General features: G+C 53.1%; 50 protein-coding genes (1 of these 50 running past the window's edge). 27 read left to right on the top strand and 23 right to left on the bottom strand.

All coding sequences use genetic code 11. The features are described 5' to 3' along the window. The 3 genes from AC6EMZ_RS21680 to ghrB form a co-directional block, all read left to right on the top strand. On the top strand, positions 1–846 hold the 3' portion of the coding sequence (locus tag AC6EMZ_RS21680) for a sugar kinase (protein ID WP_498404908.1). 93 nt of this gene lie to the left of the window's left edge; the window shows 846 of its 939 coding nt (coding positions 94–939); the start codon falls outside the window, past its left edge; it ends in the stop codon at positions 844–846. Between the two features lie 66 nt (positions 847–912). After that, positions 913–2,193, top strand: coding sequence for an MFS transporter (locus AC6EMZ_RS21675; RefSeq protein WP_498404907.1), 1,281 nt, complete (start codon positions 913–915; stop codon positions 2,191–2,193). A 26-nt stretch (positions 2,194–2,219) separates the two neighbouring features. After that, positions 2,220–3,194, top strand: coding sequence for a glyoxylate/hydroxypyruvate reductase GhrB (gene ghrB, locus AC6EMZ_RS21670; protein WP_498404906.1), 975 nt, complete (start codon positions 2,220–2,222; stop codon positions 3,192–3,194). A 56-nt stretch (positions 3,195–3,250) separates the two neighbouring features. Here ghrB and cspE read toward each other — a convergent pair whose 3' ends face one another. Together cspE and AC6EMZ_RS21660 are read right to left on the bottom strand one after the other, a co-directional pair. Further along, the gene (gene cspE, locus AC6EMZ_RS21665; RefSeq protein ID WP_006177792.1) at positions 3,251–3,463 is read right to left on the bottom strand and encodes a transcription antiterminator/RNA stability regulator CspE; all 213 of its coding nucleotides are present in this window, start codon (positions 3,461–3,463) and stop codon (positions 3,251–3,253) included. A gap of 245 nt (positions 3,464–3,708) precedes the next feature. Then, complete coding sequence (locus AC6EMZ_RS21660) at positions 3,709–4,419, bottom strand: DUF3053 domain-containing protein (protein WP_498404905.1); 711 nt, start codon at positions 4,417–4,419, stop codon at positions 3,709–3,711. Positions 4,420–4,749: 330 nt separating this feature from the next. On the opposite strand from AC6EMZ_RS21660, the gene AC6EMZ_RS21655 reads away from it, so the two are divergent. Continuing rightward, entirely contained in the window at positions 4,750–5,031 is a 282-nt protein-coding gene (locus AC6EMZ_RS21655) for an HTH-type transcriptional regulator (protein ID WP_498404904.1), read from the top strand. A gap of 48 nt (positions 5,032–5,079) precedes the next feature. On the opposite strand, the gene AC6EMZ_RS21650 is transcribed toward AC6EMZ_RS21655, so the two are convergent. From AC6EMZ_RS21650 to AC6EMZ_RS21635, 4 genes are all read right to left on the bottom strand, one after another. Beyond that, positions 5,080–6,699 (bottom strand): ABC-F family ATP-binding cassette domain-containing protein, encoded by a 1,620-nt coding sequence (locus AC6EMZ_RS21650; RefSeq protein WP_498404903.1) that lies wholly within the window; start codon positions 6,697–6,699, stop codon positions 5,080–5,082. A 225-nt stretch (positions 6,700–6,924) separates the two neighbouring features. Continuing rightward, positions 6,925–8,994: a glycine--tRNA ligase subunit beta gene (gene glyS, locus AC6EMZ_RS21645; RefSeq protein WP_498404902.1), complete on the bottom strand. Its 2,070-nt coding sequence runs from the start codon at positions 8,992–8,994 to the stop codon at positions 6,925–6,927. 9 nt (positions 8,995–9,003) lie between these two features. Further along, a complete protein-coding gene (glyQ, locus tag AC6EMZ_RS21640; protein ID WP_011915428.1) occupies positions 9,004–9,915 on the bottom strand; it encodes a glycine--tRNA ligase subunit alpha in 912 nt (303 codons plus the stop codon). Between the two features lie 158 nt (positions 9,916–10,073). Further along, positions 10,074–10,379, bottom strand: a complete 306-nt coding sequence (locus tag AC6EMZ_RS21635; protein WP_498404901.1) for a YsaB family lipoprotein — start codon at positions 10,377–10,379, stop codon at positions 10,074–10,076. Positions 10,380–10,562: 183 nt separating this feature from the next. Between AC6EMZ_RS21635 and AC6EMZ_RS21630 the strand changes: the two genes are divergently transcribed. Then, positions 10,563–11,558 (top strand): acyltransferase, encoded by a 996-nt coding sequence (locus AC6EMZ_RS21630; protein WP_498404900.1) that lies wholly within the window; start codon positions 10,563–10,565, stop codon positions 11,556–11,558. On the opposite strand, the gene AC6EMZ_RS21625 is transcribed toward AC6EMZ_RS21630, so the two are convergent. The 4 genes from AC6EMZ_RS21625 to xylA all read right to left on the bottom strand — a co-directional run bounded on the left by AC6EMZ_RS21625 (position 11,551) and on the right by xylA (position 15,965). After that, positions 11,551–12,471, bottom strand: a complete 921-nt coding sequence (locus tag AC6EMZ_RS21625) for a GlxA family transcriptional regulator (protein WP_498404899.1) — start codon at positions 12,469–12,471, stop codon at positions 11,551–11,553. The genes AC6EMZ_RS21630 and AC6EMZ_RS21625 overlap by 8 nt on opposite strands. Continuing rightward, positions 12,471–13,010 carry an isochorismatase family protein gene (locus AC6EMZ_RS21620; protein ID WP_498404898.1) on the bottom strand — a complete coding sequence of 180 codons (540 nt, stop codon included), beginning with the start codon at positions 13,008–13,010 and terminating at the stop codon, positions 12,471–12,473. The genes AC6EMZ_RS21625 and AC6EMZ_RS21620 overlap by 1 nt, the downstream gene beginning before the upstream one ends. A gap of 104 nt (positions 13,011–13,114) precedes the next feature. Then, positions 13,115–14,569 (bottom strand): xylulokinase, encoded by a 1,455-nt coding sequence (xylB, locus tag AC6EMZ_RS21615; protein ID WP_498404897.1) that lies wholly within the window; start codon positions 14,567–14,569, stop codon positions 13,115–13,117. A gap of 73 nt (positions 14,570–14,642) precedes the next feature. Then, entirely contained in the window at positions 14,643–15,965 is a 1,323-nt protein-coding gene (gene xylA, locus AC6EMZ_RS21610) for a xylose isomerase (RefSeq protein WP_498404896.1), read from the bottom strand. Between the two features lie 373 nt (positions 15,966–16,338). Here xylA and xylF point away from each other — a divergent pair, with 373 nt between their 5' ends. From xylF to xylR, 4 genes are all read left to right on the top strand, one after another. After that, positions 16,339–17,331, top strand: a complete 993-nt coding sequence (xylF, locus tag AC6EMZ_RS21605; protein ID WP_498404895.1) for a D-xylose ABC transporter substrate-binding protein — start codon at positions 16,339–16,341, stop codon at positions 17,329–17,331. Between the two features lie 72 nt (positions 17,332–17,403). Beyond that, on the top strand, positions 17,404–18,945 hold the full coding sequence (locus tag AC6EMZ_RS21600) for a xylose ABC transporter ATP-binding protein (protein WP_498404894.1): 1,542 nt from the start codon (positions 17,404–17,406) through the stop codon (positions 18,943–18,945). Further along, entirely contained in the window at positions 18,923–20,104 is a 1,182-nt protein-coding gene (gene xylH, locus AC6EMZ_RS21595) for a xylose ABC transporter permease XylH (RefSeq protein WP_498404893.1), read from the top strand. The genes AC6EMZ_RS21600 and xylH overlap by 23 nt, the downstream gene beginning before the upstream one ends. A 26-nt stretch (positions 20,105–20,130) precedes the next feature. Further along, positions 20,131–21,309, top strand: a complete 1,179-nt coding sequence (xylR, locus tag AC6EMZ_RS21590) for a D-xylose utilization transcriptional activator XylR (protein WP_498404892.1) — start codon at positions 20,131–20,133, stop codon at positions 21,307–21,309. Positions 21,310–21,351: 42 nt separating this feature from the next. On the opposite strand, the gene AC6EMZ_RS21585 is transcribed toward xylR, so the two are convergent. Then, entirely contained in the window at positions 21,352–22,188 is an 837-nt protein-coding gene (locus tag AC6EMZ_RS21585; RefSeq protein ID WP_498404891.1) for a protein bax, read from the bottom strand. A 314-nt stretch (positions 22,189–22,502) separates the two neighbouring features. Between AC6EMZ_RS21585 and AC6EMZ_RS21580 the strand changes: the two genes are divergently transcribed. Beyond that, a complete protein-coding gene (locus AC6EMZ_RS21580; protein WP_498404890.1) occupies positions 22,503–24,533 on the top strand; it encodes an alpha-amylase in 2,031 nt (676 codons plus the stop codon). A 182-nt stretch (positions 24,534–24,715) separates the two neighbouring features. Next, positions 24,716–25,972, top strand: a complete 1,257-nt coding sequence (avtA, locus tag AC6EMZ_RS21575; protein ID WP_498404889.1) for a valine--pyruvate transaminase — start codon at positions 24,716–24,718, stop codon at positions 25,970–25,972. Between the two features lie 4 nt (positions 25,973–25,976). Here avtA and AC6EMZ_RS21570 read toward each other — a convergent pair whose 3' ends face one another. Both AC6EMZ_RS21570 and yiaJ read right to left on the bottom strand, forming a co-directional pair. Then, complete coding sequence (locus AC6EMZ_RS21570; RefSeq protein WP_498404888.1) at positions 25,977–26,447, bottom strand: 4Fe-4S binding protein; 471 nt, start codon at positions 26,445–26,447, stop codon at positions 25,977–25,979. 3 nt (positions 26,448–26,450) lie between these two features. Further along, positions 26,451–27,269 (bottom strand): IclR family transcriptional regulator YiaJ, encoded by an 819-nt coding sequence (gene yiaJ, locus AC6EMZ_RS21565; RefSeq protein WP_498404887.1) that lies wholly within the window; start codon positions 27,267–27,269, stop codon positions 26,451–26,453. Positions 27,270–27,495: 226 nt separating this feature from the next. Between yiaJ and yiaK the strand changes: the two genes are divergently transcribed. Genes yiaK through araD form a run of 8 tightly spaced genes read left to right on the top strand, consistent with a single transcriptional unit; the run spans position 27,496 to position 35,056 of the window. Continuing rightward, positions 27,496–28,494 carry a 3-dehydro-L-gulonate 2-dehydrogenase gene (gene yiaK, locus AC6EMZ_RS21560; protein WP_498404886.1) on the top strand — a complete coding sequence of 333 codons (999 nt, stop codon included), beginning with the start codon at positions 27,496–27,498 and terminating at the stop codon, positions 28,492–28,494. 11 nt (positions 28,495–28,505) lie between these two features. Further along, complete coding sequence (locus tag AC6EMZ_RS21555; RefSeq protein WP_498404885.1) at positions 28,506–28,973, top strand: YhcH/YjgK/YiaL family protein; 468 nt, start codon at positions 28,506–28,508, stop codon at positions 28,971–28,973. A gap of 26 nt (positions 28,974–28,999) precedes the next feature. Further along, positions 29,000–29,926, top strand: a complete 927-nt coding sequence (locus AC6EMZ_RS21550; RefSeq protein ID WP_498404884.1) for a DUF4862 family protein — start codon at positions 29,000–29,002, stop codon at positions 29,924–29,926. Positions 29,927–29,976: 50 nt separating this feature from the next. After that, positions 29,977–31,296 (top strand): MFS transporter, encoded by a 1,320-nt coding sequence (locus tag AC6EMZ_RS21545; protein WP_498404883.1) that lies wholly within the window; start codon positions 29,977–29,979, stop codon positions 31,294–31,296. Between the two features lie 52 nt (positions 31,297–31,348). Further along, the gene (locus AC6EMZ_RS21540) at positions 31,349–32,854 is read left to right on the top strand and encodes an FGGY-family carbohydrate kinase (RefSeq protein WP_498404882.1); all 1,506 of its coding nucleotides are present in this window, start codon (positions 31,349–31,351) and stop codon (positions 32,852–32,854) included. After that, on the top strand, positions 32,851–33,504 hold the full coding sequence (gene ulaD, locus AC6EMZ_RS21535) for a 3-keto-L-gulonate-6-phosphate decarboxylase UlaD (RefSeq protein ID WP_498404880.1): 654 nt from the start codon (positions 32,851–32,853) through the stop codon (positions 33,502–33,504). The genes AC6EMZ_RS21540 and ulaD overlap by 4 nt, the downstream gene beginning before the upstream one ends. A gap of 2 nt (positions 33,505–33,506) precedes the next feature. Beyond that, a complete protein-coding gene (locus tag AC6EMZ_RS21530) occupies positions 33,507–34,367 on the top strand; it encodes an L-ribulose-5-phosphate 3-epimerase (protein ID WP_498404879.1) in 861 nt (286 codons plus the stop codon). Beyond that, positions 34,361–35,056: an L-ribulose-5-phosphate 4-epimerase gene (gene araD / locus AC6EMZ_RS21525; protein ID WP_498404878.1), complete on the top strand. Its 696-nt coding sequence runs from the start codon at positions 34,361–34,363 to the stop codon at positions 35,054–35,056. Before AC6EMZ_RS21530 ends, araD begins: the two co-directional genes overlap by 7 nt. A gap of 36 nt (positions 35,057–35,092) precedes the next feature. Here araD and AC6EMZ_RS21520 read toward each other — a convergent pair whose 3' ends face one another. Continuing rightward, the gene (locus tag AC6EMZ_RS21520) at positions 35,093–36,937 is read right to left on the bottom strand and encodes a methyl-accepting chemotaxis protein (RefSeq protein WP_498404877.1); all 1,845 of its coding nucleotides are present in this window, start codon (positions 36,935–36,937) and stop codon (positions 35,093–35,095) included. A 473-nt stretch (positions 36,938–37,410) separates the two neighbouring features. Next, a complete protein-coding gene (locus AC6EMZ_RS21515) occupies positions 37,411–38,229 on the bottom strand; it encodes a helix-turn-helix domain-containing protein (RefSeq protein WP_498404924.1) in 819 nt (272 codons plus the stop codon). A gap of 225 nt (positions 38,230–38,454) precedes the next feature. Here AC6EMZ_RS21515 and AC6EMZ_RS21510 point away from each other — a divergent pair, with 225 nt between their 5' ends. The 3 genes from AC6EMZ_RS21510 to AC6EMZ_RS21500 all read left to right on the top strand — a co-directional run bounded on the left by AC6EMZ_RS21510 (position 38,455) and on the right by AC6EMZ_RS21500 (position 43,079). Further along, on the top strand, positions 38,455–39,855 hold the full coding sequence (locus AC6EMZ_RS21510; protein WP_498404876.1) for an MFS transporter: 1,401 nt from the start codon (positions 38,455–38,457) through the stop codon (positions 39,853–39,855). Between the two features lie 10 nt (positions 39,856–39,865). Continuing rightward, on the top strand, positions 39,866–41,821 hold the full coding sequence (locus AC6EMZ_RS21505; protein ID WP_498404875.1) for a glycoside hydrolase family 127 protein: 1,956 nt from the start codon (positions 39,866–39,868) through the stop codon (positions 41,819–41,821). Between the two features lie 181 nt (positions 41,822–42,002). Next, on the top strand, positions 42,003–43,079 hold the full coding sequence (locus AC6EMZ_RS21500; RefSeq protein ID WP_498404874.1) for a type I restriction endonuclease: 1,077 nt from the start codon (positions 42,003–42,005) through the stop codon (positions 43,077–43,079). Between the two features lie 9 nt (positions 43,080–43,088). On the opposite strand, the gene AC6EMZ_RS21495 is transcribed toward AC6EMZ_RS21500, so the two are convergent. Further along, positions 43,089–43,493 (bottom strand): type II toxin-antitoxin system HicB family antitoxin, encoded by a 405-nt coding sequence (locus AC6EMZ_RS21495; protein WP_498404873.1) that lies wholly within the window; start codon positions 43,491–43,493, stop codon positions 43,089–43,091. Positions 43,494–43,863: 370 nt separating this feature from the next. Continuing rightward, the gene (locus tag AC6EMZ_RS21490; protein WP_498404872.1) at positions 43,864–44,604 is read right to left on the bottom strand and encodes a MipA/OmpV family protein; all 741 of its coding nucleotides are present in this window, start codon (positions 44,602–44,604) and stop codon (positions 43,864–43,866) included. Positions 44,605–44,723: 119 nt separating this feature from the next. Between AC6EMZ_RS21490 and AC6EMZ_RS21485 the strand changes: the two genes are divergently transcribed. After that, on the top strand, positions 44,724–45,686 hold the full coding sequence (locus AC6EMZ_RS21485) for a LysR family transcriptional regulator (RefSeq protein WP_498404871.1): 963 nt from the start codon (positions 44,724–44,726) through the stop codon (positions 45,684–45,686). Here AC6EMZ_RS21485 and aldB read toward each other — a convergent pair. From aldB to AC6EMZ_RS21455, 6 genes are all read right to left on the bottom strand, one after another. Beyond that, entirely contained in the window at positions 45,683–47,221 is a 1,539-nt protein-coding gene (aldB, locus tag AC6EMZ_RS21480) for an aldehyde dehydrogenase AldB (RefSeq protein WP_498404870.1), read from the bottom strand. The two genes, AC6EMZ_RS21485 and aldB, sit on opposite strands and share 4 nt — an antisense overlap. 97 nt (positions 47,222–47,318) lie before the next feature. Beyond that, on the bottom strand, positions 47,319–49,175 hold the full coding sequence (gene selB, locus AC6EMZ_RS21475; RefSeq protein WP_498404869.1) for a selenocysteine-specific translation elongation factor: 1,857 nt from the start codon (positions 49,173–49,175) through the stop codon (positions 47,319–47,321). Next, on the bottom strand, positions 49,172–50,557 hold the full coding sequence (selA, locus tag AC6EMZ_RS21470; protein WP_498404868.1) for an L-seryl-tRNA(Sec) selenium transferase: 1,386 nt from the start codon (positions 50,555–50,557) through the stop codon (positions 49,172–49,174). Before selA ends, selB begins: the two co-directional genes overlap by 4 nt. Before the next feature lie 103 nt (positions 50,558–50,660). Then, a complete protein-coding gene (locus AC6EMZ_RS21465) occupies positions 50,661–51,269 on the bottom strand; it encodes a glutathione S-transferase (RefSeq protein WP_498404867.1) in 609 nt (202 codons plus the stop codon). Between the two features lie 62 nt (positions 51,270–51,331). Continuing rightward, positions 51,332–52,468, bottom strand: a complete 1,137-nt coding sequence (locus tag AC6EMZ_RS21460) for an HlyD family secretion protein (protein WP_498404866.1) — start codon at positions 52,466–52,468, stop codon at positions 51,332–51,334. A gap of 2 nt (positions 52,469–52,470) precedes the next feature. Next, entirely contained in the window at positions 52,471–52,827 is a 357-nt protein-coding gene (locus AC6EMZ_RS21455; RefSeq protein WP_498404865.1) for a DUF3302 domain-containing protein, read from the bottom strand. A gap of 654 nt (positions 52,828–53,481) precedes the next feature. Here AC6EMZ_RS21455 and AC6EMZ_RS21450 point away from each other — a divergent pair. The 4 genes from AC6EMZ_RS21450 to AC6EMZ_RS21435 all read left to right on the top strand — a co-directional run bounded on the left by AC6EMZ_RS21450 (position 53,482) and on the right by AC6EMZ_RS21435 (position 57,654). Then, positions 53,482–55,392 carry a PTS mannitol transporter subunit IICBA gene (locus AC6EMZ_RS21450; RefSeq protein WP_498404864.1) on the top strand — a complete coding sequence of 637 codons (1,911 nt, stop codon included), beginning with the start codon at positions 53,482–53,484 and terminating at the stop codon, positions 55,390–55,392. Positions 55,393–55,494: 102 nt separating this feature from the next. Beyond that, on the top strand, positions 55,495–56,643 hold the full coding sequence (mtlD, locus tag AC6EMZ_RS21445; protein ID WP_498404863.1) for a mannitol-1-phosphate 5-dehydrogenase: 1,149 nt from the start codon (positions 55,495–55,497) through the stop codon (positions 56,641–56,643). Continuing rightward, positions 56,643–57,233, top strand: coding sequence for a mannitol operon repressor MtlR (gene mtlR, locus AC6EMZ_RS21440; RefSeq protein WP_498404862.1), 591 nt, complete (start codon positions 56,643–56,645; stop codon positions 57,231–57,233). Before mtlD ends, mtlR begins: the two co-directional genes overlap by 1 nt. Positions 57,234–57,291: 58 nt before the next feature. Next, on the top strand, positions 57,292–57,654 hold the full coding sequence (locus tag AC6EMZ_RS21435) for a YibL family ribosome-associated protein (RefSeq protein WP_498404860.1): 363 nt from the start codon (positions 57,292–57,294) through the stop codon (positions 57,652–57,654). Positions 57,655–57,671 lie beyond the last annotated feature (17 nt).

Below are 57,671 nucleotides of genomic sequence, written 5' to 3'. Positions count from 1 at the left end.
ATTAAACGCGTTGCAGGTGCTGAGTTGAACGTTGCGACAGGCCTGGCGCGTCTGGGTTTGAAAGTGGGCTGGGTCAGCCGTATCGGTGACGACAGCTTTGGTCAGTTTGTTTTGGATTCGCTGAAAAAAGAGGGCATTGATGCCTCGGGCGTCACCATCGACGGGCGCTATGCAACAGGGTTTCAGCTTAAATCTAAAGTCGAAAATGGAACCGATCCCATTGTGGAGTATTTCCGTAAAGGCTCCGCGGCGAGCCATCTCTCGACCAAAGATTTTCTCCCTGCCTATTTCCGTTCAGCGCGACATCTACATTTGAGCGGCGTGGCGGCAGCGCTGTCATCCAGCTCGTATGAACTGCTCGACCTTGCTGCAACCACGATGAAAGCCCAGGGCAAGACTGTCTCCTTTGATCCAAACCTGCGTCCGGTGCTGTGGAAAAGCGAGGCAGAGATGATCGAAAAGCTCAACCACCTTGCCTTCCAGGCCGACTGGGTTTTGCCTGGCGTGAAAGAAGGCATGATGTTGACCGGTGAGAAATCCCCGGAAAGCATCGCTGATTTCTACCTCAATAAGGGCGTGAAAGCGGTAGTGCTGAAAACCGGTGCCGATGGTGCCTGGTTCAAAACGTCCGAGGGTGAAAAAGGTGCCGTTGCCGCGGTGAAGGTCGAGAACGTCGTCGACACCGTTGGTGCAGGCGATGGATTCGCCGTTGGCGTCATTAGCGCATTACTGGAAGGCAAAACGCTCCATCAGGCTATCGCGCGTGGCAACAAGATTGGCTCGCTAGCCATTCAGGTGCAGGGCGACAGCGAAGGATTGCCGACACGCAACCAATTATCCGAGTAGTTAATACCTACCACCGTGTACCCTACAAACCACGGCGGTACAAACCTCAACCACAGAGGCAAGCCCATGAATAAGTCGACCAATGCAGCAAAACGCTGGTGGTACATCATGCCTATCGTGTTTATCACGTATAGCCTGGCGTATCTTGACCGTGCAAACTTCAGTTTCGCTTCCGCCGCGGGGATCACCGAAGATCTGGGGATCACCAAAGGCGTCTCATCGCTTTTAGGCGCCCTGTTCTTCCTCGGCTATTTCTTCTTTCAGATACCTGGGGCGATTTACGCTGAACGCCGCAGCGTACGTAAATTGATTTTTGTCTGTTTGATTCTGTGGGGGGCTTGCGCGTCACTCACCGGCATGGTCAACAACATCCCGGCGCTGGCCGCCATTCGCTTTATTCTGGGCGTAGTGGAAGCGGCAGTAATGCCCGCAATGCTTATCTACATCAGCAACTGGTTTACCAAATCGGAACGTTCGCGCGCCAATACCTTCCTGATCCTCGGCAACCCGGTCACGGTACTGTGGATGTCCGTGGTCTCTGGCTATCTCATCCAGTCCTTTGGCTGGCGTCATATGTTTATCATTGAGGGCGTGCCGGCCATTATCTGGGCCTTCTGCTGGTGGGTGCTGGTAAAAGATAAACCGTCGCAGGTCAACTGGATGTCGGAGGATGAAAAGGCCGCATTACAGGCGGAGCTGGAGAAAGAACAGCAAGGATTGAAACCGATGCGTAACTACGCAGAAGCTTTCCGCTCCCGCAACGTTATCCTGTTGTGCATGCAGTATTTCACCTGGAGCATTGGCGTTTACGGCTTTGTATTGTGGCTGCCGTCGATTATTCGCAGCGGCGGAGAAAACTTAGGCATGGTCGAAGTCGGCTGGCTGTCATCCGTTCCTTATCTTGCCGCTACTATCGCGATGATCGTTGCCTCCTGGGCATCGGACAAGCTGCAAAACCGCAAGCTCTTCGTCTGGCCACTGCTGCTGATTGCCGCGTTCGCCTTCATCGGCTCCTGGGCGGTTGGTGCCAACCACTTCTGGGTTTCTTATACGTTGCTGGTGATTGCGGGTGCCGCGATGTACGCCCCGTATGGTCCATTCTTTGCCATCATCCCGGAGATGCTGCCGCGTAACGTGGCGGGTGGAGCGATGGCGCTGATCAACAGTATGGGCGCACTGGGTTCGTTCTTCGGCTCATGGTTTGTCGGTTATCTGAACGGTTCAACCGGTAGCCCGTCTGCCTCATACATATTTATGGGGGTGGCACTTTTGGCCTCAGTGTGGCTTACTTTGATTGTTAAGCCTGCTAATAATCAGCACATTCCTGCTGGCGCACATCACGCCTGAACCCTTTAAAATCAACGGAGATTAGCATGAAGCCGTCCGTCATTTTGTATAAAGCACTGCCCGAGGATCTACAAAAACGCCTGGAAGAGCATTTCACCGTTATCCAGGTGAAGAATCTCAACCCGGACACCGTCGCACAGCATGCCGACGCATTTGCCCGCGCCGAAGGTCTGTTGGGATCAAGCGAAAAAGTGGATACCGCTTTGCTGGAAAAAATGCCAAAGCTGCGTGCTACCTCCACGATTTCCGTCGGTTACGACAATTTTGACGTCGATGCCCTGAATGCCCGTAACGTTCTGCTAATGCATACCCCATACGCGCTAACCGAAACGGTAGCAGATACGCTGATGGCGCTGGTACTGACCACTGCTCGTCGCGTGGTGGAAGTAGCCGAACGCGTGAAAGCAGGCGAATGGACAAAAAGTATTGGTCCGGACTGGTTTGGTGTGGATGTACATAGCAAAACGTTAGGGATTGTCGGGATGGGCCGTATCGGCCTGGCGCTGGCACAGCGGGCACATTTTGGTTTTAACATGCCCATTCTGTACAACGCCCGCCGTCACCATAGCGAAGCGGAAGAACGCTTTAACGCGCGCTATTGCGATTTGGACACGCTATTAAGGGAAGCGGACTATGTCTGCCTGATCCTACCCCTGACGGAGGAGACACATCATCTGATGGGCAAAGCTGAATTCGATAAAATGAAGAAAACGGCTATTTTCATCAATGCAGGTCGCGGCCCGGTGGTCGATGAGAAAGCCTTAATTGAAGCGCTGCAAAACGGTGAGATACACGCCGCAGGACTGGATGTGTTTGAGCAAGAGCCGGTACCGGTTGATTCGCCGCTGCTGACGTTACCAAACGTGGTGGCCTTGCCGCACATTGGCTCCGCTACCCATGAAACGCGCTACAACATGGCGGCTACCGCTGTTGATAACCTGATTAACGCGCTGAACGGCAACGTTGAGAAAAACTGTGTTAATCCGCAGGTAAAAGCCTAAACGAAAAAACCCGCCAGAAGGCGGGTTTTAGAATTTTTTGCTGCTGAGTTGGAAGCTTACAGGCTTACAACGTTACCAGCTGCTGGGCCTTTAGCGCCGCTTTCGATGGTGAAGGAAACTTTCTGGCCTTCGTCCAAAGATTTGTAGCCTTCGTTCTGGATAGCAGAGAAGTGTACGAATACATCTTTAGAGCCATCGTCAGGAGTGATGAAGCCGAAACCTTTATCAGCGTTGAACCATTTTACCAGACCAGTCATTTTACCAGACATAGAAATTACCTTTTTAAAAATTTGTTTTGCCTTCCGGCGCGATGATGGAATGTGTTACAGATTTTTAAGCGCTAGAGGAAGGGTCACTACGAAGGGTATCTAAGATAACGCATCTGGACTACTTAACTAAACTGCTTTAGGTCTGTGAACAAACCGACGAACATAGTTATACTTGGGTGGTACTCGAATGACAAGCATTATTTTTGTAATTAATAAAAAAAACCCCGCTCGAGGCGGGGGCTTTCTTATTCTGTTGCCGTCACTGCGGCAGTCCAGGCCTGACTAAAGGCCTGATGCTGCGAGGCTAGCGGCCCAATCAGCGTGTTGTACTGGCTGGCTTGCTGAGACGTTGGGAACTGAATGCCGTTAGAGACAAAGCTCACCTGCGTCTCCTGCTGGGAGATAAAATCACCCACCTGGACCAGTTGCTGAGTAAAGATCTGCGCTGCCGGGATCAGCGGCTGCATAGCGTCAGCCGGTTTAGTGATCACTTTTTCATAAACCTGATCAAACACCGGTTTCAGATCGTCGGCTTGTTTCAGCGCGGAACGTGCGGCATCAGCCTGCATTTTCGCGTTCTGCAACTGCTGGCTCAAAACACCAAGCGCACCGTTAGACTGGCGCAACGGTTCGCGCTGAGTCATGTAATCTTGCGGTACCCGAATGGCGTTAACGCTATCCACGACCGGACGTAGGCCGGAATCCATCGCCTGATTCACCTGCTGCGAATAGCCATAAAGGATGGCATAATCAGAAACGAAGGGACCGAATTGCTTTTTCTGATCCGCAGTCAATGTCGGCAAATGCTCACCGCTGCGCATCACGTTATTCTGCAGAAAATCGATAAACGCCTTACGTTGATCGCCTTCCTTATCGAAACACCCACTCAGGCTAACAACCATCAATAACGCCGCAATAGGCGCAAACCAGCGAGAGCAGGACTTTCCTGTCGCCATTTTATAACTCCTTAACCCAAAAAAGCGCACACCAGTACACGCGTGCCCGACGCTCACAAGGATAGTCCAGGTCAGGCATGCAAGATACTCTTTTCATGCAAAACGGCTATTGCCGATTTTTTTCTTACGATTTACAAAAAAATACCGAACGACGCCCGCTTATGATTAATCAGGTAATTAGCATAACTATCCATATAGCTGAAACGCGTAAGGCGATCCTTACCGCACGATTAATCACACCCGTGACGATCCAATACCCCGCTTAAAGACTATCCTTAAGGGGCTCTAAGATGTTCATGATCCCGTTGTGTGATTTATGAGGAGTTCTAAATGGAATCTAAAGATCCAATGTTTGAGCTGTTAACCAGCCTGGAACAAATTGTTTTTAAAGACTTATCGCAGACGGTTACAGTGTCCAAAAAATCTAATCCCTTTACAGAATTTGAGCAATTACGCAAGGGGACAGGATTAAAACCTATTGATTTCGCAAGAGAAATGGGCGTTAGCGTGTCACAGGTTCAGGAATGGGAGTCAAAACGTGTTAAACCCTCCATGACTGAGCTAAACCTGATGCGCCTTATTCAGGCAGCGCCCGTGCTTAGCACGCAGTAAGTTGAATAAAAAGTCGTTACCGCCCCCGCCTATGCGGGGGTTTGTGTTTTAGAGCGTCTCGCAATGCCATCCATCATCCCGCCATACCATCTCATGCGTAAGCTTAAGCCCGTCAAGGAACGCGCTATCGTGGGAAACCACCAGCAATGCACCCGGAAAATCCGCCAGTGCGGCTTCGATAGCCTGAACGGAAGCCAAATCCAGATGGTTAGTCGGCTCATCCAGCAGTAGCAGCTGTGTAGATTCTGCTCGCCATAACACGCAGGCCAGCGCGGCCTTCAGGCGTTCGCCGCCGCTCAGTTCAGCTAACGGCAGCGACACTTTATCTGCGCCAAGCTGAAGCTGCGCCAGACGGGTGCGCAGCGTGCCCTCTTCCAGCGGCGTATTGTGCAGATTGAGATGCGTGATGACCGACTGCGTAAGATCCAGCTGCGACAAATGCTGATCGAGCCAGGCCGTTTTCACCGACAGGCGGCAACTCCCCGATACCGGTTCACATTCGCCGAGGATCACCTTCATCAACGTTGATTTACCGCAGCCATTCGGGCCACGTAGCGCGACCCGCATTGGGCCGGCCATGCGCCAGTTAATCGGGGGGATTGCTACGTACGGCAGCACCACATCCTCCAGTACGAGCACCTGTTTTCCTTCCGCAATCTGGCTGCCTGGCAGCGTAAACATCACGGGGCTTTCGGCTTCGACGCGTGCTCGCGCCTGATTGACCGCAGCGTTCAGCGCGTCATTTTGCTCACTATGCTGGCTGCGCCACGCACCCGGACGCTCCTTCGCGGCCATTTTGTATTTAACCCGTTCAAATGAGGCAATGTTAAGGCTATCCACCGTCCGCAGCGTTTTCGCTGACCGCCTGAGGCTATCGTCATGCTCTTTCTGCATACGGACGCGGGTACGTTTGCGCTCGGTTGCCGCGTGTTCCAGCGCCGCGCGGGCAGCCTGCTGCTCAGCATCCCGCTGCTGCCGATAGTCAGCGTAATTACCGCCAAAGCTGCGCAGCCCCGCGACGCTCAGTTCCAGAATGCGCGGAACTTTTGCGAGCAGCTCACGATCGTGAGACGCCACCAGCACGCCGCCGCGCTGACGGGCAAGCCGGGCGTAAAACCACTCTCGCCCCGGTCTGTCGAGGTGGTTAGTGGGTTCATCCAGCAGTAAATAGTCGGCATCGGCGGTAAATGCACCGCAAAGCAGCGCCCGGACGCGCTCGCCGCCGCTGAGTTCTGAAGCCAGCCTGCCTGGCTCAAACGTGGGAAGGTGCGCGATGGCGAACGCCTCGCTCAGACGTTCTGTTAAATCCCAGAATCCGTCGAGACGCTCCAGATCGTCAGGCTGATAATCACCACTGTCGATACGTGTGCGGGCAGCAAAAATACGCTCGTATCCGAGCAGCTCAGCAAGCGTAGTGTAGGGGGAAATATCGTGCTGCTGCGCCACATAAACAGAAGTACCGCTACGTTCGATATGGCCACTCGCAGGCTCGTCCAGCCCGGCCAGCAACCGCATGAGCCGCGTTTTGCCGCTGCCGTTACGGCCAACCAGCGCGGATAGCGACGGTTCAAGCGAAAGATTCAGGGGACCAAAAAGGGTATCGCCCGTCGCAAACTGACAGGTAACCTGATGCAAAATAAAAGAAGGGGACTTCGCAAAATGAGCCATAAACACTCCTGAATGAAATCAAAACATCCCCTGCCGACGCGATGGCGTTTAGCAAGGATCGAAATTCATCAGTCGTGGTTGTTCATTTTTGGGGGGCGCTCCGGGGGAGAAAGTTAACGGGAGACAGGATAGCGGTAATTTGTTGACCATTTCAAGGTTAAATTTTCATCATGTCGCTATAAAAAAACCCGCCGAAGCGGGTTTTATAGCACCTGAAAGTCACCGTTACTGCAACAGCGAAATATCCGCCACGCGCAGGAACAGCTCGCGCAGTTTTTCGAGCATAGAGAGACGGTTGATACGCAGGTCTTTATCCTCGACGTTCACCATCACTTTCTCGAAGAAGGCATCAATCACTTCACGCAGCTCGGCCAGTTCAACCAGCGCTTCCTGATAGCGACCGTCCTTAAACAGCGGCTCCAGCTTGTCACGCATCACAACCACCTGCAGCGCCAACGCGATTTCTTCTGGCTCTTTCAACGTCGCGGCGTTCACACGCTCGTTCAGCGTCTCTTCAGACTTCGCCAGAATGTTGGACACACGTTTGTTGGCCGCAGCCAGCGCAGATGCTGCTTCCAGGGTACGGAAGTGCGAAACCGCCTTCATACGTGCATCGAAATCTGCTGGACGGGTCGGACGACGCGCCAGTACCGCCTGAATGGTATCGACGGTGTAACCTTCGTCTTGATACCAGGCGCGGAAGCGACCCAGCATAAAGTCGATAACGTCATCCACCACCTTCGCGTTGGTCAGCTTGTCGCCGTACAGACGCACCGCTTCTTCGGTCAAGGTTTGCAGATCCAGGTTGAGGTTCTTCTCAACGATGATGCGCAGCACGCCCAGTGCGGCACGACGCAGCGCAAACGGATCTTTGTCACCTTTAGGATGCTGACCGATACCGAAGATACCCGCGAGGGTGTCCATTTTGTCGGCAATCGCTACGGCACAAGCAACAGGATTTGACGGCAGGTCATCACCCGCAAAGCGCGGCTGATACTGCTCGTTCAGCGCAACGGCCACATCTTCTGCTTCGCCGTCGTGACGCGCGTAGTGCATGCCCATCACGCCCTGGGTGTCGGTAAACTCAAACACCATGTTGGTCATCAGGTCGCACTTGGACAGCAGGCCTGCACGGGTCGCATGATTCACATCCGCACCGATTTCACGGGCAATCCAACCGGACAGCTCAGCAATACGGTCGGTCTTGTCGCGCAACGTGCCCAGTTGCTGCTGGAACAGCACGGTTTGCAGACGCGGCAGATGATCTTCCAGACGTTTTTTGCGATCGGTATTGAAGAAGAACTCAGCGTCCGCCAGACGTGGACGAACCACTTTCTCGTTACCGGAGATAATCTGAATCGGATCTTTGGATTCGATATTGGCCACGAAGATAAAGTTCGGCAGCAGTTTGCCGTCAGTCGCGTAGACCGGGAAGTACTTCTGGTCACCCTTCATGGTGTAAACCAGCGCTTCAGCCGGAACGGCGAGGAATTTCTCTTCGAACTTTGCGGTCAGGACGACAGGCCATTCCACCAGCGAGGTCACTTCTTCCAGCAGGCTTTCGCTCAGATCGGCGTTACCACCGATTTTGCGCGCCGCTTCTTCAGCATCCGCTTTGATTTTAGCTTTACGCAGTTCGTAATCAGCAATGACTTTACCGCGCTCCAGCAGGATTTGCGGATACTGATCGGCATTGTCGATGGTGAACTCAGGCTCGCCCATAAAGCGGTGGCCGCGGATCACGCGATCGGATTTGATGCCCAAAATGGTCGCCGGGATAACCGCATCACCCAGTAGCAGGGTGACAGTATGAACCGGGCGCACAAAGTGCACGTCAGACGCGCCCCAGCGCATCAGTTTTGGGATCGGCAGCTTTGCCAGAGACGTCGCAATCATGTTCGGCAGCAGCGCTTCTGCGCTTTCGCCTTTGACATGCGCACGATACAGCAGCCATTCACCTTTATCGGTGGTCAGACGCTCGGCCTGGTCAACGGTGATACCGCAACCACGCGCCCAGCCTTCTGCTGCTTTGCTCGGTTTCCCCTCGGCGTCAAACGCCTGAGAAATCGCCGGGCCGCGCTTTTCAACTTCGCGATCGGCCTGAGAAGCGGCCAAATTTGCCACTTTCAACGCCAGACGGCGCGGTGCAGCAAACCATTCAATATTACCGTGCATCAGGCCAGCGTTATCCAGCTCAGCCGTCACGTTCGCAGCAAAGGATTCCGCCAGGCTGCGCAGGGCTTTTGGTGGCAGCTCTTCAGTGCCGATTTCCACCAGGAAAGTTTTATCAGACATGGCCGCCTCTTATTTATTTCGGTTGCACATCGGGAAGCCAAGGGCTTCACGGGACGCGTAGTAAGCTTCTGCAACGGCTTTGGTCAGCGTGCGAATACGCAAAATATAACGCTGACGTTCAGTCACGGAGATGGCTTTACGGGCATCAAGCAGGTTAAAGCTATGGGCGGCCTTCAGAATGCGCTCGTAGGCTGGCAGCGGCAGTGGAGTCTCCAGCGCCAGCAGCTGCTGTGCTTCTTTCTCGTACTGCTCGAAGCAGGTGAACAGGAAGTCCACATCCGCGTATTCGAAGTTATAGGTGGATTGCTCCACTTCGTTCTGATGGAACACGTCGCCGTAAGTGGTTTTACCCAGCGGGCCGTCGCTCCAGACCAGGTCGTAAACGCTGTCTACGCCCTGAATGTACATTGCCAGACGTTCCAGACCGTAGGTGATTTCACCGGTGATCGGCTTACATTCCAGACCACCCACCTGCTGGAAGTAAGTGAACTGCGTCACTTCCATGCCGTTTAGCCACACTTCCCAGCCCAGACCCCAGGCACCCAGCGTTGGGTTTTCCCAGTTATCTTCCACAAAACGAATATCATGAATGGTGGGATCCACGCCCAGCTCTTTCAGTGAACCGAGGTACAGTTCCTGAATATTGTCCGGTGAGGGTTTAATCACCACCTGGAACTGATAATAGTGCTGTAAGCGGTTTGGGTTTTCGCCATAACGACCATCGGTCGGACGGCGGGATGGCTGCACATAGGCTGTTGCCATCGGTTCTGGCCCCAACGCACGCAAGCTGGTCATCGGGTGTGAAGTGCCGGCGCCCACTTCCATGTCCAAAGGTTGAACGATGGTGCAGCCCTGACGAGCCCAGTAATCCTGTAAAGTCAGGATCAGGCCCTGGAAGGTCTTGGTATCAAACTTTTGCATAGTTTTTCGTGCTGGATACGTGTGTTTTGAATGGAAGCGATCAGTATACCCGCTGACTGCAAGATATACAGTACGAAACGGGGTTGTTTAGGGAAAATTGGGAAATAAGGCGTTCCGCCAGTGCGGCACGCGGGCTGGCCAGCGTGATCACAGAGGCGTTAGCGCATAGAGAGATGTAAAAACTGCCCTTCCGGGTCAAAAGAACAGACAAAGCTCTCTTTACGCGCAGTATATCCACGCAGCTCATAGCTTCCCTGAAACTGTTCAAAACCGGTCACGTCAATTTTTTGAGTTCCGGTATTATAACGATGCGCAGCCTGATCCTTACAAAGCTGTTCCATATTTAACGACCGCTCCGGGCTCACTTTGCTTTTTTGCGCTTTTTGAACCGGGCCGTCATCGGGTGAACTGCATCCCGCAAGCAATACGACCACAATGAGTGATACAACACGCTTCATCATCATTTTTATTACCGCCTTTCTTCAGGGCTGTTATTTTTAATATCAATGCTTTTATAGATCATGGTCCGGCATTCTGCGAACCTCTCCCCCGCTTCACAAGTCTGGAACACGACAATCAGATTTATCCAGTGAGAGGCCTAAGAAGATTCATGGTCAGACCGTTTTTAGGATGGAACAGAGGAAGTGATGCAGTCAAAAATTAACTGGATAGACAACTTGCGAGGGATTGCCTGCTTGATGGTAGTGATGATTCATACCACCACCTGGTATATCACCAATGCGCACAGCATCAGTCCGCTCAACTGGGATATCGCCAATATCCTTAACTCTGCTTCACGCGTCAGCGTTCCACTCTTCTTCATGATTTCCGGTTTTTTGTTCTTTGGCGAACGCAGCGCCCAGCCGCGTCATTTTGTGCGTATCGCGCTGTGCCTGCTGTTTTACAGCGCCATAGCGCTGCTTTATATCACTTTGTTCACCTCCATCAACGCAGAGCTGTCGCTTAAGAACTTACTACAAAAACCGGTTTTCTATCACCTGTGGTTTTTCTTCGCCATTATCGTTATTTACCTGGTTTCACCGCTTATTCAGGTCAAAAACGTCGGCGGCAAGATGCTGCTGGCGCTGATGGTGGTTATTGGCCTGCTTGCCAATCCTAATACTGTCTCACAGAAAATTGGCGGCTTTGAATGGCTGCCGATTAATCTTTATATCAACGGCGATACGTTTTACTACGTGATTTATGGCCTGCTGGGTCGCGCCATCGGGATGATGGATACGAGCAAGCCACGGCTGACGTGGCTTTGCGCCGCGCTATTTATCGTCGCGGTGTTTATTATTTCACGCGGAACGCTGCACGAGCTGCGCTGGCGCGGAAACTTTGCCGATACCTGGTATTTGTACTGTGGCCCGATGGTCTTTATCTGTGCCGTCTCCCTGCTCACGCTGGTGAAAAACACGCTCAACGCGCGCCCTCTGCCCGTGCTGGGGTTAATTTCGAAGCACTCGCTGGGGATTTATGGTTTTCACGCGTTGGTGATCCACGCTCTGCGCACCCGAGGCGTTGAGTTCAAAAGCTGGCCGCTGCTCGATATCCTGTGGATATTCTCCGCCACGCTTTTGATAAGCCTGCTGCTATCGATGCTATTGCAGCGAATCGATACGCGCCGATTGGTTAGTTAACGATACGCTGTTTAGCGCGATGAAACTGACGCGGTGACGAAAATCCAGCGGCGATGGCCGCCTGCTCAACGCCACGCCCCTGTAGCAACCATTGCTGGGCGATCGCCAGCCGGAGCTGCTCCAGGTAATCGCGCACGCTAATGCCTAAATGTTCATGGAAAAGCCGGGTTAAATGGCGCGGACTCACGTGCGCCAGCGCCGCGATATCCACCAGCTGCCAGCCTTTTTGCGGCTCTGCCGTTAGCGCGTCTTGCGCACGATGTATTGCCGGATGCAGATGGTTGCGATAGCGCAGCCACGGCGAAAGCTGTGGATCGTCGCCCGATCGCCGGAACCAGACCACCATTTCCCGCGCCACCGCCAGCGCCTTTTCGGCGCCGCACAGACGGTTAATCATGTGCAGTGCCAGGTCGATACCCGAGGTGATCCCGGCGCTGGTCCAGATATTTTTATCCTGCACGAAAATTCGATTCTCTTTGATCAACGCCCCCGGCGCAGCGGCGCGCAAACGCGCGATGACATCATGGTGGGTAGTGCATTGCTTTCCCGTCAACAGGCCAGATTTGGCGGCCAGTAGCGCACCGGAACAGACGCACATCACGGTAATCGCCTGACGCTGGATCTCAGGCTGCAATCGCATCAGCCAGTGCTGAATGCTCAGCGCCTGAGGCGTCGAAAATTGATATGTCGAGTCAGTGACGCCCGGCAGGACCAACAGGCTGCCTTCTGGCAGGCTCGCTGGTAGCGGCGTAATACCGCTCATCGTCAGGCCAATGGATGTGGGGACCTCAACCTCTGGGCCGATGTAATGCAGGCGAAAGGCATCGCCTGCCAGCACAAACGTTTCGGCAGGGCCGGTCATATCCAGCGACAGCACCCCAGGCAACATCACAAACCAGACGTCAATACTCATCAGAGCGACTCCAGCGTCTCCGCAACGGTTTTAATATCAGCAAAACGCCCGTCCAGCACCGTTTCGGTACGATGGCGCAGGTCATCGGTATCGAGCGTAATGCCCTTATGCGTCATTGGGAAGGTCAGCGTGGCTTCACTCACAAAGATAACGGCATAGCCCAAATCCGACGCCACTCGCGCGGTAGTTTCACAGCATTGTTCCGTACGAAGACCGCTAATAATAAGACGATTAATATCGCGCTCGCGCAGCCAGCGATCGAGCCCAGTATCGGTAAAGGCATTATGAACATGTTTCTGGAAAATTACCGCAGGCTGATGACGCAAAAAGGACATCGGTGTGACAGAGCCACTTTGCAAAGAGAATGGCCCACTCTCGTCTACATGAAAGATATCAACAACCGGAACCCCACGCGATTCACAGCCTTCGATAAGCCCAAGAAGCGCCTGCTGGAACTCCGGAAAGCCTTTTTCCTGCCAGTATTCGCGATGATGAAAGGACTGCTGGGTGTCGATATTAAGTAATGCGGTACGTGACATGGTGAGACTCCTCGCCGGTGGGTGTAACCCTATACTGACGAGGAGTGGAACTGATGAGAATACCAAAAAAGGACATCCTAACGTCGCTTAAGGACAACCTGCGATTACGACATTAATGGTAGAAGTTGCTGATAGATTTTGCGGAACACTTCCCGTCGTTCAGCGTAACGCGCATGGCGCGCGGCGTCTGGACGATGCTCCTGCTCCAGCCTCAATTGCGGCAGCAGTTGAGACAAGGGTTTGTCGGGATTTACGGCAATCTGCGCCAGACGGGCCGCGCCCAAAGCTGGCCCCACGTCACCACCGGTACGGTAATCCAGCTGGAATCCGCTGATATCCGCTAACATTTGCCGCCAGTAGCGACTCCGCGCGCCGCCACCGATAAGCGTAATGCTGGTCGGTTTCAACCCACAATCGTTTACCACATCCATGCCGTCAGCTAGCGCATAGCCCACGCCTTCCAGCACCGCGCGCGCCAGTTCTGCCGGGCCATGCTGATGGGTTAAGCCAAAGAATACGCCTTTAGCCTGCGGGTTATTGTGGGGGGTACGCTCACCGGAAAGGTAAGGCAGGAACCACACCGTACCGGCATTTTCATCAGCCTGTTGTGCCGCGGCGATCAGCGCCGGGACATCTTCAAGACCGGTCAGCTTTGCCGCCCAGTCCAGGCATGACGCCGCACTGAGCATGACCGACATCAGATGCCATTTTCCCGGCAGCGCGTGGCAGAAACTGTGCACGGCGCTTTCCGGATTGCTGCGATAACCGTCACTCACGGCGAAATAGACGCCCGATGTGCCCAGCGAAAGCATCGCCTGACCCGCATCCATCATGCCAACACCCACGGCACCTGCTGCGTTATCGCCGCCACCAGCCACCACCGGCACCACGGGTAAATTCCAACGCACGGCTATCGATGACTGTAGCGTACCGGTGATTTCGCTGCCTTCGAAAAGGGCAGGCATATGGTCACGCGTGAGCTGACAGGCATCGAGCATCGCCTCGCTCCAGTCACGTTTCGCAACGTCAAGCCACATGGTGCCCGCCGCGTCCGACATATCGCTGGCGAAAACGCCCGTCATGCGAAAACGCAGATAATCTTTTGGCAGTAATACTTTATCAACCTGGCGGAAAATCTCAGGCTCATGACGCTGCACCCACAGCAGTTTTGGCGCGGTAAAACCTGGCATCATCAAATTGCCGGTTATCTCGCGTGACGTTGGCACACGCTCTTCCAGGATCGCACACTCTTCAGCGCAGCGACCGTCATTCCATAAAATGGCAGGACGCAGAACACGATGGGCGCTATCCAGCAGCGTCGCGCCGTGCATTTGCCCGGCAATGCCTAATGCTTTAACGTCTTGCAGACTATGCTGCTCGCCTAAGGCGACTAACGCGCGATCCGTCGCTTGCCACCACTGTTCGGGGTCTTGCTCTGACCATAACGGGTGTGGGCGCGAGACGTGCAGCTTTTCAGTTTGCGTCGCCAGTACCTCGCCCTTTTCGCTTAACAGGATGGCTTTCACACCCGATGTGCCAAGATCAATCCCGATATACATTGCGATGACTCCTTAAAAAGAAATGCCCGGTGGCGCTATGCTTACCGGGCCGACTAACGTCTTCAGCTACGCATTACTTGTCGAAAAGATAATGATTAACCAGGTTCTCCAGCAGCTCCTGATGACCGCTCTGGTGGCTCGGCGCCAGGCTATGCTGTTCAGCGTACTTCGCTATCTCAGCAAGCGATAACTGGCCTTTTAAGATTTGCTGACCCAGCTCACTGTTCCAGCCGGAATAACGCTTCGCTACACGCTTGTCTAACTCACCGTCTTCGATCATGCGCGCCGCAACTTTCAGCGCCAGCGCCATGGTGTCCATTGCACCAATGTGACCGTAGAACAGATCGTATTTGTCGGTGCTCTGGCGGCGTACTTTGGCGTCAAAATTCAGGCCACCCGTAGTAAAGCCACCCGCTTTGATGATTTCATACATCACCAGTGCATTCTCTTCGACGCTGATTGGGAACTGGTCGGTATCCCAACCCAGCTGCGGATCGCCACGGTTTGCATCGACCGAACCAAAGATGCCCAGCGCAATGGCAGAAGCAATTTCATGATGGAAAGTGTGCCCTGCCAGCGTGGCGTGGTTCGCTTCGATATTTACTTTGATCTCTTTTTCCAGACCAAACTGCTTCAGGAAGCCATACACGGTTGCCACGTCGTAGTCATACTGATGCTTAGTCGGTTCCTGCGGTTTTGGCTCAATGAGCAACGTGCCACGGAAGCCGATTTTATGTTTGTGCTCGACCACCATCTGCATGAAGCGACCAATTTGCTCACGTTCCTGACGCAGGTCGGTATTGAGCAGGGTTTCATAACCTTCACGACCGCCCCACAGCACGTAGTTTTCGCCGCCCAACTGATGCGTGGCATCCATTGCCGTGACCACCTGAGTGGCTGCCCAACTGAACACTTCCGGATCCGGATTCGTCGCCGCACCCGCACCGTAACGCGGATTCGTGAAGCAGTTTGCAGTACCCCACAGCAGCTTGACGCCGCTTTGCTGCTGTTTTTCGCCAAGATAATCCACCATCTGTGCAAAATTGCTCAGATACTCTTTCAGCGACGCGCCTTCCGGGGACACATCAACATCGTGGAAGCAGTAATACGGTACGTTCAGCTTGTGGAAGAATTCAAACGCGACGTCAGCTTTGCGCTTAGCCAGCTCCAGCGCATCACCCGGCTGCTGCCATGGACGGTCAAACGAACCGACACCGAACATATCCGCGCCATTCCAGCAGAAAGTGTGCCAGTAGCAGGCGGCAAAACGCAGGTGATCTTCCATACGCTTACCTAATACCAGCTCATCCGGATTGTAGTGACGAAATGCTAAAGGATTGGTGGATTTCGGGCCTTCGTAGCGAACACGGTCGAGTTGGTCAAAATAAGCTTGCATATTGAACTCCATAATCAAGAGGTGCGGCGAGTCATCGATAATGGAGTAATAGTGAATACACATTTCAAGTTGCTCAATTACGTTATTTCACACTGGCATTAAGAGAATGCACAAACGTGCGCTGGCTCGCAAAATTAATGCTCAAACAAACGAATCTTCAGCGCTTATTCCAGAATCGAGTGTAATTAATAAGTTACGCATTTTAAAATCAGATCACGGTCATAAATTCGCAAATAAACCAAATATCATAATGAGAAGATAAAAATCTGTAATTGCTAGTTTTCCATTCCACGTTAAGAATTTGCTGCGTATCTGGCAGTGAATGATTCTTTTACCTCAGTATCACCACCCTACAGAAAAAGGTAATATAATTATGACGATAAAAAACCTGTGCCTTACTCTCTGCGCTTCGCTACTGCTAACAAGCATTGTGGGGCATGCAAAAGAAGTCAAAATCGGGATGGCTATTGACGATCTCCGCCTTGAACGCTGGCAAAAAGATCGCGATATTTTTGTGAAGAAAGCAGAGTCTCTCGGTGCAAAAGTGTTTGTTCAATCTGCGAATGGCAATGAAGAAACGCAAATGTCGCAAATTGAAAATATGATTAACCGTGGCGTTGATGTACTGGTTATTATTCCTTACAACGGTCAGGTGTTAAGTAATGTGGTAAAAGAAGCCAAACAAGAAGGCATTAAGATTTTGGCTTACGATCGCATGATAAATAATGCTGATATTGATTTTTATATTTCGTTCGACAATGAAAAAGTCGGTGAAATTCAGGCGCAAAGTCTGGTCGACAAAGTGCCTCAGGGGAATTATTTCCTGATGGGCGGCTCACCGGTCGATAACAACGCCAAATTGTTCCGCGCAGGCCAAATGAAAGTGCTCAAACCCTATATCGACGAGGGCAAAATTAAAGTCGTTGGCGATCAGTGGGCCGATGGCTGGCTGCCAGAAAATGCATTAAAGATCATGGAAAATGCGCTCACCGCCAACAATAACAAAATTGATGCCGTTGTCGCCTCCAACGACGCCACCGCAGGCGGCGCTATTCAGGCACTGAGCGCACAAGGTCTGGCAGGGAAAGTCGCCATTTCAGGGCAAGATGCCGACCTGGCAGGCGTAAAACGTATTCTCAACGGGACCCAGACGATGACGGTCTACAAACCGATCACCGAACTCGCCAACACGGCGGCAGAAATCGCCGTTGAACTGGGTAACGGTCAGCAACCTAAAGCAGATTCTTCACTCAACAACGGCCTGAAAGATGTGCCTGCACGCCTGTTGACCCCAATCGAGGTCAACAAAGAAAACATCGACGCCACCATCATCAAAGACGGCTTCCATAAAAAGAGCGAGCTGTAATCCAACGCCGCCCCTGCTCTGCGGGGGCTCGGAGACTTGTACGGTTCTACCTTCGGGTCATATGGAGCAGTTATGCCTTATTTACTTGAAATGAAAAGTATCACCAAAGCCTTTGGCGCAGTGAAAGCCGTCGACAACGTTAGCCTGAGGTTGAATCCGGGCGAAATCGTCTCCCTGTGCGGTGAAAATGGCTCTGGCAAATCCACGCTAATGAAAGTTCTGTGCGGAATTTATCCACACGGTAGCTATGAAGGCGAAATTGTATTTGCAGGAGAAACGTTGCAGGCAGCCCATATTCGCGATACGGAACGTAAAGGCATCGCCATTATTCATCAGGAACTGGCGTTGGTGAAACATCTGACCGTTCTGGAGAATATTTTCCTCGGGGCGGAGATTTCACGTCACGGCGTGCTGGACTACGACACCATGACGCTGCGCAGTGAAAAACTGCTCGCGCAGGTGAGCCTGGCCATTTCGCCCAATACGCGAGTCGGGGATCTGGGGCTTGGGCAGCAGCAACTGGTCGAAATCGCCAAGGCGCTCAACAAACAGGTGCGTCTGCTGATACTCGACGAACCCACCGCCTCCCTCACTGAACAAGAAACCGCGGTACTGCTCAATATCATCCGCGATCTGCAAAACCACGGCATTGCCTGCATTTACATCTCGCACAAACTCAATGAAGTGAAAGCCATTTCGGACACCATCTGTGTCATTCGTGATGGACAGCATATTGGTACACGCGCCGCTACGGGCATGAGTGAAGATGACATCATCACCATGATGGTAGGCCGTGAGCTCACGGCGCTGTATCCAAACGAACCGCACACCACCGGAGCCGAAATTCTCCGCGTCGAAAACCTGACCGCATGGCATCCGGTCAATCGTCATATTAAACGCGCTAACGACGTTTCTTTTTCGCTGCATCGCGGTGAAATTCTCGGTATCGCTGGGCTGGTGGGTGCAGGGCGAACTGAGGCCGTACAGTGTCTGTTTGGCGTCTGGCCCGGGCGCTGGGAAGGGAAAATTTTTATCGACGGCCAACAGGTGCAGATAAACAGCTGTCAGCAGGCGATTGCCCACGGCATCGCCATGGTGCCGGAGGATCGCAAAAAGGACGGAATCGTGCCGGTCATGGCGGTGGGCAAAAACATCACCCTGGCAGCGCTTGATCAGTTTTCAGGCACGCTGAGCAGCCTGGATGACGCCGCAGAACAGCAATGCATTCTTCAGTCTTTGTCCCGACTTAAAGTCAAAACATCGTCCCCCGACCTGGCGATTGGTCGTCTGAGCGGCGGTAATCAACAAAAAGCCATTCTGGCGCGCTGCCTGCTGCTTAATCCCCGGATGTTGATTCTGGATGAACCGACGCGCGGAATCGATATTGGCGCGAAATACGAAATCTACAAGCTCATCAACCAGCTGGTTCAGCAGGGGATCGCCGTTATCGTGATCTCGTCTGAACTGCCTGAAGTGCTCGGCCTGAGCGACCGCGTGCTGGTCATGCACGAAGGTAAGCTCAAAGCCAATCTGATTAACCAAAACCTGACGCAGGAACAGGTAATGGAAGCCGCATTAAGGAGCGAACGCCATGTCGAAAAGCAACCCGTCTGAGCTCAAAGTCGCCGTCCCCGCGCCCGGCGCGTTCTCGGGGCTAAAGGCCTTAAATCTACAAGTTTTCGTCATGATCGCCGCGATTATCGCGATTATGCTGTTCTTCACCTGGATGACCGACGGCTCTTATCTGAGCGCACGTAACATCTCTAACCTGCTACGTCAGACCGCTATCACCGGTATTCTGGCTGTCGGGATGGTCTTCGTGATTATCTCTGCGGAAATCGACCTGTCGGTCGGCTCGATGATGGGCCTATTAGGTGGTGTTGCGGCAATCTTCGATGTCTGGCTGGGCTGGCCTTTACCGCTGACCATTGCGGTTACGCTGGTACTCGGCCTGCTACTGGGCACCTGGAACGGTTGGTGGGTCGCCTATCGCAAAGTGCCTTCTTTCATTGTCACGCTGGCTGGGATGCTGGCATTTCGCGGCATTCTCATTGGTATCACCAACGGCACGACCGTTTCCCCAACAAGCGCGTCGATGTCGCAAATTGGTCAAAGCTACCTCTCCGATGGGCTTGGCTTCACTCTCGGTGCGATCGGCCTGATGGCGTTTGTAGGCTGGCAGTGGCGGGGGCGGATGCGCCGTCAGGCAATGGGTCTCACGGCTCCAGCTTCAACGTCCGTTATCGGACGTCAGGCATTAACCGCAGTGATCGTACTGGGGGCTATCTGGCTTCTCAATGACTACCGTGGCGTTCCCACTCCCGTACTGATCCTTACGCTGCTACTGCTCGCAGGCATGTTTATGGCCACCCGTACCGCCTTTGGCCGACGTATTTACGCCATTGGTGGAAATATCGAAGCAGCAAGGCTGTCAGGCATTAACGTCGAACGCACCAAGCTTGCGGTGTTCGCGATTAACGGCCTGATGGTTGCCATTGCAGGGTTGATTCTGAGCTCACGATTGGGCGCAGGCTCTCCGTCGGCTGGGAACATCGCCGAACTGGATGCTATTGCTGCCTGTGTCATTGGCGGCACCAGTCTCGCTGGGGGTATTGGTAGCGTAGCGGGCGCAGTGATGGGCGCATTTATTATGGCTTCTCTGGACAACGGAATGAGTATGATGGACGTCCCGACGTTCTGGCAGTATATCGTTAAGGGCGCAATCCTGTTGCTGGCAGTGTGGATGGATTCCGCGACCAAGCGACGGGCCTAGAACCATTTATTTGGGAATGATGAGACATGTTTGAAAAGCGTCACCGCATTACGTTGTTATTCAATGCCAACAAAGCCTATGACCGCCAGGTCGTGGAGGGTGTTGGCGAGTATTTGCAGGCGTCGCAATCCGAATGGGACATCTTCATTGAAGAGGATTTCCGTGCCAGCATCGACACCATCAAAGACTGGCTGGGTGATGGTGTTATCGCAGACTATGACGATCCTGTTATCCAGGAGATGCTGGTCGACGTTGACGTCCCTATTGTGGGCGTCGGCGGCTCTTTTCATTCCCCCGAAAAATATCCTCCGGTGCACTATATCGCGACCGATAACCACGCGCTGGTTGAAAGCGCCTTTTTGCATCTCAAGGAAAAAGGTGTAGATCGTTTTGCCTTTTACGGCCTGCCCGCGTCCAGCGGTAAGGGCTGGGCAATGGAGCGTGAATACGCATTTAGTCAGATAGTGGCGCAGGAGAAGTATCGCGGGGTGGTCTATCAAGGACTGGAGACGGCACCCGAGAACTGGCAGCATGCGCAAAACCGCCTGGCAGACTGGCTGCAAACGTTGCCGCCGCAAACCGGCATCATCGCGGTCACCGATGCGCGCGCACGGCATGTCCTCCAGGTATGCGACCATTTGCATATCCCGGTTCCTGAAAAGCTGTGCGTGATTGGTATCGATAACGAAGAACTCACGCGCTATTTATCGCGGGTGGCATTGTCGTCAGTCGCGCAGGGTACACGTCAGATGGGCTATCAGGCAGCCAAGTTACTCCATAGACTGCTGGATAACGAAACCCTGCCGCTTCAGCGCTTGCTCGTGCCGCCCGTACGCGTGGTCGAGCGTCGCTCAACGGATTATCGATCATTAAACGACCCGGCAGTGATACAGGCGATGCACTACATCCGTAACCATGCATGCAAAGGGATAAAGGTTGAGCAGGTGCTGGACGCAGTGGGGATTTCACGCTCCAACCTGGAAAAGCGCTTTAAAGAGGAAGTTGGGGAAACCATCCATGCGGTGATTCACGCAGAGAAACTTGAAAAAGCGCGCAGCCTGCTTGTCTCAACGTCGCTGTCGATTAATGAAATCTCGCAAATGTGCGGATATCCGTCATTGCAGTATTTCTATTCGGTGTTTAAAAAGGAATATGACACCACGCCAAAAGAGTATCGGGAGCGGTACAGCGAGGTGCTGGTTTAGTTAAGAAAAATGCCTTCCACACTGGAAGGCATTTTTTTGGAATTACATATGTGCGGCAATGAGGCGCTGGTTATCCTGGTACATCGCAAACAGATAATTGTTATAGCTCTGTCCCTGCGTGGAATAACCTTTAAGCTTATGAATCATCGTACTCGCGGTCACTTCCTGATCCGCTTTACGCAGTTGAGCACGCGATTTACGGAATGAAGAATAGGCCGGGTGCGTGTTCAAATTCACCACATAGGCGTTCACCGAATCTTTTACCGATTCAAACTGCGAATAGCCTTTCACTTTACCTGGCGCATTATTACAACGGCCCTTGGTGCACTTCATGCCAAAGAGATTGTTATTGTTGCGGGCCAGTTTTGATGTCCCCCAACCACTCTCTGCAGCGGCCATCGTCGCTACCATGCTGCCTGGGATAATATCTACGCGCTCCAGCAGCGAGTTCCACGGTACACGACGCGTGTTCCCGTTCCAGCTCACTTTGTAACGTGCTGCGATATTTTTCAGACGCGTGCGCTCAGTTGGCGACCAGCGGCTTTCGTACTGTTTTGAGACAAGCCAGTTACGATCCGCGGTAATCGCAGAGTTTTGGCTGGTTATATAAGGCATTACCGTCCGGAGAAACGCTTTTTTCCTTGGTGTCCCGGAAGGGTATTTTCGCAAATCAGGCAGTGAATTACTCTTTACACTATTGCGAGAATACTCTTGTTTACTGCTAACCTTAATCTTACTGCTTGTTGTCGTCGTCTTTATGACGTGGGCTTTCTTACTCGTTGTATCCGTGTGCGTCTTCGCAAGCACCTCACCTGAAAAAGTCACGGTGAGCAACATGAGTATCGTAGCCCCAAATCGTCGTATGGGAGTCGATATCATTAGGTCTCCTGGTCGGATAATAAGCTTTCCAACCCTGTATTTTTTCTCAAAATTGAGAGCGGAATCTCAAATCATAGCAAAAATAACCTTCAAGAGCACTCAAAGAAATAGTCCAAATCCGAAACTATGTCACCTGAAACTTGCTCACTTAAGCATCATTTCCGCAAATTTGTGTGCGATATCGCAGATAAGGGCCTAATTTTGCGCGGGATCACTCATCCTCGCAGCTCCTCCTGGCAGAAAGCGCAGGGGGATGAGTCCCACGTCTTAACCAGATGGCAAACTGGTTAAAATTGCCGCGACAGGAAAATGGAATGAAACGCTCCGCTTTAGCCCTTCTGCTGTTACCCGCGATGGCAAATGCAGACTGGTCATCTCCTGGCTTCCCCGCGTTTAACGCAGAAGGAACCGGGATTTTCACCAGCCATGCAAAGCTCGCAAAGGGTACCCGTCCTCTGACCATCCGTTTTGACAACGCGTGCTGGCAGCCTACAGATGCCATAAAACTCAATGAGATGCTGTCACTAAAACCTTGCGAGAGCACCCCGCCACAGTGGCGTTTGTTCCGCGAGGGTGATTATCAGATGCGCATTGATACACGATCCGGTACGCCGACGCTGATGCTGTCAGTTCAGGGCGCAGCGGACAAACCCATCACCAACGTGGTTCGCCAGTGCCCTAAATGGGATGGCAGGCCCCTCACCATCGACGTAGCGGATACTTTCCCGGAAGGTTCCGTGGTACGTGATTACTACAGCAAGCAGACCGCGACGGTACAGCAAGGGAAAGTCACCCTGCAACCCGCAGCTAACAGTAACGGTTTGCTGCTGCTTGAACGTGCCGAGACCGATAAAATCGCGCCTTTCAGCTGGCAAAACGCCACGGTCTATTTCGTGCTGACGGACCGTTTTGTCAACGGCGACCCTTCCAACGACAACAGCTATGGCCGTCACAAAGACGGAATGCAGGAAATCGGCACTTTCCACGGCGGCGACCTAAAAGGACTGGCCAGCAAGCTTGATTACCTGCAACAGCTTGGCGTCAATGCGTTGTGGATAAGCTCGCCGCTGGAGCAGATCCACGGCTGGGTGGGCGGTGGCACGAAAGGCGATTTCCCGCACTATGCTTATCACGGCTATTACACGCAGGACTGGACCAAACTCGACGCCAACATGGGCAACGAGGATGATTTACGCCATCTGGTCGACGAAGCACACAAGCGCGGTATTCGTATTCTGTTTGACGTTGTCATGAACCATACCGGCTACGCCACGCTCGCGGATATGCAGGAGTACCAGTTTGGCGCGTTGTATTTACAGGGCGACGAGCTGAAAAAAACGCTGGGAGAACGCTGGACCGACTGGAAACCCAAAGCCGGGCAAAGCTGGCACAGCTTTAACGACTACATTAATTTCAGCGATAAGGCGGGATGGGAAAACTGGTGGGGCAAGAAATGGATCCGCACAGACATTGGCGATTACGACAATCCGGGTTTTGACGATCTGACCATGTCGCTGGCCTTTTTACCCGATCTCAAAACGGAATCCACCACGCCTTCTGGCCTGCCGAACTTTTATCGCCATAAACCCGATACCCATGCCAAAGAGGTTGCAGGCTACACGCCGCGAGATTATCTGACCCACTGGTTAAGCCAATGGGTACGCGACTATGGGATAGACGGTTTTCGCGTCGATACCGCCAAACACGTTGAGCTCGCCGGGTGGCAACAGCTCAAAGAACAAACCACCGAAGCGTTAAAAGCGTGGAAACAGGCCAACCCGGATAAAAAACTCGATGACGCGCCATTCTGGATGACCGGAGAATCCTGGGGCCACGGCGTCATGCAAAGCGATTATTACCGCCACGGCTTCGATGCGATGATCAATTTTGATTATCAGGAACAGGCGGCAAAAGCGGTGGACTGCCTGGCGGATATTGATCTGACCTGGCAGCAAATGGCGGAAAAGCTGCAAGGCTTTAACGTGCTGAGCTATCTCTCGTCGCACGACACGCGTCTGTTCCGCGAGGGCGGCCAACGCGCTGCTGAACTGCTGCTTCTGGCCCCCGGTTCTGTGCAAATGTATTACGGCGATGAATCAGAGCGTCCGTTTGGCCCAACCGGTTCCGATCCGCTGCAAGGCACACGTTCAGAGATGAACTGGCAGGACGTCGCTGGCAGTCAGGCGCAGACTGTCGCTCACTGGCAAACACTCGGTCAGTTCCGTGCACGTCATCCGGCGATAGGCGAAGGCACACAAACGACGTTATCCCTGAAGCAAGGCTACGGCTTTGTCCGCCAGCACCAGGGCGATAAGGTGATGGTCGTCTGGGCCGGAAATCAATAACCTTTTCCGTCTCCTCTTCTAAAGGTCCAAAAAGAAGAGGAGACGGCCATAGAACAATCCTCTATCAAACCGTCAATTAATAACATTAACCAATAATCCCGCGCCCCTTTCACGATTTGCACCTGCGCATTTGTAGCGTTATGGTGGCGCACTCTTAGAATAAGTACGATAGATCACCTGCTATGACTTTTTCACTTTTCGGCGACAAATTTACCCGCCATTCAGGCATTACGCGCCTGATGGAGGATCTCAACGACGGGCTTCGCACCCCGGGTGCCATCATGCTCGGCGGCGGAAATCCGGCACAAATCCCGGCAATGAATGAATACTTCCAGAGCCTGCTGGCAGAGATGCTACAGAACGGCAAGGCCACTGATGCGCTGTGTAATTACGACGGCCCACAAGGCAAAACGGAACTGCTGTCTCTGCTCGCCACCATGCTGCGCGATGAACTGGGTTGGGATATTGAACCGCAGAACATTGCACTAACAAACGGCAGTCAGAGCGCATTTTTCTACTTGTTTAACCTCTTCGCAGGACGTCGCGCCGACGGCAGCACCAAGAAAGTGCTTTTTCCGCTGACGCCGGAATACATTGGCTATGCCGATTCGGGTCTGGAAGAGGATCTGTTCGTCTCCGCGCGCCCTAATATCGAGCTGCTGCCGGAAGGACAGTTCAAATATCACGTCGATTTTGAACACCTGCACATCGGTGAAGAGACCGGCATGATTTGCGTCTCGCGACCAACTAATCCCACCGGCAATGTCATCACCGACGAAGAGCTGATGAAATTAGACGTGCTGGCGAATCAGCACGGTATCCCGTTAGTGATTGATAACGCTTACGGCGTGCCATTCCCGGGGATTATCTTTAGCGAAGCGCGTCCGCTGTGGAACCCAAACATTGTGCTGTGCATGAGCCTCTCCAAGCTCGGTCTGCCGGGGACCCGCTGCGGCATCATTATCGCCAATGAAGAAATCATCTCCGCCATTACCAATATGAACGGCATTATCAGCCTTGCGCCCGGCGGTATTGGCCCGGCGATAATGAGCGAAATGATTAAGCGCAACGATCTGCTGCGGCTGTCCAATGAAGTGATTAAACCGTTCTATTATCAGCGTGTTCATGAAACGATCGCGACCATTCGCCGCTATTTGCCTGAAGAACGCTGCCTGATCCATAAACCTGAAGGAGCCATTTTCCTGTGGCTGTGGTTTAAGGATTTGCCAATCTCAACCGAACTTCTGTACCAGCGTCTGAAGAAACGTGGGGTGCTGATGGTGCCAGGCGATTACTTCTTCCCGGGGCTGGATAAACCCTGGCCGCACACCCATCAGTGCATGCGCATGAACTACGTGCCGGATCCAGATAAAATCGAAGCAGGCGTGAAAATCCTCGCCGAAGAGATTGAACTCGCCTGGCACGAAGGCGATTTGTAGCGGCTTACGCCAGATGACGCAGACGTTCAGCGCGTAATCTGGCGGGGTCGACACAGCTTAACGCGTGGGTTGGGCAGGCAGCGACACAGGCAGGCCCGTCCGCGCGATGCGAGCACAAATCGCACTTCAACGCCTGCGTTTTTTCCGCCACCCGCGTGACCTGCATCGCGCCAAACGGGCAGGCGATCATACAGCTTTTACAGCCGATACAGCGCGGCTGATCCACCTGCCATACGCCAGCATAACGACGAATAGCCTGAGTCGGGCAGACGTTCGCACAGGGCGCATCTTCACACTGATGACATGCCACCGCCGTCGTGTATGACCCACCTTTCACCACCCGAATACGTGAAGAAAACGCCACGGCTGACACCGCCGCGCAATCCTGCGCTTCCTGATGTGAAACGACACAGGCGACTTCGCAGGTGCGACACCCAATGCATTTCGCCGAATCCGCCATGATAAATCGGTTCATTCGCTACTCCGTACGTACGGTGAATCCAAGCTCCTGCGAAATGGCGATTGCGGTTTCGCGTAGCGGTTTTAGCAGGTTCTTTTCACCCACCTGCTTCATGCGCGACGTCGACAGCGAAATGGAGATGGCATACGGCACGCGGCCATGGATATCAAACACCGGCACCGCAATACAAGACACGCCCAGTTCGTTCTCTTCTTTATCCATCGCCATGCTGCGATCGCGGATTTCTGCCAGTTCATCATACATCGCGCCCAGCTCGGTAATCGTGTTGCGGGTCAACGGTTGGATAATCTCCTGGTGGCTCTGCCAGTAGCTCTCGACATAATCCTGATGACCAAACGCCATGTAAATCTTACCCATCGCCGAACAGTACAGCGGCATATGCTGGCCGATATAAGCGCGCGTGCGCAGCATGCCCGTGGTGGGTTCCAGCTTATAAATCAGAATCGCGTGATCGTCTTCACGGCTGGAGAAGTTCACGGTTTCGCCGGTGACCAGGTTCAGCGTCTCCAGGTGCGGCGCGGCCACATGAATGATGTTCAGCGACGACAGCGCTTTTTGCCCCACGGCGATAAATTTAGTGGTCAGGCGATAGCTCCCTGCGGCAGGCGCTGGCGTGACATAGCCGCAAGACTGCAAGCCCTGCAACAAACGATGCACGGTGCTTTTGTTTAGCCCTGCAAGTTCAGATAAATGCGCGAGTGGGCAGCCGTTCGGGTAGTTACTGAGGATCTCAATCAGCATCAGGCCGCGAAACAAGCTCTGGCTACCTGCTGGCCTCTCTTTTTCTTGCGTCATTTCGCTCTCTTTCATGCTCATCAAAATGTTCCTCGTTTTTCGCGTCCTGATGGTAGCGCAAAGTGTGGTTCAGTTCACGATCTCAACAGAAAAAACACAATGCATTGATTTTACAGGATTTTGAAAAACATGAAACTCGTTGATCTGACAAAAATTGATCGCTATATTTGAAATCAGATTTCGCATAGTGAAATTTAGAGATAAAAAAGCACTCACACACGCCCATAAAGAGAACAGGAGAACAGGGATGAAAGTGACCTTTGAAGAGTTGAAAGCCGCATTTAATCGCGTGCTGGTCGATCGCGGTATCAAGGCAGAAACCGCCGACGCCTGCGCCGAGATGTTTGCCCGCACCACCGAATCAGGCGTTTACTCGCATGGCGTAAATCGCTTCCCCCGTTTTATTCAGCAGCTTGAAGCTGGCGACATTATTCCTGACGCGCAGCCCAAGCGAATGATGACGCTGGGCGCGATCGAACAGTGGGATGCACAGCGTTCCATCGGCAATCTGACGGCCAAAAAGATGATGGATCGCGCAACCGAACTGGCCTCCGATCATGGTATCGGTCTGGTGGCACTGCGTAACGCCAACCACTGGATGCGCGGCGGCAGCTACGGTTGGCAGGCGGCGGAGAAAGGCTATATCGGCATTTGCTGGACCAACTCCATCGCCGTGATGCCACCGTGGGGCGCAAAAGAGTGTCGGATTGGCACCAACCCGCTGATTGTCGCCATTCCGTCCAATCCGATAACCATGGTGGATATGTCGATGTCGATGTTCTCCTACGGCATGCTTGAGGTGAACCGCCTTGCAGGGCGCGAACTGCCGGTCGATGGTGGTTTTGACGATGAAGGCAACCTGACCAAAGAGCCTGGCGTTATCGAGAAAAATCGCCGCATTCTGCCGATGGGCTACTGGAAAGGCTCCGGTTTATCCATCGTGCTGGACATGATTGCCACCCTGCTTTCCAACGGCTCGTCGGTTGCTGAAGTGACCCAGGACAACAGCGATGAGTACGGCGTATCGCAGATCTTTATCGCCATTGAAGTCGACAAGCTTATCGACGGCGCGACACGCGACGCCAAACTGCAGCGCATTATGGACTTCATCACCACTGCCGAGCGTTCCGATGAAGACGTCGCCGTGCGTTTGCCAGGCCATGAATTTACCCGTCTGCTGGAAGAGAACCGTCGTAATGGCATCACCATTGACGACAGCGTATGGGCGAAAATTCAGTCGCTGTAAGGAGTGACGCCATGATATTCGGACACATTTCACAGCCCAATCCGTGTCGCCTGCCGCTGGCGATTGAAAAAGCACTCGATTTTTTACGCACCACTGATTTCACCACCCTGGAACCCGGCGTCGTGGAAATCGACGGGCGCAATATCTTTGCGCAGGTGCTGGATCTAAAAACAAAAGCGCACTACGAGAACCGCCCAGAAGTACACCGTCGCTATCTGGATATTCAGTTTTTAGCGTGGGGCGAAGAGAAAATCGGCGTCGCGATCGATACCGGTCATAACGAAATAAGCGAATCATTATTAGAACAGCGCGATATTATTTTTTATCACCAGATGGAAAATGAATCGCTCATTGAAATGATACCCGGTAATTACGCCATATTTTTCCCACAGGATGTGCATCGCCCGCAGTGTCATAAAAATAAAGAATCGGATATTCGTAAAATTGTGGTGAAAGTGGCAATTAGCGAACTGAACTGAGTTTCTGAAATATAAAGGAATGCGAAATGACCAACACCGATTTTATTATTGGTGCGTACCCCTGCGCACCTTCGTTCCACCAGCAAGGGGAACAACAAGAAGCAACATTCTGGCGCGAACTTGCTGACACTCCGCACATTCGCGGCATTGAACAACCGATTCTTGAAAACCTGCATCCTTACGGCGACGACTGGCTGTTTCGCCACACGCCGGGAGACTGGAAAATCGTTGCCACTGCGGTCATGGAAACCATGCGCCGACGCGGCAGCAACGGGGGCTTTGGCCTGGCGTCCGCCGATGAAGACCAGCGTCGGGAAAGCATTGCGTTTTACCGTCATCTGCTTGAAAAAATTAACGCGGTCAACACCCGCTTTCCGGGCAAAGTGATGGCCCTGGAAATGCAGGCCGCACCGCAAAAAGATAACGCGTCCGTTGAGCAGGCTACCGAGGCATTTGCTCGCTCAATCAATGAAATCAGCGCCTGGGACTGGTCCTGCGATCTGGTGCTTGAACACTGCGATGCCATGACCGGCAGCGCTCCGCGCAAGGGTTTTTTACCGCTGGAACAGGTACTGGACGTGCTGCGCGGAACGGACATTAGCGTCTGCATCAACTGGGCTCGCTCCGCCATTGAAGGACGCAGTACCGACATTCCTCTTCAACATGTGCAGGCCGCATTGAAAGCAGACAAGCTTAGCGCCCTGATGTTCTCAGGCACCACCGCCACCGGAGAGTACGGTGACTGGCAGGATCTACACGCGCCGTTTTCGTCGTTCTGCCCTGAAAGTTTAATGACGACTGAACACGCCGCTGAACTCTTTACTGCGGCGCGCGCCGCAACGTTGAAATTCTCCGGTATCAAATTACTGGAAATAAATGCTAATGCTGACGTCAGCCATCGCATCGCTATTTTGCGCGACGGCATTAGCGCTCTGAATAAAGCCAAAAAATAATAACAACATAATTTCGTTACAAATCCAGATACATTAACGAGACATTAATTATGAACACTTCTTCTCATGCTCTACATGCGGATATTCCGCGCCAACGCTGGTTGAGAATAATTCCACCGATTCTGATCGCCTGTATCATTTCTTATATGGATCGCGTCAATATCGCTTTCGCCATGCCGGGCGGTATGGATGAGGAACTGGGGATCTCCGCCACCATGGCAGGTCTGGCCGGTGGGATATTCTTTATCGGCTATCTGTTCCTGCAAGTTCCCGGCGGCAAAATTGCCGTTCACGGCAGCGGCAAAAAATTCATCGGCTGGTCACTGGTCGCCTGGGCGATCATTTCAGTACTCACCGGTCTTGTCACCAATCAGTATCAACTGCTGGCGCTGCGCTTTTTACTCGGTGTGGCGGAAGGCGGGATGCTTCCGGTTGTGTTGACGATGATCAGTAACTGGTTCCCGGACGCCGAGCGAGGTCGCGCCAACGCCATTGTGATCATGTTCGTGCCGATTGCGGGGATTATCACCGCGCCGCTTTCCGGCTGGATTATAACCGCCCTCGACTGGCGCTGGCTGTTCATCATCGAAGGGCTGCTGTCGGTTGTCGTGCTGGTGCTGTGGGCCAAAACCATCTACGACCGGCCGCAGGAAGCGAAATGGATTTCGGACGCTGAGAAAAATTACCTCGTTGAAACGCTCGCCGCGGAACAGCGCGCCATTGCCGGGAAAGAGGTCAAAAATGCCTCGCTGAGCGCGGTGCTGTCTGACAAAACCATGTGGCAGCTGATCGCGTTGAATTTCTTCTATCAGACCGGGATTTACGGTTACACCCTGTGGCTGCCGACCATTCTGAAAGAGCTGACCCACTCCACCATCGGTCAGGTGGGCATGCTCGCCGTGCTGCCGTATGTCGGCGCCATCGCCGGAATGTTCTTGTTCTCTTCCCTCTCTGACCGCACGGGCAAACGCAAGCTGTTCGTTTCCCTGCCGCTGATCGGGTTTGCGCTGTGCATGTTCCTCTCCGTTGCTCTGAAAGAAAACATCTGGCTGGCGTATGCCGCACTGGTTGGCTGTGGCTTCTTCCTGCAATCGGCAGCGGGCGTGTTCTGGACCATTCCGGCACGCCTGTTCAGTGCAGAAATGGCAGGCGGCGCGCGCGGTGTCATTAACGCACTGGGCAATCTCGGCGGCTTCTGCGGACCTTACGCGGTGGGTGTGCTGATCACGCTGTACAGCAAAGATGCTGGCGTTTACTGCCTGGCCATCTCTTTGGCGCTGGCATCGATATTGGCCCTGCTGCTGCCCGCGAAATGCGATGCCGGAGCGGAGCCCGCTCCCTCGGTGAACCCGCATAAACGTGCGGCCTGATGCCCTCACCCCAGCCTCTCCTGCGGGAGAGGCTGTAAAAAGAGAAATCAAGATGAGTGAAAAAGAACCCTTCTGGCTGGGTATCGATTGTGGCGGTACTTATCTGAAAGCCGGTTTGTATAACCGCCAGGGCAAAGAACATTGCATTGAACGTCGGTCTGTCACCACGCTAAGCCCGCGCGCCGGATACGCCGAGCGCGACATGCATACGCTGTGGCAATGCTGCCATGAAACGGTGGCGACCTTGCTTAAACGCACGGGGATCGGCGGTGAGCAGATCAACGGTGTCGGCATTTCGGCGCAGGGTAAAGGTTTGTTTCTTCTTGATAAGCAGGATCAGCCGCTGGGCAACGCAATGCTCTCCTCCGATCGGCGCGCGTTAGAGATTGTGCAGCGTTGGCAGCAGGATGAGATCCCCGAAAAGCTCTACCCGCACACCCGGCAAACGCTGTGGACCGGGCATCCGGCCTCGTTGCTACGTTGGGTGAAAGAGAACGAACCTCTGCGCTACCAGCAAATTGGCAGCGTGATGATGGGTCATGACTACCTGCGCTGGTGTCTGACGGGCGCGAAGGGCTGCGAAGAGAGCAACATCTCCGAGTCCAACCTCTACAACATGAATACGGGCGAGTACGACCCGCAGCTCACCCGCTGGCTGGGCATCCGCGAGATTGACGATGCGCTGCCCCCGATTGTCGGTTCAGCAGAAATTTGCGGGGAAATCACCGCTCAGGCAGCCGCCTTGACCGGTCTCGCGGCGGGTACACCCGTCGTTGGCGGCCTGTTTGATGTGGTTTCCACCGCAATCTGCGCCGGACTGCACGACGAACATACGCTCAATGCCGTGATGGGCACCTGGGCCGTCACCAGCGGTATCGCCAACGGGCTACGCGACAACGAGCCTTTTCCGTATGTCTATGGTCGTTACGTTCACCCCCAGCAATACATCGTGCACGAAGCCAGCCCGACGTCGTCCGGCAACCTGGAGTGGTTAACGGCGCAATGGGGCGACATGCCGTTTGATGAAATTAATCAGGCCGTTGCCAGTTTGCCGAAAGCCGAAAGCGAGGTGTTCTTCCTGCCGTTTCTTTACGGCAGCAACGCCGGGCTTGAGATGACCAGCGGCTTTTACGGTATGCAGGCGCTGCATACCCGCGCCCATCTCCTGCAGGCAGTGTATGAAGGCGTGATCTTTAGCCATATGACCCATCTCAACCGCATGCTTGAGCGTTTTACCCACGTTCAGGCGCTGCGCGTCACTGGCGGACCCACGCATTCCGACGTGTGGATGCAAATGCTGGCAGACGTCAGCGGTCTGGCCATTGAGCTGCCGCAGGTAGAAGAAACCGGCTGCTCCGGCGCGGCGCTGGCGGCCCTCGTCGGCACAGGGATTTATCCCGACTTCTTTGCGGCCCAACAGGTGCTCAAACACGATATCCGCATCATCGAGCCAGACATGCAGGCGCATGCCGCCTACCAGCGCAAATATCAGCGCTACCAACACCTGATTTCCGCATTACAGGGCTATCACGCCCACATTAAGGAGTACGACCTATGAGCCGACCATTACTGCAACTGGCGCTCGACCACACCAGCCTTCAAGCCGCGCAGCGTGATGTTTCCCTGCTTGCGGATCATGTTGATATCGTCGAGGCCGGCACCATTTTATGCCTGACCGAGGGGCTTTCAGCGGTACGCGCATTGCGCGAGCAGTGCCCGGACAAAATCATCGTTGCCGACTGGAAAGTGGCCGATGCTGGCGAAACGCTCGCTCAGCAGGCGTTCGACGCAGGCGCAAACTGGATGACCATTATCTGCGCCGCGCCGCTGGCGACCGTCGAGAAAGGCCATGCAATTGCCGCCGAACGCGGGTGCGAAATCCAAATGGAGCTGTTCGGCAACTGGACGCTGGACGATGCCCGCGCGTGGCATCGGGTGGGCGTTCAGCAAGCCATCTATCATCGCGGACGCGACGCTCAGGCCAGCGGCCAGCAGTGGGGCGAGGAAGACCTCGCCAAAATGAAAGCGCTCTCCGATATTGGCCTGCAACTGTCGATTACCGGTGGCATTACGCCTGACGATCTGCCGCTGTTTAAGCAGATAAATGTGAAAGCGTTTATCGCCGGACGCGCGCTGGCAAATGCTGCAAACCCACCGCAGGTGGCTCGCGCATTCCATACGCAAATCCACGATATCTGGGGAGAATAACCATGCGTCAGCATCCGTTAGGCATTTACGAAAAAGCGCTGCCAAAGGATCTCTCCTGGCCCGAACGTCTTGTTCTGGCAAAAAGCTGCGGGTTTGATTTTGTAGAAATGTCGGTGGACGAAACCGACGAGCGGTTATCCCGTCTGGAATGGAGCACCACGCAGCGCGCATCACTGGTAGAAGCGATGATCGAAACCGGCGTCGCGATTCCTTCAATGTGCCTGTCTGCGCATCGCCGTTTTCCGTTTGGCAGCCGCGACGATAGCACGCGCGATCGCGCCCGCGAGATAATGACCAAAGCCATTAAGCTGGCACGCGATTTAGGGATTCGGACCATCCAGTTGGCGGGTTACGACGTTTATTACGAAGAGCACGACGCGGGCACGCAACAACGCTTTGCTGAAGGGCTGGCATGGGCCGTGGAACAAGCCGCTGCCGCGCAGGTGATGCTGGCTGTGGAGATCATGGACACCGCGTTTATGAACTCCATCAGCAAGTGGAAAAAGTGGGACGCCATGCTCGCCTCACCGTGGTTTAGCGTCTATCCGGACGTTGGCAACTTGAGCGCGTGGGGCAACGACGTCACCGCCGAGCTGACGTTGGGCATCGACCGCATTGCCGCTATCCACCTGAAAGATACCCAGCCCGTCACCGCGCAAAGCCCAGGGCAGTTCCGCGACGTGCCGTTTGGCGAAGGCTGCGTGGATTTTGTTGGCGTATTCAACACGCTAAATCAACTTAACTATCGCGGCGCGTTTCTGATTGAAATGTGGACCGAAAAAGCCAAAGAGCCGGTGCTGGAAATTATCCAGGCGCGGCGCTGGATTGAAGCCCGTATGCAGGAAGGAGGCTTAACATGTTAGAACAACTGAAAGCGGACGTGCTGGCTGCGAACCTGGCCCTTCCCGCCCACGGGCTGGTAACGTTTACCTGGGGTAACGTCAGCGCGGTTGACCGCGAACGTGGCCTGATGGTGATCAAGCCTTCCGGCGTGGAGTACGACGTGATGACCGCTGACGATATGGTGGTGGTCGATATTGCTACCGGCAACGTGGTCGAAGGCGCAAAAAAACCGTCCTCCGATACGCCGACACACCTGGCGCTCTATCGTCGTTATCCCGAGATCGGCGGCATCGTCCATACCCATTCACGCCACGCCACTATCTGGTCGCAGGCCGGACTGGACTTGCCTGCCTGGGGCACCACCCACGCAGACTATTTCTACGGCGATATTCCCTGCACGCGACGCATGACTCAAACCGAAATCGCGGGGGAGTACGAATATCAGACCGGGGAAGTGATTATCAACACGTTTGAGGAGCGCGACCTCCGCCCCATGCAGATCCCCGCGGTACTCGTCCATTCTCATGGCCCGTTCGCGTGGGGCAAAGATGCTGCCGATGCCGTTCACAATGCCGTCGTGCTGGAAGAGTGCGCCTATATGGGCCTGTTCTCATACCAACTCGCACCGCAGTTGCCGGTCATGCAACAGGAATTGCTGGATAAACATTACCTGCGCAAGCACGGGGCGAATGCCTATTACGGACAGTAAACTCCCGGCCTCCCGCCATCGGGAGGCCGCTATCGTTTAGCGCCTTTCTTCATCCTTCGATATGCGGAACACGGATATCGCCTCTTCCAGCCTGAGCGCCTGCTCTTCAAGTGAACTTGCCGCCGCGGATGACTGTTCAACCAGCGCCGCATTCTGCTGAGTGGTGGTGTCCATTTCCGCCATCGCCAGTGCAATCTGCGAAATACCCCGGCTTTGCTCGTCGGTCGCCAACGCAATATCACCCATAATGTCGCGCACCTGGCTCACCGACCGTTCGACATCAGCCATGGTAACACCCGCGTTTTCGACCAGCTTGAACCCCGAGTCCACAAAGCCCACGGACTCGCCAATCAAATCCTCAATCTCTTTCGCCGACTGCGCGCTGCGCTGCGCCAGGTTACGCACCTCTCCGGCCACAACGGCAAAACCTTTCCCCTGCTCGCCCGCACGCGCCGCCTCAACCGCCGCATTCAGCGCGAGAATATTCGTCTGGAAAGCGATGCCGTTAATGACGTTGGTTATCTCGGCAATACGGTGCGAGCTGGACTGCACGTTTTTCATCGTCTTAATAACGGACTGGGAAATTTTGCTACCTTCACTGGCTTTTTGGGCCGCCATTTCTGACAGGCGTCGTGCATTATTGGCATTTTCGGCGTTGTGTTCGACCGTAGAGGTCAGTTCTTCCATGCTTGCCGCAGTCTCAACCACCGCAGCCGCCTGCTGTTCCGTTCGGGAGGAGAGATCGATATTTCCGGACGCGATTTCAGAGGAGGAACGCGCCACGCTGTCAACGCCATCGCGAACGTTATGAATGATGTCTTTCAGGTTAGTATTCATTAGCGACATCGCTTGAACCAGCTGGCCCAGCTCATCCTTGCGCTGGTTATCCAGCGAATGGCTCAAGTCACCGGAAGCAATTTTCTGTGCAAAGAGCAGCGTGGCCGACAGGGGCTGGGTAATGGATCGAGTGATTAAAAAGCCCAGCAGCGCACCCATCATAATGCCTGTCAGTGCCACCAGCTCCATGACCCATTTGACCATCTGGATGACATTATCCACGGTCTGGCGCATATAGGCCTGCATGTCGTTAATCGACTGAGTGAGCTCAGTTGCACTTTTTGCCAGCACGTCCGAGGCCTTATTTAACTGGCCCCAGGCGTTGCGATAGGTCGACAGCCCGTCGGCAAATTCCTGCATTTCTTTCTGTATTTTTTCTCCGCTCGCCAGCATTTTTCCCGAGAGCTGGGGGATCATTGCATTAAGAGACGATGTGGTATGGAGAAGTAGCGCGTGCAGCTTTTTCTCACGCGCGGGCGTCGGTTGCGCACGATAGCCTTCAAGAAGCGAATCCAGATCGTTAAGCATAAAACCCATCTGGACGGCGCTGAGCCTGACGTCGGGCAACTGCGCTACGTCATAGCTGAGTTCGTTAAATTGCGTAGACAGAGCATAGAGGTTACTGGAATCTAAAAACTTCCCGGTCTGGAGCTTTTGCGTCATGGCACCCACGAAGGCTTTGCGATCTTCACCATAGCGTGAAAGCGCATTTTCGATGCGGGTAAGGTGACGGCCACCTTCTTCGCCCCAGGTCAGCGCCCGCATTTCAGGCGCGGTTTTCATCATGGCCTCCATCGCCACGGCGTTTTTTATCAGAAAGTTATTATCGCCGGTATATTCGTAGGCCTGACGATTTAAACGCGCATCGGTTAATGAATTAATGAGATCGGCACTTAAATCGCTTTTCAAAACACGATCCTGAATATTTCGCAATCCCATAATGGCAGAGAACATCACCACCAGCATAATGCAAATAACAACGGCAAATCCCAATAAGAGTTTCTTACTGACTTTTAGATTGGTGAATAATGCGGTGAGTTTCATAGAAAGTTCCTTTCTCATCCCAAAAGCATACAACGTTAAATTAAAATGATGAAACACATAAATTTAGTGAGAAAAAAATATCCCCAAACATATCCATGTTCGGGGGAAAATCCCGTAGAGGGCATTATGCTCCAGGGAATAACACGACGGGCGGATCGGTAATATTTAAGGAGTTTTTTACATCTACATATAGAGACGTAAATGTGGTCCAGGACAATGTGAACCACAATCAAATTATAAATTGATACCAATTATTTTCAATATACAAGGGAGGACGTACGCGTTGTATTTTTAAGAGATAAGCCTGAATCAACTCCTTGTCATAACGTAAAATAGTGGCGAAATAAATCCGCCAAACGCATTTTAACAGTCGATTCGACTAAAACCCTTCACCACGCAATGCCTCAACGCAATGCTGCGAATGACAGCTAAATTTCAGCCAGTTATGCTACACGCCGCCGACAGCTGGGCAATTAACCCGAGTTGATATGTTCTTTACAGTACCGCCGCTTCCATGCGGCGGGCGTGAGTGCGGTGTGCTTGCGAAAAATCTGGCGAAAATATCCGACATCGTTAAAACCGCAGCTCTGGGCCACTTCCTGTAGAGAAGCCGAAGCGCCGATCAGTAATTTCTTTGCCGCCAGCACGCGCTGGCGGTGCAGGGATTCGGTCAGGGTCAGATGGAAGGCAATCCGATAGACTCGCCCCAGATAGTCCGCATTACAGTGCAATTCCTTGGCAAGCGAAGCGGTCGAGATGGGCAAATGATACTGGGTGCGAATAAGCTGTTGCGCCCGGTATGCCAGCGCAATGCCCGGGTTTTCCCGTTCGCTTTCCCCAGGCTCCACGACTGAGATTTGTTGGAGGATGAGTAATAAAATAAACTCCAGCGCTACGCTACGCTGAAGCTTTTCCTGCTCGCTCAAAAACTGCCTGAATAAAGAGGCGATATAGCCTGGATCGTTTGTTCGGCTGTGCTGCGTGAGCGAAAGATGACTCATCCACCGAGCGCTCTGAGCAGAGTCCAGCAGTTCAAAGTGCAGCCAGTAAAAGCGTAAATCGGCCGGAAAATCTTCCGCGCCGACGTGGCGGCAGCCTGGGCGCAACAGCAGACTTTCTCCCGCGTTCACTTCGAAAAGGGTATTTTCTTCCTGGATCGTTAATGTCCCCTTTTCAACAAAAATAATTTCCCAGGACGCTAGCGTTCTTGCCGGATGTCGCCCCACACCACGAGAAATAAACAGTCCGCCATTCTGGACCTTAATCGGTAGCGCTATGGATAATTCGAGCATCGCCATTCAATATCCCGCTTTAATTGCCGTAAAAATTGAGTTTATTATTTGATTATTAATATTAAATAGCACCTTCGCACGATCCATCTCACAGTTTTATCATCAGGTCGGAATCATCACCTTTTTATACTTTTCCCTTCCCTTGTTGGCTCGTTATTTCAATGCAGAATTAATGAGTACCTTACATAACCATGATAAAAAATCCGACTCACGAGGAGTTATCGAATGACTTCCACTCCGATTACACAATCAGATGCTATACCACGGGCGCTCGACGACCGTCTGTCCGTACGCGAAAAAATAGGCTACGGCCTGGGCGATGCAGGCGGGACGGTCATTACCTGCCTGATCATGAATTTCTTAACCTTTTTCTATACCGACGTTTTTGGTCTGACGCCTGCGTTGGTCGGCACCCTGTTTATTGCTTTGCGGGTCTTTGACGCTATTTCCGATCCCATCATGGGCGTGATAGCTGACCGCACCCAAAGCCGCTGGGGTCGCTTTCGCCCGTGGCAGCTGTGGATTGCCTTGCCCATTGGGGTGATTGGCGTGCTCACTTTCACTGTGCCCGAGGCCAGTATGGGCGTGAAGATCGCCTGGGCATTCGGCACCTATTTGCTGCTGTCGGTGGGATATACCGCCATCAACGTGCCCTATTGCGCGCTGATTAACACCATGACCACGCGCCACAACGAAGTGATTTCATGTCAGTCCTGGCGCTTTGTGCTGTGCGGCGTGGCGGGGTTTTTAGTTTCCGTTGGCTTACCGTGGCTGGTTGACGTTCTGGGGAAAGGCAACGTCGCACAGGGCTATCAACGGGGCGTCGGCGTGCTATGCGCCCTTGCTGTAGTCATGTTCCTGTGCTGTTTCTTCTGGGTGCGCGAGCGCGTACCGCTGGCATTGATGGGACGCTTTACCTTACGCGAACACCTCTCTGGTCTGCGTAAAAACGATCAGTTGCTATTGATGCTGGTGATGTCTTTCCTGCTGATTAACGTCTTCAATATTCGGGGTGGTGGGTACATGTACTTCATTACCTATGTCTTGCAGGGCAGCACCGTCTACACGTCACTGTTTTTCACCATGGTGACCTTTGCCGCCATCCTGGGTGCGGTTATCGTCAATCCACTGACGCGTCGTATTGATACGGTGAAACTGTACTACCTCACCAACCTGGTACTGGCCGCGTTGGCCGCCGGGATGTGGTTCTTACCGAGCGGCCCGGCATATCAAACTCTGTGGCTGGCCGTGATTTTGGGCAATGGTGTGATCCTTGGCTTTACGCTGCCGCTGCACTTTTCGCTGATGGCCTTTGCCGACGATTATGGTGAATGGAAAAACGGCGTGCGCTCTTCCGGCATGAACTTCGCTTTTAACCTCTTCTTTATCAAGCTGGCGTGGGCCTCCAGTGCCGGGATTATCAGCCTGCTGTTTATCTACGTCGCCTATCAGCCAGGCGCTGGCAACCAGACACCAGCCTCGCTTCAGGGCATCACCACCATGGAGACGCTACTCCCTGCCCTTTTCCATCTGCTACTGGCCGTCTCTATCCGCTGGTGCAAACTCAATAACCCTATGATGTCGCGCATTGCTACCGACCTGCGCCAGCGTCACGTTCAGTCCTGAGGAGAACACGATGTCTATTATGGAACCCGACCTGCACAAGCTTAAAATTAACGATCCTTTTCTTGGCCAGTACCAGCAGTTGGTTCGTGATGTGGTTATCCCGTATCAATGGGATGCGCTAAACGATCGTATTCCGGAGGCGGAACCGAGCCATGCGATAACTAACTTCCGTATCGCAGCGGGCCTTGAGCAAGGGGAATTCTACGGCATGGTTTTCCAGGATAGTGACGTCGCAAAGTGGCTCGAAGCCGTGGCGTGGTCGCTATGCCAAAAGCCTGACCCAGCGCTTGAGAAAACCGCCGATGAGGTGATTGACGTGGTCGCCGCAGCACAGTGTGAAGATGGTTATCTCAATACTTACTTTACGGTCAAAGCACCCGGCGAGCGCTGGACCAATCTTGCAGAATGCCATGAGCTGTACTGTGCAGGGCACATGATTGAAGCCGGTGTGGCGTATTTCCAGGGCACCGGAAAGCGCCACTTGTTAGACGTGGTTTGCAAGCTGGCAGACCATATCGACAGCGTCTTCGGCCCTGCGGCTCACCAGTTGCACGGCTATCCAGGACATCCGGAAATTGAACTGGCGTTGATGCGGCTTTACGACGTTACGCAGGAGCCGCGCTATATGGCGTTGGTGAAATACTTCGTTGAAACGCGCGGCGCGCAGCCGCATTTTTACGATATCGAATATGAAAAGCGCGGTAAAACGTCGCACTGGCATAACTACGGCCCGGCATGGATGGTGAAGGACAAAGCTTACAGCCAGGCGCATCTGCCGCTTTCTGAACAACCCACCGCCATCGGCCATGCGGTGCGCTTTGTCTATCTCATGACCGGCGTGGCGCATCTGGCACGACTCAGTGATGACGAAAGCAAACGCCAGGATTGTTTACGACTGTGGAAAAATATGGCGCAACGCCAGCTCTATATTACCGGCGGGATTGGCTCGCAGAGCAGCGGTGAAGCCTTTAGCAACGATTATGACCTGCCGAATGACACCGTCTATGCAGAAAGCTGCGCCTCGATTGGCCTGATGATGTTCGCCCGCCGTATGCTGGAAATGGAGGCCGATAGCCAGTACGCGGACGTCATGGAGCGCGCACTCTACAACACTGTGCTGGGCGGCATGGCGCTGGATGGGAAACACTTCTTCTATGTCAATCCGCTGGAAATGCATCCTAAGTCATTGGCGTTTAACCATATCTACGATCACGTTAAACCGATCCGCCAGCGCTGGTTTGGCTGCGCATGTTGCCCACCAAATATCGCCCGCGTGCTGACGTCACTGGGACACTACCTCTACACCGCGCGCCCCGATGCACTCTTCATTAACCTGTATGTCGGCAACAGCATGGCAGTGCCGGTGGGTGATAAAGAACTGCAATTGCGTATTAGCGGCAACTATCCGTGGCACGAGCAGGTACAGATTGATATCACCTCACCCGTACCGGTTGAGCACACCCTCGCACTGCGACTGCCCGACTGGTGCGATAACCCACAGGTGGCGCTGAACGGCGAACCTGTGGCAGGTAATGTACAGCAGGGATATGTGTATCTTACCCGTCAGTGGCAGGAGGGTGATTCACTCATCTTAACGCTACCCATGCCGGTTCGACGCGTTTACGGCAATCCACGGGTTCGTCAACAGGCGGGAAAAGTCGCGCTGCAACGCGGTCCATTAGTGTATTGCCTCGAAGAGGCCGATAACGGTGCCGAGTTGCACAATCTGTCGCTGCCAGCCGAAAGTACGTTCAGCGTCTTTGAGGGGAAAGGATTGTTCTCCCATAAAATGCTGATTCAGGCCGAAGGTTTTGCTCGACGCGCCGTTGAATCAACAACACAACCGCTGTGGCAGTACGATCGCGCACCTGGCACGCGCCAACCACAGACGCTGACGTTTATTCCATGGTTTAGCTGGGCAAATCGCGGCGAAGGCGAGATGCGGATATGGGTGGATGAAATTTAATTAATATATTAATTGAAAGAGCCTGGTCCTGCCGGGCTTTCTTCAATTATAATATGTTTGTATAACTGTGATCATCACCTCGGAATTGTTTTTTTACGGCCCACCAAGCAGTCTCCTTATTGAACAACTCTTAATTTAATGCTATCCCATAAACACACACAGTAGAATATAAGGATTTGTCATGGAGTTTACGGAAAAGCTTAATGCACTATCAAATAAGATAAAACAACAAATCGGTGTCATTATTACTGAGGAAGCCACCAAAACAGCTTTTGTCATGCCATTTATTCATAATGTCTTAGGCTATGATGTTTTTGACCCTTCGGAGGTTACGCCAGAGTTCGTCTGCGACGTTGGGACTAAAAAAGGGGAAAAGATTGATTATGCAATCATGAAGAATAATGAAGTGCAAATTCTTATTGAATGCAAAAAGATTGGAGAGCCACTTAACATCAATCATGCGTCTCAACTATTTAGATACTTTCACGTAACAAACGCGCGAATATCAATATTAACGAATGGACAAATTTATAGATTTTATACCGACCTTGACGCACCAAATAAGATGGATGAGAAACCATTTTTGGAAGTGGATCTGTTGGATATAGATGAAAACATAATTCCAGAGATAAAAAAATTAACGAAAAACTCTTTTGACCTAGAGTCAATCATTAATGCTGCTGGCGAACTAAAATATGTTAGCCAAATCAAAAAAATATTGCACACTCAACTCACTAACCCTGAAGATGATTTTGTTAAGTTCTTCGCATCAAGAGTGTATGACGGCATACTCACGCAGAAAGTGAGAGAGTCATTTTTAAATCTCACCAAAAAAGCCGCCAGTCAATACATCAACGATCAGGTTAATGAGAGACTTAAATCTGCAATTACGGGGATTGCACCTGTAATTGTTGAACCTCAGGGTGAAATCCAACCACTGGATGATGAAGCGCCGAAAGATGAAAATGATGTGATAACCACCCAAGAAGAACTTGAGGGCTATCATATCGTCAAAGCGATCACTCGAGCAGTGCTTGATGCTCCGCGAATTACTCAGCGTGATACCAAAAGTTACTTTGGCATCCTTGTTGATGATAATAATCGTAAGCCCCTCTGCCGACTGCATTTCAATAGATCGCAAAAATACATTGGTCTCTTCGACATTGAAAAAAATGAGACGCGCCACCCAATAGCTTCTGTAGATGATATCTATTCCTTTACTGATATATTAAAAGCTACTGCAAGTCTCTATACCTAGAAACTGATTCTAAGGCAGCACACGTCGTGCTGCCTCTGCCAGAAAGGCGCTTCGGTTAGTGAACTGCGGATGCTCACTGACAAAAGAGTCGATCTTACTGAGTAAACGGCGCGGCATCGTAATATTAATACGCTCTGCCCTGCCGTCGAACTGTTTCATATTGATGTCCACCAGCAACCATTGCCCACCGATGTAATCTTCTGGCTTTGATTCAAGATGTGCTTCTACTACACCCGCCAGTGGCAATTCTTCGCCCATTTCACACAACGCTTCGAAGTGGGCAGTCAATGCACTGCGCGCATCCTGAAAAGCGTCATCCAGGGAATCCCCTGCAAAGAAACATCCCGGAACATCGGGGAAAAAACCGCTGGCACTTCCGTCTGAATCTGAATGTATATATGCCGGATAAAACATAACCACTCCTGCTACGCTAATGTTTGATACCCGCCATGACTGACGAGAAAGGTAATGACATCCGCACTTTTCACATCGCGATCCCTTCATAATTATACACACAATACACACCCATTTGGGTAATTTGAGATCACGTTATCGTGTTAAGAAAGCTGACGCACTTAGGTATTTTCAGAACAGGAAGGCACGACGAAAAAAGAAGGAGCAAGAGTATAAATTGCAGGAGGAGATGCTGTGTTACTCGCAATAAAATGCCCGGCGGCGCTACGCTTGAGTGGCCCTGTGTCGTAAACACAGCCAGATAAACGCAGCAGCTCCGGGCAAGTTAATCATGTGACTGCCCTCATCCCTGAGGACAGATTGATAACGCTTAGAAACGCCAGGTCATCCCGGTCATCACCACAAAGCTGTCTTCGCGATCGATCATCGGGCTGTTCTTTACGTCGTCAGGTAAAACGGTATAAAACGCACTGGCGTTGAGGAACAGGTTCTGCGTCAGTTGGTATTTTGCCACTACGCCAGCGTAAGGGTTCCAGCTGTCGCCTGCGGTGTAAGTATTCAGACCACTGCGACGCGATTCGCTACCCGAAACGCCGTAATAATAGTCGTTAAAGCTTTCGTCATAGTAGAACACGCCTACTGACGGGATCAGGGTCAGACGCTCCATGCGGATCGGGTGAAAATAAGAAATCTCACCGATCACACCGCCACTTTCATCCATCGCGTCCGCAGCGATGCCAAATTTCAGGCTACCCCAGCGTTCATGGCGATAGTATGCGCCCCCGATAAACGCCGAGGCTTTACGCTCATCAAGCTGTTTCATCGCATGGTCATCGTTGTCATCAGGGTCAAAGTGCAGCGGCATCCATGACGCCGTCAGGCTTAATTCATTCTTGCTGTCTTTCCAGAATGCCCAACCGGCTGTGCTCTGACGGATGTAGAAATTGTCACCTTCATAGCTGATTAACGGAATGGCAGTGGTATTTTCGTTATACCCTTTATAAGCAGACTCATTAAAAACAGCGCCCGCACCCAGTGATAACTCACCGGCCATCGCTGATGTTGCTGAAAATAATGTCGCGGCGATGAGTAAATTCTTTTTGATAGTCATTCCCTGTAATCCATTAAATGCCAAACGAGCGAAGCGCATAATAATGGTTACAAATTTGCCAATGCAACGATGCTGTTTATATAATATTATATATAAAATCATATAGATGAGCGTTTACGATGAATACGCTACAGATTAAACCGCGTGAGTTAAAAATTATCTCGGTGATCGCTGCAACGCGCAGTATTGGTGATGCTGCCGCCTTATTGGGTATGGCGCAGGCTAACGTGAGTAAATATTTGTCCGATTTTGAAATGCGGGTTGGACTTAAAGTCTTCGAGCGGACGACGCGACAGCTGGCGCTCACGCAGTTCGGAGAAGCGCTTTTACCCTACATCAATGCCTCACTGGATAAAAATAGCCAACTTATTAATTTCATTGCTGATTATAAGCATGAGAAGCGCGGGCGAGTTACCCTCTATGCCCCAACCGGCATCGTGACGTATCTGGCTCGCCACGTGATACACCAGATAGAAGATATCGGTGATATCCGTCTTTGTTTAAAAACCTATAATCTTGAGCGCAATGAATACGCGGAGGGCGTTTCATTCCCCGACGACTGCGATATATTAATTACCTATGCGCAACCGAAGGATGAAAACCTGGTCGCGAGCGTATTGACAAAATATTCCGTCACCGCCTTTGCCTCACCGGAATATATCAGCAAACATCCTATTAAAAGTCCGGATGATTTAATTAACCACTCGTGTATCTTGATTGACTCTATGATTGTCGATGATGCCAACATATGGCGTTTCCGCGTACACGGTAGTGAAGATGTGCGCGACTATAAAGTGATGGGTAATTATATCTGTGACAATACGCAAACCGCGCTGGAATTAGCCCGCAATCATCTCGGAATCGTGTTTGCACCCAAAGAGAGTCTTAAAAAAGAGATTATTCTTGGGACCTTAATGCCCTGCTTCTCCCATCAGGAAGAGTGGTGGCTCGACCTAACGGCCATCTTCCGCAAACGTGAGTATCAGCCGTGGCGCGTACAGTATGTTCTGGACGGCGTGTTGAACTCCTTACGCCAGCAAATTGAACAGGCCACCGATCGGCGGCCTGCTCTGGATCGTTAGAACAGTCCTAACGGCTTGTCGGAATAACTGACCAGCAGGCATTTCGTCTGCTGGTAATGATCCAACATCATCTTATGTGTTTCACGCCCAATACCTGACTGCTTATATCCGCCGAAGGCCGCATGAGCGGGATAGGCGTGATAACAGTTAGTCCAGACGCGCCCGGCCTGAATACCGCGCCCCATTTTATACGCCAGATTGCCATTGCGACTCCAGACGCCAGCGCCCAGGCCATATTGCGTATCGTTGGCCAACTCCAGCGCTTCTTCCATGGTTTTAAACGTTGTCACCGCCAACACCGGGCCAAAGATTTCCTCCTGGAAGACCCGCATATTATTTTTGCCGTACAGAATGGTTGGCTCGAGGTAATAACCGTCTTTCAAGTCGCCTTCCAGCATTTTACGGCGGCCTCCGGTCAGCACATCCGCGCCCTCTTTTTTGCCAATGTCGATATAGTTAAGGATGGTTTCCAATTGCCCATGAGAAACCTGCGCCCCCATCTGGGTGACGCTATCCAGCGGGTTGCCGCTGCGAATAGACTCTACTCGGCGGATCGCACGTTCCATAAAGCGCTCATAAATTGATTCCTGCACCAGCGCCCGGCTTGGGCAGGTACAGACTTCGCCCTGGTTAAAGGCAAACAGCGCGAACCCTTCCAGCGCTTTGTCGAAGAAAGCGTCCTCTTCATCCATCACGTCGGCAAAGAAGATGTTGGGCGATTTGCCGCCCAGCTCCAGGGTGACAGGAATAATGTTCTGCGTGGCGTACTGCATGATCTGCTGACCGACTTCGGTCGAACCGGTAAACGCCACTTTTGCGATACGTTTAGAAGTGGCCAGATACTCGCCAATTTCACCGCCCGCGCCGTTGACCACGTTAATGACGCCCGGCGGGATCAGATCGCCGATGATTTCCATCAACAACAACACCGACAGCGGCGTTAATCGCGCGGGCTTGAGCACCACACAGTTACCTGCGGCCAGCGCGGGTGCCATTTTCCAGCTCGCCATCAGCAACGGGAAGTTCCACGGGATAATTTGCCCGACCACGCCGAGCGGTTCATGGAAATGGTAGGCAACGGTTTCACTGTCGACTTCGCTTATCCCGCCCTCCTGGGCGCGAATACAAGAGGCAAAATAGCGGAAGTGATCGATAGCCAGCGGCACGTCGGCCGCCGTGGTTTCACGGATTGGTTTGCCGTTATCCCACGTTTCTGCGGCGGCCAGCAGCTCAATATTTTGCTCCATCCGATCGGCAATTTTGAACAGGATGGCAGCCCGGTCCTGAATAGAGGTATGCGCCCATTGGTCTTTGATCTTATGCGCCGCATCCAGCGCCAGATCGATGTCTTTTTTACCTGAGCTCGCAATTTCGCACAGTGGTTGACCGGTCACTGGCGTCAAATTTGAATAGTATTCGCCGTCGACGGGTGCGACCCAACCCCCGCCGATAAAGTTGTCATAGCGGGGTTTGAGCTTGAGGGGATAACCATACTCGCCGGGCTGAATACGCGTTGAGGGAGGATTATTTGTCATGACCGTCTCCTTGCTGTGGGTGTCTAACAAGGGTAGTCACGACTGGTGATTTTCTCGCCAGCCGCTTACGGCTTTACGATGGGTATCACGGATTACCTTACTTGATGTCCGACTCCTCCGGGAAAAGCATCGCATCGCGCAGCAGATGATCGTTACCGCGACGCCGTGTAAAACCGATTCGGTTGAAGTATTCCAGAATCTGAATCGCCAGCTTACGCCCCACGTTGAGCCGATCGCGGAAGTCCGCAGCACAGGTTGATCCCTTCTCCTGATCCAGCCCGCGGATCAAACTGGCAAAGGTCACGATGCGATCGTTACGGTAATAACGATCCTTCACGATCGCCGTTATCAGCCCTTGCTGAGCGGCAAAACGTAACACCTGGCGCATCGTTTGTTCATCTGCGCCGGTCTGTTGGGCCAGGTCGCGCACCCACCACGGGTCATCACCAAACAGCGGTGCCGCTTTTTGCCATATCGCTTCTTGCTCTGGAGTAAACCCAGCTTTGTGATCTGGCAGATGCAGCCAGCCATGATGACTATGGATAACGCCGCTCTCACGCATCTTCTCGATGAGCAGCAGAACCAGCGCGTCGTCTTCCATAGGCAACGCCATACGGCGCAGTCGCTCACGCCCCGGTCCTGGTTCGTCCTGATGCTGCTCGTGGTAGGTCGCAAGCGTAGTGAGCACCTTACGCTGCCAGCGGGCGGCAACCGGCGCGTTAAGCAGGCTGTATCCGGCCTGAATAAAGCCTGGCTGCTGGGTGAGCCTACGCAACCCCTCACCGCTCAACTGACGCGCCCAGGCGAAATCAGCGAGATTAACCGCCCCACGTTCGAGATGCACCGCCAGTGCGGCATTGTCGTCTTCTGCCTGCGCAAGCGATGCCAGCCACTGCAAATACTCTGGTTTGCGTTTGCCGCGACGTGGCGAGTTAAGCGTCACCACCCGCGCGCCTGCAAGGGTTACCCGCGCCGAGATATCGCGCAGGACCAGCCTGTCGTCATCGGCAAGCCAAAGTGGAGAATCGAAGACCAGTTCCGCCAGACTGTTTTCCAGCAATGACACACGGCCAGTGACATGGCTGGCGGCATGGTGGATATGCAGCGGCTGCCATTGCGTCAAAGGCGTGTGGGCCTGCAAAGCCACAATCACGCGTTCTGATGGTTCCGGCGGCACGTCTGCCAGCAACCAATCGCCACGGTTGAGCTGTTCTTTTTCGGCATCACCGGCAATGTTCAGCGCGATACGTTGTCCAGCACAGGCACGCTCAGCGGGCTGATTCTGGGCATGCAGGCCACGCACGCGCATCGGTTTGTCCACGCCAGTGAGCCAAAGGTTGTCGCCTACATTCACTTCACCGCCGAGCGCTGTGCCCGTCACCACCAGCCCCGTACCTTTAACGGTAAACGCCCGGTCGACTGCCAGACGGAAGCGACGCTCGCTGGCGTGTTCACGCGAAGTAAGTTGCAATAAATGGGCGCGAAGTTCGTCAATACCGCGCCCATCTGTCGCAGCCGTAACAATAAACGATGCGCCGCTAAAACCGTATTCGCGCAGAGCCATTTCCGTCTGTTCACGCACATCGCGAATACGCGATTCATCTACGCGATCGGCTTTCGTCAGCGCGACCGTCAGCTGCGGTTTACCCGTCAGTTGCAGGATGGCCAAATGCTCGCGGGTTTGCGCCATCACACCGTCGTCGCAGGCGACCACCAGCAGTGCGTGGTCGATTCCGCCAACGCCCGCCAGCATATTCGAAAGAAACTTTTCATGACCGGGCACGTCGATAAAACCCAGCACGCGTCCATCCGGCTGCGGCCAGTAGGCATAGCCAAGATCGATGGTCATGCCGCGCTTTTTCTCTTCCGGAAGACGGTCGGCGTTTACGCCAGTGATCGCCTGTAAAAGGGTCGTTTTTCCATGGTCGACATGACCAGCCGTCGCAATAATCATTTCAACATCATCTCCAGAAAACGGGCTTCATCTTCAAGACAGCGTAGATCCAGCCACAGGCGACCATCAGAGATACGTCCGATGACCGGTGTGGGCAAGGCGCGCCAGCGCGCGGATAAGGCTTCAAGCTGGCTACCGCGCCCATCGCGAGGGGTAAAGGTCAGCGCCGCGCTGGGTAATCTATCGACCGGGAGCGATCCGCTGCCAATCTGCGACTGACAGGACTCCAGACGAACGTCAAAATCGGCGTAATGCGGGGCGATGTGGGCCAGCAATAATTCGCCCTGCGCGCGGATAGAGGCTGCATCTCGGGATAACAAGCGCAGCGTCGGCAGGCGTTCGGACAGTGTTTCAGGATGGAGATAAAGTCGTAGCGTGGCTTCAAGCGCCGCCAGCGTCATCTTATCGGCGCGCAGTGCGCGTTTCAGCGGATGCTGTTGGAGCTTTGCAATCAGCTCGCGTTTGCCGACGACAATACCAGCCTGTGGGCCGCCTAATAATTTATCGCCGGAGAAACTCACCAGGCTCACCCCAGCGGCGATCATCTCCTGCGGCATCGGCTCTTTTGGTAAACCATATTGACTCAGATCGACCAGCGAGCCGCTGCCCAGATCCGCAATGACCGGCACGTTTACCTCGCGGCCAATATCCGCCAGTTCAGCCTCTTCTACCGTTTTGGTAAAGCCTTCAACCTGATAATTGCTGGTGTGGACCTTCATCAGCAGGGCAGTATTTTCATTGACTGCCGCGCGATAGTCTTTGGCATGGGTTCGGTTCGTCGTGCCGACTTCATGCAGTGTGCAACCGGCCTGGCGCATCACATCCGGGATGCGGAACGCGCCGCCGATTTCCACCAGCTCGCCACGCGATACCACCACTTCTTTGCCGCTTGCGGTGGCCGCCAGCATCAGCAGGACGGCTGCCGCGTTGTTATTCACAATACAGGCGTCTTCAGCACCGGTTATCTGGCACAGCAAATCCGCCAGCGCCCGATCGCGATGTCCGCGCCCCGCGCCGTCCAAATCGTACTCCAGCGTCACGGGCGATCGCATCGCCTGCGTCACGGCGTCAATCGCCCCTTCAGCCTGCTGCGCACGACCTAAATTGGTGTGCAGCACCGTTCCCGTCAGGTTAATCACTGGACGCAACGCGCTCTGCGCCGTTACGGCGAATCGGCTTTCCACTTCCCGCGCCCAGTCGGAACACCACTGCGGCAACGTATTGTGCGTCTGGATATGCAGGCGGGCCTCATCCTGTAACGTGCGTAATAGCGTGACGGTGCGAGTATGACCCAGCTTTTCAACAACGGACGTGAACCGGGGATCGCGAAGCAGGCGATCGGTTGCGGGGATCTGGCTGTAAAGAGAACGATCAGTAGTCATTAAAGTGCCTGGCGGTTGGATTGCTTTCCCCCTCCGCCTGGGAGAGGGAGCCAATGTGCGGAGGGATTGTACAGCGTCTGGCAGTGAAGTGTTATAACCCGTATCAAGCCTTTGGCGGTTCAGTACGGGCAAAGCTTTCGCGCTCAAACAGCGTCTCGGCAAGCTTAACCAGCAGCGGGCGCTCAACGCACCAGCCGGGCGATACCCGACGGAAATTGAGATAACCAATGGCGCAGGCAACGGCAATCGTCGCCAGATTCAGGGTATCGGTGCTCATTTTACCGTCGCGAATAAGCTGCTCGCACAGGTCCAGGCTACGGCTGATTTTCTCGCGCTGGCGAAGCAGTTCGGTTTCTGACTGCTGGGCAATCGGGCGAGCCTGCTCGCGAACCGAGACCAGCGCGGCATCCATAATGCCGTCTGCCAGCGCTTCGATTTGCTTAATCTCTAACGCCGCTTTCGGTTCTCGCGGCAGCATGGCCGGGGCAATACCGAGCAGTTCGATATATTCCGCAACGATCGGGGAGTCAAACCAGGTTTCGCCATCATCGGTGACCAGTGCCGGAACTTTGCCTAACGGATTGTACTGCGCGACTCCGTTTTCAGCGTGGTAAGGCTGCTCGTTGACGAACTCGAAGGTGATGCCTTTCTCCAGCAGGAGAATTGAAATTTTACGCACGAATGGACTGGTATAACTGCCGATGAGTTTCATTGCCTGATCCTTGATGCTCCCAAAAGGGTAAGTATGGATCAGGCAATGAAAAAAGCAGAACGTTAGTGGTCGAGGTAGAGGTAATGCATCCAGCTGGTCATGCGTAACAGCACTTTTCGCATCACCGACACGTGCGAGAAGTGATCGGAGTACACCGCAACCTGGGCGTATATACCATCCGGCAGCGCTTCAACTTCGGCATTAGGTTCCAGTTCAATGGTGCCCAATACCCCATCGGTTCCCGGAATCACCGTTAAGGACTGCAACGCACCCTGAGCCTGATACGACCCGCCTGGCACCACGGGCAAAATACTGGTGAGTTTGCCGCTGAAGACCTGCCCCGGGAGGGCATTAAATACCACTTCCGCTTCATCGCCCGGTTTCAGACGCAGCAGCGAGTTCTGACGGAACTGCGCCACAATCAGGCGTTTCTGTTCAGGAATAAAGACCATCACCGGACGCAGCGGCAAAGCAGCCGCATAGGTGCCCGGACGAATGAGCACCTGCGTGACGTAGCCATTGCTTGGCGCACGCACCACCGTCTGATCGAGATTGTATTTGGCTTCGCTCAATTGGGCGCGTAGGGACGCAATTTGCGACTGCTCACCGTTGACCGTGCTGTCTAACTGGCTCTGAATTTGCGTCTGATCGGCAATGGAAGCCTTCACCATGGCATCCTGCGCCAGATAGTTTTGACGGGCGTTATCAATATCGCTTTCAGAGAAGGGGTTAACCTTCGCCCGGCTGCCTTTCAGGTAGCGCTGGTAATCTTTATACAGACGGTCGCGTTCAGCCGAGACCTGCGTGGTATTGGCCTGCGCTTCAGAAAGTTGCGCTTTAAGTACCTCAATATTGTGCGTCGCGGTCACCAGGTCGGCCTGTAGTCGGTCGACACGCGCCTGATAGCGGCCGGGGTCAAGTTTAAATAACACTTCGCCTTTTTTAATGAGCTGGTTATTTTTATCCGTTATCTCGCTAACGATTCCCGTCACCTGCGGCGTAATTGGGATCGAAATAACCGCTTTTTGCGCAGTGTAGGTATACGGATGGTTATAATTCATCAACAGAATCAGACCCGCCACAATAAATACTCCACCCAAGGCGGCGGTAGAAAGCGTCCACTGGTTAACCGGAATGCGGAATATTTTAAAAATCGCCCAGGCAAAGGCTACATAGGTCAATATAATTAATAGATCCATGATTAACGCTCCGACGTATTTTTAACGGCGGGTATATGTACCGCAGCCAGCTTTTGTTCCAGTTCAGCCACGCGCTGCGAGAGCGCGTCGATGTCGGGCTTTTGCTCGGGAGGTGCACCATGATTTTGCATGCCCCAGCCCCGCTCAGGCTGGTACAGCGTGGCCCAAATCCACAGGAACGGCCAGATAACATGAAGCGTAAAAAGACTCACCCAACCGGCGGTATGAATCGCATCGGCGTGGGGATGGTTGCGCTTTTTAGCCATCAAATACGGGATATCATGGATCGCAATGATTCCATAAAACAGAACCAGGAAAACGAAAATCAACACACCCAGCGCAAAATAGTTGAGAAACATATTCGCCTCACTATAAACTTCGTCAACTCATTTAAATAATAAAATGGTAAGCAACCAAATTAATTCGCTTTAAGCACAGCAATCTGCGCTTATATTTCAGAGCCGGGGAGTATGGTTTTTTATTATATCTCCATGCAAGTTTATAAGCGTGACAAAATATATCCTGAATAATAATACACTTAAGTTTACAGTATGAGCGTAATCCAGGTTTGTCGTTTTCGCCATAACACAAAGTGAGAATGATGCTTAGCTTTGCGTGTCGCTTAATCCTGGCGTTGAACCCTGACACAGAGTTTGCCGTCGATCACATCCAGAGAAATCTGCATAAAAATATTTTGTGAAACCAGTCACAATACCCAAACAAACCCGCAAGATTGAAATGTGACAACCGTCACAAATAAGCATCAGATCCGCTGTTTTTGTACCCGCTGTATTTTTTTCATACTCCATTTTTGTGATAGCGATCACTTCATTAATCTCTGTACCCCCTACATTTACGTGATTGAGATCACACAAATTTTCGCTGTCTGGACAGTTGAACGATTCGGTGCCAGATTTCACAGCATCAGAACAGGGCTCGGCACCTCTGCCGCCGTGTATTAACAATAAACCTCGGGCCATAAGCCTAAGCGTAACCAGAAGAAGGGGTGTTATATGTCATCCGATTTCAAGATCAAAGTACAAAGCTTTGGTCGTTTCCTCAGCAACATGGTGATGCCAAATATCGGCGCGTTTATCGCGTGGGGTATCATCACGGCATTATTTATTCCGACAGGGTGGTTGCCGAGCGAAACGCTGGCGAAACTGGTTGGCCCAATGATTACCTATCTGCTGCCGCTGCTCATCGGTTATACCGGTGGTCGTCTGGTTGGCGGTGACCGCGGTGGCGTGGTCGGTGCGATCACCACCATGGGCGTGATCGTCGGTGCAGATATGCCGATGTTCCTCGGCGCAATGATTGCCGGTCCTCTGGGCGGCTGGGCGATTAAGAAATTCGACGTCTGGGTTGATGGCAAAATCAAATCCGGCTTTGAAATGCTGGTGAACAACTTCTCCGCTGGCATCATTGGTATGATCCTGGCGATTCTGGCATTCCTTGGCATTGGCCCTGCGGTTGAAGTGCTGTCCAAAGTGCTGGCTGCTGGCGTTAACTTCATGGTCGTGCACGACATGTTGCCGCTGGCGTCCATCTTTGTTGAACCGGCGAAAATCCTGTTCCTCAATAACGCCATCAACCACGGTATCTTCTCGCCGCTGGGCATTCAGCAGTCTCATGAGCTTGGCAAATCAATCTTCTTCCTGATTGAAGCGAACCCAGGTCCGGGTATGGGCGTTCTGCTCGCCTACATGTTCTTCGGTCGTGGCAGCGCTAAACAGTCTGCTGGCGGCGCGGCTATCATCCACTTCCTGGGCGGTATCCACGAAATTTACTTCCCGTATGTGCTGATGAACCCACGTCTGATCCTGGCCGTTATCCTCGGTGGTATGACTGGCGTGTTCACGCTGAGCGTGCTGGGCGGCGGTCTGGTTTCTCCTGCTTCCCCTGGTTCTATCCTGGCAGTGCTGGCGATGACGCCAAAAGGTGCATACTTCGCGAACATCGCAGCCATCTGTGCCGCGATGGCCGTCTCCTTCGTTGTCTCCGCTATCCTGCTGAAAACCAGCAAAGTGAAAGAAGAAGACGATATCGAAGCAGCGACTCGTCGTATGCATGACATGAAATCTGAATCCAAAGGTGCTGCCACGCCGCTGTCTGCGGGTGAGGTCTCTAACGACCTGAGCCACGTGCGCAAAATCATCGTGGCGTGTGATGCGGGTATGGGTTCAAGCGCGATGGGCGCTGGCGTATTGCGCAAAAAAGTGCAGGATGCGGGCCTGACCCACATCTCCGTCACCAACAGCGCGATTAACAGCCTGCCACCGGACGTCGACCTGGTGATCACACACCGCGATCTGACCGAACGTGCGATGCGTCAGGTTCCTCAGGCGCAGCATATTTCGCTGACGAACTTCCTCGACAGCGGCTTGTACAGCAGCCTGACTGAACGTCTGGTTGCCGCGCAACGCCACACCGACAATGCAGTGAAAGTGCGTGATAGCCTGAAAGACAGCTTTGATCCAAACGACAGTCACCTGTTTAAACTGGGTGCGGAGAATATCTTCCTGGGATGCACAGCGAGCCACAAAGAAGACGCGATTCGCTTTGCGGGTGAGCAGCTGGTGAAGGGCGGCTACGTTGAGCCAGAATACGTTGATGCGATGCTGGAACGTGAAAAGCTGACGCCGACCTACCTGGGCGAGTCTATCGCGGTTCCACACGGTACGGTTGAAGCGAAAGACCGCGTGCTGAAAACCGGCGTAGTGTTCTGTCAGTATCCAGCAGGTGTGCGCTTCGGTGAAGAAGAAGACGACATTGCCCGCCTGGTGATTGGTATCGCCGCTCGCAATAACGAGCACATCCAGGTGATTACCAGTCTTACCAACGCGCTGGATGATGAATCCGTTATCGAGCGTCTGTCTCAGACCACAAGCGTTGAAGAAGTGCTGGCACTGCTGAACAAGTAAGTTCCGACCTATCCCCTCTCCCTTTGGGGAGAGGGCTAGGGTGAGGGGAAAAGTTCCTCACCCCAGCCCTCTCGGGTAAAAACATTGATGAAGGTGAATACGATGAAAGCATTACATTTTGGCGCAGGGAACATTGGTCGTGGCTTTATCGGCAAACTGCTGGCAGACGCGGGCATTACGCTGACATTCGCCGATGTGAACCAGGTTGTGCTCGATGCCCTGAATGACCGTCATAGCTATCAGGTCCACGTTGTGGGCGAGAACGAACAGGTTGAAACCGTGTCTGGCGTCAACGCCGTCAGCAGCATTGGCGACGACGTTGTGGATTTGATTGCCAGCGTCGATCTGGTCACGACCGCCGTGGGCCCGGTTGTGCTTGAGCGTATTGCTCCAGCCGTGGCAAAAGGCCTGGCAAAGCGCAAAGCGCAGGGCAACGACGCTCCGCTGAACATTATCGCCTGTGAGAACATGGTGCGCGGCACCACCCAGTTGAAAGGGCACGTTCTGGCCGCCGTGGCTGACGAAGACAAAGCCTGGGTCGAAGCGCACGTGGGCTTCGTTGATTCCGCCGTTGACCGTATCGTTCCGCCGTCCGAATCTGCCACCAACGACCCGCTGGAAGTCACCGTTGAAACCTTCAGCGAGTGGATTGTTGATAAGACTCAGTTTAAAGGCGCGCTGCCGACTATTCCGGGTATGGAATTAACTGATAACCTGATGGCATTTGTCGAACGCAAACTCTTCACGCTGAACACCGGGCATGCTATAACCGCGTACCTCGGAAAATTGGCCGGTCATCAGACCATTCGTGACGCGATTCTCGACGAGAAAATCCGCGCTGTGGTAAAAGGTGCGATGGATGAGAGCGGCGCGGTACTGATCAAACGCTACGGTTTTGATGCTGAGAAACATGCGGCATACATTCAGAAAATCCTCGGTCGTTTTGAAAACCCGTATCTGAAAGATGACGTCGAGCGTGTGGGCCGTCAGCCGCTGCGTAAACTGAGCGCGGGCGATCGTCTGATTAAGCCGCTGCTAGGCACGCTAGAGTACGGTCTGCCGCATGCCAACCTGGTGAAAGGGATTGCTGGCGCGATGCATTATCGCAGCGAGCAAGATCCGCAGGCCATTGAACTGGCGCAGCTGATCGACGCCAAAGGCCCTCAGGCCGCACTGGCAGAAGTGTCTGGTCTTGAGGCCAGCAGTGACGTGGTTGTGGAGGCAGTAGCCGCATATAACGCAACCAAATAATGATGCAGGCTCTGGCGCAGGTCATCCTGCGCCCGAACGATAGATTGTCAGATATGCAGGCAATAATGGAACAAACCCAGGCCTTTGAAAATCGTGTGCTTGAGCGTCTGAATGCTGGCAAAACCGTACGAAGTTTCCTGATTGCCGCCGTCGAGTTGTTGACCGAGGCGGTGAATATTCTGGTTCTTCAGGTGTTTCGCAAAGACGACTACGCGGTAAAATATGCTGTAGAACCGTTACTGGACGGAGATGGACCGCTGGGCGATTTGTCAGTGCGCCTAAAGTTAATTTATGGTCTTGGCGTGCTCAGCAGACACGAATATGAAGACGCGGAGCTGCTAATGGCCCTGCGGGAAGAGTTGAATCACGACGGTAATGAATATACGTTTACCGATGACGAAATTCTTGGACCGTTTGGCGAATTACACTGCGTAGCCGCCCTGCCTCCTGCGCCTCATTTCGATAACAGCGATCCTGAACTGTATGCGATGCAAAAGCTTCGTTATCAACAGGTTGTGCGATCTACTATGGTCCTTTCCCTGACTGAGCTGATTTCCCGAATCAGCTTAAAAAAAGCGTTTCAGAAGTAAGAAAGCGCGCATTGGTGTATCCTTCCTGTCATTCCCCCCGATTTTAGAGCTATATGTGATGAAAGAAGTCGAAAAGAACGAAATTAAACGCCTGAGCGACCGCCTGGATCTGATCCGCCACCAGCAAGCCGATATGTCTCTGGTCGAAGCCGCAGACAAATATGCCGAGCTTGAAAAAGAGGTCGCCACGATCGAAGCCGAACTTGAGCGTCTGCGTGCGGTTAAAGGCCACAAGCTGAGCAAAGAAGCGCAAAAGCTGATGGCTATGCCGCATCGCCGTGCGATCACCAAAAAAGAGCAGGCCGATATGGGCAAGCTGAAAAAAACCGTGCGCGGGATTATTGTTGTTCATCCGATGACGGAACTGGGTCGCGAAATGGACCTGAAAGAAATGACCGGTTTTGCGAATACGGCGTTCTGATTCCCCTCTCCCCGCCC

Source organism: Enterobacter sp. SCRI0065 (assembly GCF_059766475.1).
Note: the sequence above shows the minus strand (reverse complement) of the source record. Positions and strands in the feature narration are given on the sequence as shown.

Coding starts and splice junctions, on each gene's coding strand:
- AC6EMZ_RS21675 (WP_498404907.1), top strand. CDS start 913: ATGAATAAGTCGACCAATGCAGCAAAACGCTGGTGGTACATCATGCCT.
- ghrB (WP_498404906.1), top strand. CDS start 2,220: ATGAAGCCGTCCGTCATTTTGTATAAAGCACTGCCCGAGGATCTACAA.
- cspE (WP_006177792.1), bottom strand. CDS start 3,463: ATGTCTGGTAAAATGACTGGTCTGGTAAAATGGTTCAACGCTGATAAA.
- AC6EMZ_RS21660 (WP_498404905.1), bottom strand. CDS start 4,419: ATGGCGACAGGAAAGTCCTGCTCTCGCTGGTTTGCGCCTATTGCGGCG.
- AC6EMZ_RS21655 (WP_498404904.1), top strand. CDS start 4,750: ATGGAATCTAAAGATCCAATGTTTGAGCTGTTAACCAGCCTGGAACAA.
- AC6EMZ_RS21650 (WP_498404903.1), bottom strand. CDS start 6,699: ATGGCTCATTTTGCGAAGTCCCCTTCTTTTATTTTGCATCAGGTTACC.
- glyS (WP_498404902.1), bottom strand. CDS start 8,994: ATGTCTGATAAAACTTTCCTGGTGGAAATCGGCACTGAAGAGCTGCCA.
- glyQ (WP_011915428.1), bottom strand. CDS start 9,915: ATGCAAAAGTTTGATACCAAGACCTTCCAGGGCCTGATCCTGACTTTA.
- AC6EMZ_RS21635 (WP_498404901.1), bottom strand. CDS start 10,379: ATGATGATGAAGCGTGTTGTATCACTCATTGTGGTCGTATTGCTTGCG.
- AC6EMZ_RS21630 (WP_498404900.1), top strand. CDS start 10,563: ATGCAGTCAAAAATTAACTGGATAGACAACTTGCGAGGGATTGCCTGC.
- AC6EMZ_RS21625 (WP_498404899.1), bottom strand. CDS start 12,471: ATGAGTATTGACGTCTGGTTTGTGATGTTGCCTGGGGTGCTGTCGCTG.
- AC6EMZ_RS21620 (WP_498404898.1), bottom strand. CDS start 13,010: ATGTCACGTACCGCATTACTTAATATCGACACCCAGCAGTCCTTTCAT.
- xylB (WP_498404897.1), bottom strand. CDS start 14,569: ATGTATATCGGGATTGATCTTGGCACATCGGGTGTGAAAGCCATCCTG.
- xylA (WP_498404896.1), bottom strand. CDS start 15,965: ATGCAAGCTTATTTTGACCAACTCGACCGTGTTCGCTACGAAGGCCCG.
- xylF (WP_498404895.1), top strand. CDS start 16,339: ATGACGATAAAAAACCTGTGCCTTACTCTCTGCGCTTCGCTACTGCTA.
- AC6EMZ_RS21600 (WP_498404894.1), top strand. CDS start 17,404: ATGCCTTATTTACTTGAAATGAAAAGTATCACCAAAGCCTTTGGCGCA.
- xylH (WP_498404893.1), top strand. CDS start 18,923: ATGTCGAAAAGCAACCCGTCTGAGCTCAAAGTCGCCGTCCCCGCGCCC.
- xylR (WP_498404892.1), top strand. CDS start 20,131: ATGTTTGAAAAGCGTCACCGCATTACGTTGTTATTCAATGCCAACAAA.
- AC6EMZ_RS21585 (WP_498404891.1), bottom strand. CDS start 22,188: ATGATATCGACTCCCATACGACGATTTGGGGCTACGATACTCATGTTG.
- AC6EMZ_RS21580 (WP_498404890.1), top strand. CDS start 22,503: ATGAAACGCTCCGCTTTAGCCCTTCTGCTGTTACCCGCGATGGCAAAT.
- avtA (WP_498404889.1), top strand. CDS start 24,716: ATGACTTTTTCACTTTTCGGCGACAAATTTACCCGCCATTCAGGCATT.
- AC6EMZ_RS21570 (WP_498404888.1), bottom strand. CDS start 26,447: ATGAACCGATTTATCATGGCGGATTCGGCGAAATGCATTGGGTGTCGC.
- yiaJ (WP_498404887.1), bottom strand. CDS start 27,269: ATGAGCATGAAAGAGAGCGAAATGACGCAAGAAAAAGAGAGGCCAGCA.
- yiaK (WP_498404886.1), top strand. CDS start 27,496: ATGAAAGTGACCTTTGAAGAGTTGAAAGCCGCATTTAATCGCGTGCTG.
- AC6EMZ_RS21555 (WP_498404885.1), top strand. CDS start 28,506: ATGATATTCGGACACATTTCACAGCCCAATCCGTGTCGCCTGCCGCTG.
- AC6EMZ_RS21550 (WP_498404884.1), top strand. CDS start 29,000: ATGACCAACACCGATTTTATTATTGGTGCGTACCCCTGCGCACCTTCG.
- AC6EMZ_RS21545 (WP_498404883.1), top strand. CDS start 29,977: ATGAACACTTCTTCTCATGCTCTACATGCGGATATTCCGCGCCAACGC.
- AC6EMZ_RS21540 (WP_498404882.1), top strand. CDS start 31,349: ATGAGTGAAAAAGAACCCTTCTGGCTGGGTATCGATTGTGGCGGTACT.
- ulaD (WP_498404880.1), top strand. CDS start 32,851: ATGAGCCGACCATTACTGCAACTGGCGCTCGACCACACCAGCCTTCAA.
- AC6EMZ_RS21530 (WP_498404879.1), top strand. CDS start 33,507: ATGCGTCAGCATCCGTTAGGCATTTACGAAAAAGCGCTGCCAAAGGAT.
- araD (WP_498404878.1), top strand. CDS start 34,361: ATGTTAGAACAACTGAAAGCGGACGTGCTGGCTGCGAACCTGGCCCTT.
- AC6EMZ_RS21520 (WP_498404877.1), bottom strand. CDS start 36,937: ATGAAACTCACCGCATTATTCACCAATCTAAAAGTCAGTAAGAAACTC.
- AC6EMZ_RS21515 (WP_498404924.1), bottom strand. CDS start 38,229: ATGCTCGAATTATCCATAGCGCTACCGATTAAGGTCCAGAATGGCGGA.
- AC6EMZ_RS21510 (WP_498404876.1), top strand. CDS start 38,455: ATGACTTCCACTCCGATTACACAATCAGATGCTATACCACGGGCGCTC.
- AC6EMZ_RS21505 (WP_498404875.1), top strand. CDS start 39,866: ATGTCTATTATGGAACCCGACCTGCACAAGCTTAAAATTAACGATCCT.
- AC6EMZ_RS21500 (WP_498404874.1), top strand. CDS start 42,003: ATGGAGTTTACGGAAAAGCTTAATGCACTATCAAATAAGATAAAACAA.
- AC6EMZ_RS21495 (WP_498404873.1), bottom strand. CDS start 43,493: ATGTTTTATCCGGCATATATACATTCAGATTCAGACGGAAGTGCCAGC.
- AC6EMZ_RS21490 (WP_498404872.1), bottom strand. CDS start 44,604: ATGACTATCAAAAAGAATTTACTCATCGCCGCGACATTATTTTCAGCA.
- AC6EMZ_RS21485 (WP_498404871.1), top strand. CDS start 44,724: ATGAATACGCTACAGATTAAACCGCGTGAGTTAAAAATTATCTCGGTG.
- aldB (WP_498404870.1), bottom strand. CDS start 47,221: ATGACAAATAATCCTCCCTCAACGCGTATTCAGCCCGGCGAGTATGGT.
- selB (WP_498404869.1), bottom strand. CDS start 49,175: ATGATTATTGCGACGGCTGGTCATGTCGACCATGGAAAAACGACCCTT.
- selA (WP_498404868.1), bottom strand. CDS start 50,557: ATGACTACTGATCGTTCTCTTTACAGCCAGATCCCCGCAACCGATCGC.
- AC6EMZ_RS21465 (WP_498404867.1), bottom strand. CDS start 51,269: ATGAAACTCATCGGCAGTTATACCAGTCCATTCGTGCGTAAAATTTCA.
- AC6EMZ_RS21460 (WP_498404866.1), bottom strand. CDS start 52,468: ATGGATCTATTAATTATATTGACCTATGTAGCCTTTGCCTGGGCGATT.
- AC6EMZ_RS21455 (WP_498404865.1), bottom strand. CDS start 52,827: ATGTTTCTCAACTATTTTGCGCTGGGTGTGTTGATTTTCGTTTTCCTG.
- AC6EMZ_RS21450 (WP_498404864.1), top strand. CDS start 53,482: ATGTCATCCGATTTCAAGATCAAAGTACAAAGCTTTGGTCGTTTCCTC.
- mtlD (WP_498404863.1), top strand. CDS start 55,495: ATGAAAGCATTACATTTTGGCGCAGGGAACATTGGTCGTGGCTTTATC.
- mtlR (WP_498404862.1), top strand. CDS start 56,643: ATGATGCAGGCTCTGGCGCAGGTCATCCTGCGCCCGAACGATAGATTG.
- AC6EMZ_RS21435 (WP_498404860.1), top strand. CDS start 57,292: ATGAAAGAAGTCGAAAAGAACGAAATTAAACGCCTGAGCGACCGCCTG.